At 56.0% G+C, this 57,671-nt stretch carries 55 protein-coding genes and 4 pseudogenes (2 of these 59 cut by a window edge); 46 read left to right on the forward strand and 13 right to left on the reverse strand.

Features of this window, described 5'->3' with window-relative positions; translation table 11 throughout:
• Positions 1 to 526, forward strand: the 3' portion of a protein-coding gene (locus tag J1N60_RS19980; protein WP_312912866.1) for a beta-CASP ribonuclease aCPSF1. 1,385 nt of this gene lie to the left of the window's left edge; only the last 526 of its 1,911 coding nucleotides appear in the window; its start codon lies off the left edge, out of view; its stop codon occupies positions 524 to 526.
• 104 nt (positions 527 to 630) lie between these two features.
• Here the strand turns inward: J1N60_RS19980 and J1N60_RS19985 are convergent, their stop codons facing one another.
• On the reverse strand, positions 631 to 873 hold the full coding sequence (locus J1N60_RS19985) for an amphi-Trp domain-containing protein (protein ID WP_312912642.1): 243 nt from the start codon (positions 871 to 873) through the stop codon (positions 631 to 633).
• A gap of 153 nt (positions 874 to 1,026) precedes the next feature.
• Between J1N60_RS19985 and J1N60_RS19990 the strand changes: the two genes are divergently transcribed.
• Positions 1,027 to 2,382, forward strand: coding sequence for an MFS transporter (locus tag J1N60_RS19990; protein ID WP_312912643.1), 1,356 nt, complete (start codon positions 1,027 to 1,029; stop codon positions 2,380 to 2,382).
• 406 nt (positions 2,383 to 2,788) lie between these two features.
• On the opposite strand, the gene J1N60_RS19995 is transcribed toward J1N60_RS19990, so the two are convergent.
• Positions 2,789 to 3,445: a DUF7504 family protein gene (locus J1N60_RS19995; protein ID WP_312912644.1), complete on the reverse strand. Its 657-nt coding sequence runs from the start codon at positions 3,443 to 3,445 to the stop codon at positions 2,789 to 2,791.
• Between the two features lie 477 nt (positions 3,446 to 3,922).
• Between J1N60_RS19995 and J1N60_RS20000 the strand changes: the two genes are divergently transcribed.
• On the forward strand, positions 3,923 to 4,117 hold the full coding sequence (locus tag J1N60_RS20000) for a DUF5786 family protein (RefSeq protein ID WP_312912645.1): 195 nt from the start codon (positions 3,923 to 3,925) through the stop codon (positions 4,115 to 4,117).
• Between the two features lie 69 nt (positions 4,118 to 4,186).
• Here the strand turns inward: J1N60_RS20000 and J1N60_RS20005 are convergent, their stop codons facing one another.
• Positions 4,187 to 5,530, reverse strand: coding sequence for an RNase J family beta-CASP ribonuclease (locus J1N60_RS20005; protein WP_312912646.1), 1,344 nt, complete (start codon positions 5,528 to 5,530; stop codon positions 4,187 to 4,189).
• Between the two features lie 398 nt (positions 5,531 to 5,928).
• On the opposite strand from J1N60_RS20005, the gene J1N60_RS20010 reads away from it, so the two are divergent.
• Both J1N60_RS20010 and J1N60_RS20015 read left to right on the forward strand, forming a co-directional pair.
• Entirely contained in the window at positions 5,929 to 6,207 is a 279-nt protein-coding gene (locus tag J1N60_RS20010; RefSeq protein ID WP_312912647.1) for a hypothetical protein, read from the forward strand.
• Positions 6,208 to 6,424: 217 nt separating this feature from the next.
• Positions 6,425 to 7,129: a chlorite dismutase family protein gene (locus tag J1N60_RS20015; RefSeq protein ID WP_312912648.1), complete on the forward strand. Its 705-nt coding sequence runs from the start codon at positions 6,425 to 6,427 to the stop codon at positions 7,127 to 7,129.
• A gap of 51 nt (positions 7,130 to 7,180) precedes the next feature.
• Here J1N60_RS20015 and J1N60_RS20020 read toward each other — a convergent pair whose 3' ends face one another.
• On the reverse strand, positions 7,181 to 8,074 hold the full coding sequence (locus J1N60_RS20020; RefSeq protein ID WP_312912649.1) for an IS5 family transposase: 894 nt from the start codon (positions 8,072 to 8,074) through the stop codon (positions 7,181 to 7,183).
• A gap of 420 nt (positions 8,075 to 8,494) precedes the next feature.
• Complete coding sequence (locus J1N60_RS20025; protein WP_312912650.1) at positions 8,495 to 9,646, reverse strand: mandelate racemase/muconate lactonizing enzyme family protein; 1,152 nt, start codon at positions 9,644 to 9,646, stop codon at positions 8,495 to 8,497.
• A gap of 127 nt (positions 9,647 to 9,773) precedes the next feature.
• On the opposite strand from J1N60_RS20025, the gene J1N60_RS20030 reads away from it, so the two are divergent.
• From J1N60_RS20030 to J1N60_RS20040, 3 genes are all read left to right on the forward strand, one after another.
• Positions 9,774 to 10,016, forward strand: coding sequence for a MarR family transcriptional regulator (locus tag J1N60_RS20030; protein ID WP_312912651.1), 243 nt, complete (start codon positions 9,774 to 9,776; stop codon positions 10,014 to 10,016).
• A 451-nt stretch (positions 10,017 to 10,467) separates the two neighbouring features.
• The gene (locus J1N60_RS20035) at positions 10,468 to 10,827 is read left to right on the forward strand and encodes a DUF7344 domain-containing protein (RefSeq protein WP_425499371.1); all 360 of its coding nucleotides are present in this window, start codon (positions 10,468 to 10,470) and stop codon (positions 10,825 to 10,827) included.
• Positions 10,828 to 11,161: 334 nt separating this feature from the next.
• Positions 11,162 to 11,722: a TATA-box-binding protein gene (locus tag J1N60_RS20040; protein WP_312912653.1), complete on the forward strand. Its 561-nt coding sequence runs from the start codon at positions 11,162 to 11,164 to the stop codon at positions 11,720 to 11,722.
• A gap of 97 nt (positions 11,723 to 11,819) precedes the next feature.
• Here the strand turns inward: J1N60_RS20040 and J1N60_RS20045 are convergent, their stop codons facing one another.
• The 3 genes from J1N60_RS20045 to rnz form a co-directional block, all read right to left on the reverse strand.
• Positions 11,820 to 12,233 (reverse strand): macro domain-containing protein, encoded by a 414-nt coding sequence (locus J1N60_RS20045; protein WP_312912654.1) that lies wholly within the window; start codon positions 12,231 to 12,233, stop codon positions 11,820 to 11,822.
• 31 nt (positions 12,234 to 12,264) lie between these two features.
• Positions 12,265 to 12,582 carry an RPA12/RPB9/RPC11 RNA polymerase family protein gene (locus tag J1N60_RS20050; protein ID WP_312912655.1) on the reverse strand — a complete coding sequence of 106 codons (318 nt, stop codon included), beginning with the start codon at positions 12,580 to 12,582 and terminating at the stop codon, positions 12,265 to 12,267.
• A gap of 206 nt (positions 12,583 to 12,788) precedes the next feature.
• On the reverse strand, positions 12,789 to 13,718 hold the full coding sequence (rnz, locus tag J1N60_RS20055) for a ribonuclease Z (RefSeq protein WP_312912656.1): 930 nt from the start codon (positions 13,716 to 13,718) through the stop codon (positions 12,789 to 12,791).
• A 191-nt stretch (positions 13,719 to 13,909) separates the two neighbouring features.
• On the opposite strand from rnz, the gene J1N60_RS20060 reads away from it, so the two are divergent.
• A complete protein-coding gene (locus J1N60_RS20060; RefSeq protein WP_312912657.1) occupies positions 13,910 to 14,587 on the forward strand; it encodes a hypothetical protein in 678 nt (225 codons plus the stop codon).
• A 736-nt stretch (positions 14,588 to 15,323) separates the two neighbouring features.
• Here J1N60_RS20060 and J1N60_RS20065 read toward each other — a convergent pair.
• Positions 15,324 to 15,835: pseudogene (locus J1N60_RS20065) on the reverse strand (DUF1643 domain-containing protein).
• A 137-nt stretch (positions 15,836 to 15,972) separates the two neighbouring features.
• Between J1N60_RS20065 and J1N60_RS20070 the strand changes: the two are divergent.
• Positions 15,973 to 16,230, forward strand: a complete 258-nt coding sequence (locus J1N60_RS20070; protein ID WP_312912658.1) for a type II toxin-antitoxin system HicB family antitoxin — start codon at positions 15,973 to 15,975, stop codon at positions 16,228 to 16,230.
• A 64-nt stretch (positions 16,231 to 16,294) separates the two neighbouring features.
• Here the strand turns inward: J1N60_RS20070 and J1N60_RS20075 are convergent, their stop codons facing one another.
• Positions 16,295 to 16,675 (reverse strand): PadR family transcriptional regulator, encoded by a 381-nt coding sequence (locus tag J1N60_RS20075; RefSeq protein ID WP_312912659.1) that lies wholly within the window; start codon positions 16,673 to 16,675, stop codon positions 16,295 to 16,297.
• 579 nt (positions 16,676 to 17,254) lie between these two features.
• On the opposite strand from J1N60_RS20075, the gene J1N60_RS20080 reads away from it, so the two are divergent.
• Complete coding sequence (locus J1N60_RS20080) at positions 17,255 to 17,473, forward strand: hypothetical protein (RefSeq protein ID WP_312912660.1); 219 nt, start codon at positions 17,255 to 17,257, stop codon at positions 17,471 to 17,473.
• A 264-nt stretch (positions 17,474 to 17,737) separates the two neighbouring features.
• Here J1N60_RS20080 and J1N60_RS20085 read toward each other — a convergent pair whose 3' ends face one another.
• The gene (locus J1N60_RS20085) at positions 17,738 to 18,703 is read right to left on the reverse strand and encodes a hypothetical protein (RefSeq protein WP_312912661.1); all 966 of its coding nucleotides are present in this window, start codon (positions 18,701 to 18,703) and stop codon (positions 17,738 to 17,740) included.
• A gap of 625 nt (positions 18,704 to 19,328) precedes the next feature.
• Here J1N60_RS20085 and J1N60_RS20090 point away from each other — a divergent pair.
• The 16 genes and pseudogenes from J1N60_RS20090 to J1N60_RS20165 all read left to right on the forward strand — a co-directional run bounded on the left by J1N60_RS20090 (position 19,329) and on the right by J1N60_RS20165 (position 38,995).
• Complete coding sequence (locus J1N60_RS20090; protein ID WP_312912662.1) at positions 19,329 to 19,664, forward strand: hypothetical protein; 336 nt, start codon at positions 19,329 to 19,331, stop codon at positions 19,662 to 19,664.
• A gap of 58 nt (positions 19,665 to 19,722) precedes the next feature.
• The gene (locus J1N60_RS20095) at positions 19,723 to 20,400 is read left to right on the forward strand and encodes a DUF8186 domain-containing protein (RefSeq protein ID WP_312912663.1); all 678 of its coding nucleotides are present in this window, start codon (positions 19,723 to 19,725) and stop codon (positions 20,398 to 20,400) included.
• A 33-nt stretch (positions 20,401 to 20,433) separates the two neighbouring features.
• A complete protein-coding gene (locus J1N60_RS20100) occupies positions 20,434 to 21,558 on the forward strand; it encodes a hypothetical protein (protein ID WP_312912664.1) in 1,125 nt (374 codons plus the stop codon).
• A gap of 71 nt (positions 21,559 to 21,629) precedes the next feature.
• Positions 21,630 to 23,102, forward strand: a complete 1,473-nt coding sequence (locus J1N60_RS20105; protein ID WP_312912665.1) for a hypothetical protein — start codon at positions 21,630 to 21,632, stop codon at positions 23,100 to 23,102.
• A 53-nt stretch (positions 23,103 to 23,155) separates the two neighbouring features.
• A complete protein-coding gene (locus tag J1N60_RS20110) occupies positions 23,156 to 24,550 on the forward strand; it encodes an ATP-binding protein (protein WP_312912666.1) in 1,395 nt (464 codons plus the stop codon).
• Positions 24,551 to 24,626: 76 nt separating this feature from the next.
• Entirely contained in the window at positions 24,627 to 25,013 is a 387-nt protein-coding gene (locus J1N60_RS20115; RefSeq protein WP_312912667.1) for a hypothetical protein, read from the forward strand.
• 6 nt (positions 25,014 to 25,019) lie between these two features.
• The gene (locus J1N60_RS20120; protein ID WP_312912668.1) at positions 25,020 to 26,081 is read left to right on the forward strand and encodes a TraC-like domain-containing protein; all 1,062 of its coding nucleotides are present in this window, start codon (positions 25,020 to 25,022) and stop codon (positions 26,079 to 26,081) included.
• Positions 26,081 to 28,315, forward strand: coding sequence for a VirB4 family type IV secretion system protein (locus J1N60_RS20125; protein ID WP_312912669.1), 2,235 nt, complete (start codon positions 26,081 to 26,083; stop codon positions 28,313 to 28,315). Before J1N60_RS20120 ends, J1N60_RS20125 begins: the two co-directional genes overlap by 1 nt.
• Before the next feature lie 148 nt (positions 28,316 to 28,463).
• Positions 28,464 to 32,498, forward strand: coding sequence for an ATP-binding protein (locus J1N60_RS20130; RefSeq protein ID WP_312912670.1), 4,035 nt, complete (start codon positions 28,464 to 28,466; stop codon positions 32,496 to 32,498).
• Positions 32,499 to 32,500: 2 nt separating this feature from the next.
• Positions 32,501 to 33,397: a bifunctional DNA primase/polymerase gene (locus tag J1N60_RS20135; protein WP_312912671.1), complete on the forward strand. Its 897-nt coding sequence runs from the start codon at positions 32,501 to 32,503 to the stop codon at positions 33,395 to 33,397.
• Entirely contained in the window at positions 33,394 to 34,899 is a 1,506-nt protein-coding gene (locus J1N60_RS20140; protein ID WP_312912672.1) for a primase-associated protein, read from the forward strand. Before J1N60_RS20135 ends, J1N60_RS20140 begins: the two co-directional genes overlap by 4 nt.
• Positions 34,900 to 35,851: 952 nt before the next feature.
• Complete coding sequence (locus J1N60_RS20145; RefSeq protein WP_253438482.1) at positions 35,852 to 36,385, forward strand: DUF7342 family protein; 534 nt, start codon at positions 35,852 to 35,854, stop codon at positions 36,383 to 36,385.
• 8 nt (positions 36,386 to 36,393) lie between these two features.
• The gene (locus tag J1N60_RS20150; protein ID WP_312912673.1) at positions 36,394 to 36,828 is read left to right on the forward strand and encodes a toxin-antitoxin system TumE family protein; all 435 of its coding nucleotides are present in this window, start codon (positions 36,394 to 36,396) and stop codon (positions 36,826 to 36,828) included.
• Between the two features lie 67 nt (positions 36,829 to 36,895).
• Positions 36,896 to 37,128: pseudogene (locus J1N60_RS20155) on the forward strand (IS5/IS1182 family transposase); the annotation flags it as partial.
• 348 nt (positions 37,129 to 37,476) lie between these two features.
• A complete protein-coding gene (locus J1N60_RS20160) occupies positions 37,477 to 38,499 on the forward strand; it encodes a hypothetical protein (RefSeq protein ID WP_312912674.1) in 1,023 nt (340 codons plus the stop codon).
• A gap of 25 nt (positions 38,500 to 38,524) precedes the next feature.
• Positions 38,525 to 38,995, forward strand: a complete 471-nt coding sequence (locus J1N60_RS20165) for a hypothetical protein (protein WP_312912675.1) — start codon at positions 38,525 to 38,527, stop codon at positions 38,993 to 38,995.
• Between the two features lie 21 nt (positions 38,996 to 39,016).
• Here J1N60_RS20165 and J1N60_RS20170 read toward each other — a convergent pair.
• Together J1N60_RS20170 and J1N60_RS20175 are read right to left on the reverse strand one after the other, a co-directional pair.
• Positions 39,017 to 39,243, reverse strand: a pseudogene (locus J1N60_RS20170) (hypothetical protein); the annotation flags it as partial.
• Between the two features lie 32 nt (positions 39,244 to 39,275).
• Positions 39,276 to 39,539, reverse strand: coding sequence for a hypothetical protein (locus J1N60_RS20175; protein WP_312912676.1), 264 nt, complete (start codon positions 39,537 to 39,539; stop codon positions 39,276 to 39,278).
• 218 nt (positions 39,540 to 39,757) lie between these two features.
• On the opposite strand from J1N60_RS20175, the gene J1N60_RS20180 reads away from it, so the two are divergent.
• From J1N60_RS20180 to J1N60_RS20270, 19 genes and pseudogenes are all read left to right on the forward strand, one after another.
• Positions 39,758 to 40,321, forward strand: a complete 564-nt coding sequence (locus tag J1N60_RS20180; RefSeq protein WP_312912677.1) for a hypothetical protein — start codon at positions 39,758 to 39,760, stop codon at positions 40,319 to 40,321.
• Between the two features lie 72 nt (positions 40,322 to 40,393).
• Complete coding sequence (locus J1N60_RS20185) at positions 40,394 to 40,921, forward strand: DUF7342 family protein (protein WP_312912678.1); 528 nt, start codon at positions 40,394 to 40,396, stop codon at positions 40,919 to 40,921.
• A 1,044-nt stretch (positions 40,922 to 41,965) separates the two neighbouring features.
• Entirely contained in the window at positions 41,966 to 42,166 is a 201-nt protein-coding gene (locus J1N60_RS20190) for a hypothetical protein (protein WP_312912679.1), read from the forward strand.
• Between the two features lie 328 nt (positions 42,167 to 42,494).
• Positions 42,495 to 43,058, forward strand: a complete 564-nt coding sequence (locus J1N60_RS20195) for a hypothetical protein (RefSeq protein ID WP_312912680.1) — start codon at positions 42,495 to 42,497, stop codon at positions 43,056 to 43,058.
• A gap of 378 nt (positions 43,059 to 43,436) precedes the next feature.
• Entirely contained in the window at positions 43,437 to 43,727 is a 291-nt protein-coding gene (locus J1N60_RS20200; RefSeq protein ID WP_312912681.1) for a DUF8069 family protein, read from the forward strand.
• The gene (locus J1N60_RS20205) at positions 43,727 to 44,053 is read left to right on the forward strand and encodes a DUF7558 family protein (protein WP_312912682.1); all 327 of its coding nucleotides are present in this window, start codon (positions 43,727 to 43,729) and stop codon (positions 44,051 to 44,053) included. Before J1N60_RS20200 ends, J1N60_RS20205 begins: the two co-directional genes overlap by 1 nt.
• 92 nt (positions 44,054 to 44,145) lie before the next feature.
• Positions 44,146 to 44,511 carry a MarR family transcriptional regulator gene (locus tag J1N60_RS20210; protein WP_312912683.1) on the forward strand — a complete coding sequence of 122 codons (366 nt, stop codon included), beginning with the start codon at positions 44,146 to 44,148 and terminating at the stop codon, positions 44,509 to 44,511.
• Complete coding sequence (locus J1N60_RS20215) at positions 44,508 to 44,852, forward strand: type II toxin-antitoxin system PemK/MazF family toxin (protein ID WP_312912684.1); 345 nt, start codon at positions 44,508 to 44,510, stop codon at positions 44,850 to 44,852. The genes J1N60_RS20210 and J1N60_RS20215 overlap by 4 nt, the downstream gene beginning before the upstream one ends.
• An 806-nt stretch (positions 44,853 to 45,658) precedes the next feature.
• Positions 45,659 to 46,555: a DNA-binding protein gene (locus tag J1N60_RS20220; protein ID WP_312912685.1), complete on the forward strand. Its 897-nt coding sequence runs from the start codon at positions 45,659 to 45,661 to the stop codon at positions 46,553 to 46,555.
• 184 nt (positions 46,556 to 46,739) lie between these two features.
• Positions 46,740 to 47,021: a helix-turn-helix transcriptional regulator gene (locus tag J1N60_RS20225; protein ID WP_312912686.1), complete on the forward strand. Its 282-nt coding sequence runs from the start codon at positions 46,740 to 46,742 to the stop codon at positions 47,019 to 47,021.
• 228 nt (positions 47,022 to 47,249) lie between these two features.
• A complete protein-coding gene (locus J1N60_RS20230; protein ID WP_312912687.1) occupies positions 47,250 to 47,921 on the forward strand; it encodes a RidA family protein in 672 nt (223 codons plus the stop codon).
• 40 nt (positions 47,922 to 47,961) lie between these two features.
• A pseudogene (locus tag J1N60_RS20235) lies at positions 47,962 to 48,069 on the forward strand (DNA-binding protein); the annotation flags it as partial.
• A gap of 219 nt (positions 48,070 to 48,288) precedes the next feature.
• Positions 48,289 to 49,266 (forward strand): transcription initiation factor IIB, encoded by a 978-nt coding sequence (locus J1N60_RS20240; RefSeq protein ID WP_312912688.1) that lies wholly within the window; start codon positions 48,289 to 48,291, stop codon positions 49,264 to 49,266.
• A 36-nt stretch (positions 49,267 to 49,302) separates the two neighbouring features.
• Positions 49,303 to 50,187 (forward strand): biosurfactant protein 1, encoded by an 885-nt coding sequence (locus tag J1N60_RS20245; RefSeq protein WP_312912689.1) that lies wholly within the window; start codon positions 49,303 to 49,305, stop codon positions 50,185 to 50,187.
• A 431-nt stretch (positions 50,188 to 50,618) separates the two neighbouring features.
• Complete coding sequence (gene cas6, locus J1N60_RS20250; protein WP_312912690.1) at positions 50,619 to 51,425, forward strand: CRISPR-associated endoribonuclease Cas6; 807 nt, start codon at positions 50,619 to 50,621, stop codon at positions 51,423 to 51,425.
• A complete protein-coding gene (gene cas8b, locus J1N60_RS20255; protein WP_312912691.1) occupies positions 51,422 to 53,572 on the forward strand; it encodes a type I-B CRISPR-associated protein Cas8b/Csh1 in 2,151 nt (716 codons plus the stop codon). Before cas6 ends, cas8b begins: the two co-directional genes overlap by 4 nt.
• Positions 53,569 to 54,690 carry a type I-B CRISPR-associated protein Cas7/Csh2 gene (gene cas7b / locus J1N60_RS20260; RefSeq protein ID WP_312912692.1) on the forward strand — a complete coding sequence of 374 codons (1,122 nt, stop codon included), beginning with the start codon at positions 53,569 to 53,571 and terminating at the stop codon, positions 54,688 to 54,690. The genes cas8b and cas7b overlap by 4 nt, the downstream gene beginning before the upstream one ends.
• A complete protein-coding gene (gene cas5b / locus J1N60_RS20265) occupies positions 54,690 to 55,481 on the forward strand; it encodes a type I-B CRISPR-associated protein Cas5b (protein WP_312912693.1) in 792 nt (263 codons plus the stop codon). Before cas7b ends, cas5b begins: the two co-directional genes overlap by 1 nt.
• A gap of 19 nt (positions 55,482 to 55,500) precedes the next feature.
• Positions 55,501 to 57,671, forward strand: the 5' portion of a protein-coding gene (locus J1N60_RS20270) for a CRISPR-associated endonuclease Cas3'' (protein ID WP_312912694.1). Its footprint extends 523 nt past the window's final position; the window shows 2,171 of its 2,694 coding nt (coding positions 1–2,171); the start codon lies at positions 55,501 to 55,503; the stop codon falls past the right edge of the window.

Genomic DNA, 57,671 nt, shown 5'->3' on the forward strand with positions numbered 1-57,671 from the left:
GGATGGGCTACAACAGCGTATCCTCCATGAAGACGAGAATCCGTTCATCGCAGACCAGTTCCGGCAAGTAGACGGCGGACAGGAGATGCGCGAGGAGATCGCGAGCGGCGACCCTTGCGTGATCCTCTCGACGTCGGGGATGGTGACCGGCGGGCCGATCATGTCCTGGCTCGAACTGCTCGGACCGAATCAGACGAACACCCTCCTGTTCGTCGGGTACCAGGCCGAGGGGACCCTCGGGCGCAGAATTCAGGGCGGGAACGTGGAAATCTCCCTCCCTGGACGGGCTGATCGCGCGAATCGCCTGACGCTCGAACTCAGGATCGAATCGGTGAGCGGTTTCTCCGGCCACGCCGACCGAGCCAGCCTCGAACAGTACGTCGACGAGATGAACCCCCGACCGGAGACGATTCTCTGCGTTCACGGCGACGAACAGGCGACAGATCAACTCTCCTCCGCACTGTACCAGAATCACAACGTCAGGACGTATCAGCCGAAGAATTTGGAGACGTTCCGGTTTCCCTGACACCCGTTCTCGAGTGAGGGGGCACTAGCGGATCTCTGGCAACGGGGCGGTCGTTCGCCATCATGCGAACGCTTGCTCGTGGCAATTGACCGAGGATGACGACGTTACTCTGTCCATCGGATTTCGTACTCGAGTTCGTACCGCTTCTCGCCGGTTTCGGAGTCGGTGAGTCGCTCGAGTTCGATCTCGAACGTCGTCCTGTCGGGAATCGTCACGCGCTCTTCCTCTGTCTCACTCTCCAGGTGGACAGAGCCGGTTTTGATCTGTTCGGCAGCGGCAATGAGGACCTCGGCAATCTCCGCTCGGGATCGTGATTCCTCCGTTTTGAAAAGTTCTTCTTCGGGCATCAGTCGATACCACTTCGGCCCGCACAATATAGCACCCACCCGCTTCCCACGCGTTGGCAACAGTGTGTACTCGCGAGCTGCTCTCTCGCAGCGGTGGATTCCGCTCTCTGAGATAATCGAAATATCTTTACTCGGATCGTCAAAAACCAGAGTGTGGACGACAAACGAGTCCAATTTTGGGTACTTTATCTCACACGTTTCGCAGAAGGGTTTGGCTTTATCACCTTGATCACGCTGCTGCCGTACTACATCAATACGCTCGATCCCTCGAGTACGACCGTTCTCGGCGTAACGATCAGCGCCGGTCTCATCATCGGACTGTATACGACCGGGTTCACCCTCGCCCAAACCGTCGCCGTCGTCCCTCTTGCTTGGGCAGGTGATCGCTTCGATAAGCGGCTCGTCTTGCTTATCGTGCTCGGTGTCGGCGTTGGCGTCTACGCGCTGTTCCCAGTCGTCGACTCAAGCGCCTCGTTCATCGCGATCCGCGCGCTCCAGGGCGTCGCCGTCACGGGCACTGGCCTGATGACGCTGTCGTTGGTCGGTCAGATCGCCGATGTGGGAACGCGAGCAAACTACATCGGGAAGGCAAACGCGGCGAGCTTCGGGGCGTCGATTCTCGGCAGCATCAGTGCGGGCACGCTCTACGACGCGTTCGGGTTCGGTCCGATTTTCCTCGTCATCGTCTGTATCATGGTCGTCGCCTGGGTCGGAACCTTCTGGTTTCTGAACCCGGACGAGACGCGGATCGAAGGGTTCCCGTTTTCGGGGTTGGCACTCAATCGGCGCATCTTGACGCTCTCGACGTTTCGCTTCCAGTACGCGTTCTCTGTAACCCTCGTTCGGACGTGGGTGCCGATTTTCGCTGGCGTCTCTGCCGCTGAAGGCGGTCTTGCATACGGCGGCTTCGCTGTCGCGCTGACGGTCGTTGCTGAAAAGTTCACCAATATGTGCTGTCAACCGTTTACCGGACGGCTCTCGGACGGATATGGACGGGCGCTGTTCGTCTTTGCAGGTGGAGCAGCTTACGGGCTCATCGCGTTGGCTGTCCCGCTTTCACCGTTGGTAGGGGCGGCCCTCGGGTTTCCCTCTGAACTCGTCGTGGCAATTCCCGCTGTACTCGCTGGGAGCACGCTCCCTGCGTGGCTGCCATACAACTCGACCGGCGATCAACTCGTCTTGATTGGCGAGGTATCTCCGGCATTTTTCCCGCTCGTTTTCCTCTCCGGACTCCTCGGCATCGCCGATAGTTTCCGCGAACCAGCGAGCATGGCGTTGTTCGCCGACGAAGGCACCGAAGAAGGCGGTGTCGCCTCGAGTTTCGGTATCCGCGAGCTCGTCTGGCGTCCAGGAAGCGTGATCGCTCCCTTGCTCGGCGGCTGGCTGATGGTCGAGGTGAGTATGGCGTCGGTCTTCTACGTCGGGGGTGCGTTTGCGCTGACTGGCGTGACGACATTTTTCGTCATTCTCGTACGTTTTCATGGACGAAGTGCGCTCATGAAGTGGTGAGCAACAGGAACCGATTCGAGTTTATCGTTGGCTCACGCAAAAGTTTTGTAGGAGTTTCGTGAGATGATTCTGCATTCGACTGTGTGGCAGCTTGGAGAAAGCAGCCCTCTTGACCACCTCAATTGATGATAGGTTTAATACCTCAGTCATCAGCATAGGTGATCACAGGAAACGCGCTTAATCTCTAAAAACCAGAAATATACAAGACATTTGAAAAAGACCTTTGTTTGTTCATGCCATTGTGGAAACATACGGTAGGATGTGCCTCTGACACCGACATTCCTACCGCTTTAGCTGTATCGCCCTAACTATAAGACTATGTTCAATAAGCGCTCGTATTGGGGCATTTATTTCGTTCTAAAATACGTGTGGGGAATTGGGTTTCAACAAAGCTCGAAAAACGCAATCATATGCCATCCAGATGTGCGTGTACTCGCCGGTGCTCCGCTGAAATTGAACCGACTGTTTGTTCTTCGATCCAGACGATTCCATCGACGATCTCTTTCAGTGCAGAGAGCGTGTCCTCATCGTGTTTGGTGTACTCGAAACCAAGGACGACGAGCCCCGAGTCAGTCCGCCCCTCGATGAGGTGTTTAAGGACACTGATGGTGCGTTCCAGACCGTCGTCTGCGAGTAGCGGCGTGAGTGATCGAATCCCAAAATGGGTCTTCTGGCTATCGCTCGCCATCGAGGCTTCTAGCTCCCAGAGTGCGAGTACGAGCCGAGTCAATTCGACCGAGTGCGGTAACGAGACGACTGGATACTTCTGGAATGGAGAAGAGGGGTGATTTTGCGGAGTCGCATCGACAACCCCGAATCGGCCAGATTCTGGTGATGCGAGAAATATTTGTTGTTGGATCGTTCGTTCAGCAGAAACAGCCGTCGTGACGATAATTCGGCGTTCTGCGGGAGACGTAAAACGATCCAAAATCCGTAGCGAGACGGCGTACTCATCCAGTGGCGCAGGTTTTGCAACGAGAATTACTGAATCCTCGGTGAGACTGTTCGGGAGTTCCTCGAAATCGATTGCTCGGAGTGGTTTTTCGGAATCGGGCGTTGGCATAGGTATCTGTTTCAAGTTGAGGTTGTTCGCTAGCTGTTCGATTCTGGAGTCGATGACTGATCGAGCGTACGGAGTGTCTGTTCGGGATAGTACCGTTCACCGCACGATTGGCATACGGCGACAACGATCGAATCAGTCGTTGTCACTGAATCCCCTGCTTCCAACGGGTCAACCGTCGCTTCTTCGAACCTCTCCCCGCATGCTGAACAGGGAAGATCGTATTCTACGGTCATGATTCACGGGCGTGTATGGTAACCGCTCAGGGGTGAGAGCATGAAGCGGTTTCAAGCAAATGTGCGGCCCGATCGATCAGATCCGATAGAGGCTAGCTATGAAGGGTGAAGATACGTAGCCGCACTGAAGCTGAATTCTAGTTTTTTAGTGGTACGTAAGTAGGTTTCGTTCACTTACGACATCTCTTTATACCGAGATAGTTGAACCGCTGGAACTATACCGCTGGGCCCCAGTGTTACTACTATGGGTTTTGGAAGCTACGACGAGTCTGAGCAACAGCATCAAAATAAGGATACAGAAGACGATGAAGATGCAGCTGTGAGTGTCCACGAGCACGAACACGAAGGAACGATTACTGTCGAAACTGGTGGCTCAACGGACGATCTACTCGGTCAACTCGAAGATATCAAAGCAAAAAAAGCACAGGACGACGAGTAATCCACACAGGAGAGGTGCCCCACAAATCAGAGGTACTATCACTCGACCAAGTGGGGGTTACGCCTCAATTCAAACGAGCTGAATAATATTTCCGTTCGACGTCGGATGGAGATCACGACCGAGCGCGTAGCCCTGATTCGAAGCGAGGTCAACGTACCCTGAGAAGCCCTTGAGATCCTGGTGGGCAGGGATCACGTGCTGGGGCTGGAGCGCGTCAAGCATTTGGTAGTGACCTTCCTGACAGAGGTGACCCGACACGTGGATATCGGAATATACGCGAGCACCCTGCATACCGAGTAGTTTTTCGGCCTGGTAGCGCTGCCCTTCGTTGGTCGGTTCAGGGATGACGCGGGCAGAGAAGACGACCTTGTCGCCGTCATCGAGTTCGTATGACGTCTCGCCTCGAGCCATTCGCGTGAGCATCGCGCGCGGTTCCCCCTGATGACCTGTCACAAGAGGAAGGAAGTTCTCTTTTCCGTCGTTCATAATCCGTTCGAACGTCTCATCAATGGCATGCCGATATCCGTACATCGGAACGTCCGATGGGAAGTCGATACCCACCTGTTGTGCGGTCCCAGAGTAGTGGTCCATCGATCGACCGAGTAGTATCGGTTGGCGACCGATCTCGCGGGCAAATTCGACGAGGGATTTTACTCGAGCGATGTGACTTGAAAAAGTCGTTGCAACGATTCCACCGTCGTAATCTTCCATACTATAGAGCGTATCACGAAGATGTTCTCGAGCAACGTTTTCGGAGGGCGTACGTCCTTTTTTGTTTGCGTTGGTACAGTCCTCAATGTAACAGAGGACACCGTTACCCTCGCGGCCAATCTCACGGAATCGCTTCATATCGATTGGCTCGCCGATGACCGGTGTGTGATCCATGCGCTTGTCCAGTCCATAGACGATCGCGCCCTCAGGCGTGTGAAGAACTGGATTAATCGCCTGAACGATTGAGTGGGTGACGTTGACGAACTCAAGCTCACAACCCTGATCGCCGATACGCATCGTTTCGCCCGCGTCCATCGTGATCAGATCGTTTTCAGAGCCGAATTTTTGCTCGTCTTCGAGTTCCGCTCTGACCAGTTCGAGGGTGAATGGTGTGGCGATGACAGGTGCGTCGTACCGATGAGCCAGCTTGCTGATCGCCCCAATATGATCGAGGTGCCCGTGGGTCGGAACGATCGCTTGTACGTCGCCATCGAGGTCGCTCATCACCCGGTCGTCGGGGATGGCGCCCATGTCGATCAGGTCGAGACTGTGCATCCCTTCTGTTTGGATATTGTCGTGAATAAGGACCTTCGATAGGTTGAGTCCCATATCGAAAATCACAATGTCGTCACCGGCACGGACAGCAGTCATCTGTCGGCCGACTTCTTCGTATCCGCCAATTGTCGCAATTTCAATTTCCATTGGTAGACCCGATCATAGCAGTCCTACGGCACAGATATGAGAGCCAGAATGGCCATCGTGTGGAGGAACACGAACGTTCGGCAACGTGAGCAACTACGTCAATCACGTCCTTGGCGGCATAGCCTAATCGAACGTTCCGTCCCAACTGTGCCAAGGACAGCGCCTCTTTCGGTTGAGTGAACCTTGATGCTCCGAACGTAAGTACCTCCGGGTCCCAAGAAAGGAAATCCGGGCTCTGTTAAAATCATTGGAAACGGACACAAGTGGTTTGCTGAATACACAGCGCGAATGTGGCATTGCCCGAGGAGCGATTACACAGAAGACCAAACACTCAGTACAGGAACTGCACATAGTGCTTGTCCAGAAAACATTTATCAATGTGATTATGATTGGATGATATGGATACACCTCAGTTGTCCCGCCGGCATATCATCGGAACTGTGGCTCTTTCAGCTCTTGCGGGCTGTACAGCCTCCAGCTCCGAATCCGAAATCCAAATCGGGAACATTATGATCGGTAACTGGCGAGATGATCCGGTCACTATTACGCTCCGTCTTGATCGAGAGGGAATTACAGTCTTTGAAGAGGCTATCGAGATCGATGGTGATGGGGAAAACCTCATCGAGCAGTCATGGGATGCTGACCCCGGTGAGTATACTATTATGGGCCTCGTTTAGACGTAGATATACAGTAGAACGAGGCTGCTCCCCTCACTCTTTAGATCAAATTCGGAATAAAACACTCGGTCAGTTGGGCGTGTAAATCTATCGCTGAGATCGTGGACACTTTCGATAGGTGGCTCAGAACGACAATAGCCACAGGATTAGGGACGCACCATTATGAAGACGGATTACGTCTTGTAAAAACATGGGTATAACTAGCCATGGGTCGGATATGCTTGAAGAGAATGGCGTGGTTGGACTGTTTGCAGCATATCAACTTGAACGGCCTCAAACAGCCGACGATGATGTCGAGATCTCCACTGAAGAAGTTTGCAACATCCTTGAAGATAGCAATAGGCCAGAAGAAGTGCTCGTTGATACGTATCTAATGAGTGAGCTTACCCCCGGAGTGGACTACCTTGTCCGTATCCATGCGCACGACTTGACCACTGCTCAGGAAGTCCTCCGAGAGTTTCAGGCCACATCGTTTGGACGGTACTCGAAACTCATCGATGTGCTTACTGGGATTATCCGGGATGCCGTCTACCTCCCGCAAACACCTGATCTCGATGCAATCGAAAAGGCAGCGACCTTCGAAGGAACGGAACCGCCGGACTACGCGATCATCATCCCTGTGGATAAAAACGCCGCATGGTGGAATCTTCCCGAATCTGACCGCATTGAAAAAATGCGAGATCACATCGAAGTGGCGCTCCCCTACCTCGATCGTATCCGCCGTCAGCTCTACCATTCCAGCGGTCTCACCGATTACGAGTACATTACCTATTTCGAGACGAATGACCTCGGCGCGTTTATCGATCTCTACCGAGACTTGGAATCAATCCCCGAATACCACTACGTTACCGACGGCGATCCTACGTTGATCGGTCGTATCGAATCGTCTGAAACTATTGTCACCAAGCTTCTCCAAACTTAAAATATTTTATATCTTCACACACACTTTGACGAATAGTAGGTAGATTGGCGGCTAGTGTAGTATGTTCTTCCCCAGTATTGACCAATATGAACGGATCACACGCGAGAAGCGTGTCTTGAAGCAGATAGCAATCTCGATGTTTCGGACAGCGGATTTTAACACAATTTCGCGGAACTGACCGAACCACGTTCGTGCCCGGAGCGTATCGCCATAACGCTGTTTGAGAGCGAAAAAGATCGCCTCGACCGCAGACCGCCGATGATAGGCATTATCATCTTGGCGAACGTTATGAGCTACATCTAATGGCGTAAATTCACGATGCTTGATCACAGGGCGAACATCCGCCTCCCGTAGGCGGTGACGAAGGGCGTCCCAGTCGTAGCCTTTGTCGGCAGTGACCGTCTGAAGCTGGTCGAGATTCCGTGTGAGTACTTGGCATCCGACTTGCGTGTCGTGCGGTTGCTGCATCGAGCAGTGGACATCCAACACGGCACCGGTCTCACAATCGACTAACGCAGTCGTCTTCACCGATCTGAAGGTGTAGTCCGTCTGGTTCGCGTAGTGGCGGCTGGCCGAGTGTCGGTCGAGGCCGGTTGCGTCGATAGCCTGTACCTCACCGGTGTCGTGAAGATCAGCGGAGAGTCGGAGGAGCGTTCGCCAGACAGCCATCTTAAGTTCCCGCTTCCGAACGCACACGGTCGTGAAGTCCGGAAGTTCGCTGATTTTGAGGCCCATCTTCTCGACGATTCCGTGCATCTCGTGAAGAATATCGAGTAGTCGTCGGTACGGAAGGTCGAGGTATTCACGGAGGCCATGGAGGACGATAACCACCCAGCCAGCGTATCCGCCGTCACCCTTCTTGACTGCCGTATCAGGAACGCCCGAAACAGCGCGTTTCGCCAACGTAACAAGACGATCAGTGAAACGTGAGAGATGGGAGGACACACTGCTTGTTTCTGCCTTTGACGTGGATTAGTTTACCGGAATTAGTGCCTCTTTCCGGCGTCTAAACAAGGCCCTATTATGTATTCGACGGAGACGGAAGGACGAATCTACAATTTGTCTCTTCCAGAAGATGTGGAAAGTGCAAATGGAGACTGTATCGACATTCAGATTCACTGCCGAGCAGACCTGACTGATATCGTTTTCAGAGACGATAGCCCACCGTGGGGCAAATGTTGAAGTGATCGTTCAATAAGCAGCTGTATGCGCCGATTGGTTTCGGACTTAAAGTGTGAAATAAACGTGGGCGCCGTGCTGCACTCATCCTCTGTATACAGCACGACCAGCGAAACATATCACTGCTTTAGGATTTCAACGAGGCTGAAATCCGTTATGTCAAAATAAATATGTTACTAAATAGCCTTATGGCCGCTTGAGCGCACCATCGCTGTCAAAGAGACTGTGGCTATCTTTCGGTTCCCCAGGGTATTGGCGCGCAGCCTCTGCGTCGAATTCAACACCAAGACCAGGTTCGTCAGGTACTTCGATCGCCCCGTCTTCGACTTCGAAATCATGTTTGACGATTTCGTCGCCCCATTTGACGTCTCGACTCATATGTTCGAGCACTTCGAGATTTTCGACCCCTGCACAAAGGTGCAAACCAGCGGCCGTACTCACACCAGCGTTGGGATTGTGGGGTGCGAACGTCATGTACCTCGATTTGGCAATAGCTGCCGCGTGCTGGAGTTCCTGTAAGCTTCCGTAGTTCGTTAGGTCGGGCTGTACGATGTCACAGGCTTGTTTGCGAACAATCTCTTCCATCGTCTCGTTATTATAGATGCGTTCGCCGGTTGCGACGGGCATATTGACGTGGTGAGCCACGTCGGCCATCACATCTCGATCTTCGAGTTCGACGGGCTCTTCAATGAACATGATGTCGTATTCTTCGAGAGCATTTGCGACCTCAATCGCCCCACGGCGTGAAAATCGTCCGTGGCAGTCGAGAGCAATTCCGACATCCCAACCGACCGCTTCCCGAACAGCTTCAAGTAGTTCGGCGACTTCGTCGATCTGATCATTAGTCAGTGAATACTCATAGTGAGCGAACGGGTCGCATTTCAGCGCCGGATAACCCTGCTCTTCGACCGCTTTTTTCGCGTGGCGGGCGTAATTCTCTGGTGTCCGTTCCCCGATATGCCAGCCATTTGCATACACTGGAATTTCGTCATGAACTTTGCCACCGAGCAATTTCCAGACAGGTTCACCGTAGTACTTCCCGGCGATATCCCAGAGTGCGATGTCGAACGCAGACGCGACGGCGTTAATCAGTTTTCCTGCGCGCCACGCAAATGGATAGCGACGCAATTTCCGGCTGATTTGCTTTCGGTTTAGTGGATCCTCGCCGATGAGGTAGTGCTTATGTGCGTCAGCAGTCGCTTCAAGCGCTGCGGTCAATCCTTCTCCACTGAGCGCTTCACCGACGCCAGTAATTCCCTCGTCTGTTTTGACCTGGACAAAGAACCAGTTACGCCAATCTGCATCGACGACGAACGTCTCGACATCAGTAACTCGCATATGAGTACTATTCATCAGCCGTTGAAAGAAGTTATGAGTTCTCTTTAGCTCAGTTGATCACTCAAGTGAAAGCGGATCATAGGTCATTTGCTGGTTCGCGTTAGAGGATATCGTGTACGGTTATCGAATGTCGAACACAGAACTCTCAGACCTACCCCCGAGCGCTAAACTCGTCTATAAGGTGATTGAATTGGAAGGTGAACTGACCCAGAAACAGCTCATCGATGAAACTCTTCTGTCTCCGCGTACAGTACGTTATGCATTAGAGCGACTAGAATCGATCGGCGTAATCGAAGAAGAGACGTATTTTCGAGATGCCCGTCAGAGTCTGTACCGAACCACGAAACCGACTTGCACTGCGTGCGAGTGAGACATCGAACATAAATCAAACATATAACCAAGATGATTGTAGCTGCACAAGACGACAAAGAGATGAGATTGCCGCGGAAGGCATTGATCCCATCTGTCACCTGTTCGTCCTATTCGCAGAAACTGCGAGATGCACTTATTCTGGGACATCAGAAAGTGGACTTCGATACGTCGAATCAAGCATGAGCGAACTTCCTAACGAACTTGATATTTCTCACTAGGTCATCCCGAACTGGATTCGCAGAGAAAGAAAACACGTCCTGAGCGAGTACTGCTTTCAGCCACGACAAATTTTGGGTGGTCGGGAAAATCATCCAAAAAAGTCGTGTAAGCTATAGATGCCCTCTTATAGGGCGGTACACTATCACTGCTTACGTCACTGTGCAGCCACAGTTGCAATTCTCGGATTAAGTATAGCCGAGGGGTCAACTGGTGTTGATATGGGCGGTATCATGATCAACAGAACTATTGAGTTTGACACAGTTCTCGACCTGTGTCAGAGCCGACGTCGTCGCATCGTTCTCGCACTATTCGCGGATCAACAGCGGTCATTGACAGTGAACGACCTCATAAAGGCTATCGTCAAACACGATCATCACGAGTCTATCACTGAGGTTTCTGCTGAGGTACTGACACAGATTGGGATCGAGCTAAAGCACGCACATATCCCGAGGATGGAGGAGGCCGGAGTCATCGAATACAACTCGAAGAGAAAACTGGCGGAACCAACCGATCAGTTTGACCAGTTACAACCCTATCTATCGGCCATCATTAATGCCGATCCTGCTCTTGAATTCCCAATTGAGTTATGATCAGATTTAGCCTTGTACGCACGAACGGTACTGTAGCCGTCTGAGCGTAGTTATGCACGACGGCAATGATCGGTCATCTACCAGCACTTAAGATAGAAATGATACTGTAGGATGATGTTTGCGGGTCGTTGTGATGTAGGGGATGAGAGATTGAGAAGCACTCGCTGATGTCCGACTAATCGTCCAAATACAATGTACCTTCGATAAAGTCCGCGCTGCTGTCATACTGTCAAATAGTCCGAAGCACTACAGGCGCGGATATAATTTCTCGAATCGTACGATCGTTAAGCCAGCATGCTCGTGTTTTTATACGATACACAGAAACCGTCTTGCAATGACAAAGGCGGTCGAAACCATCGAGATTCAAAACGTGGTTGCATCGACCGGAATCGGACAAGAGATAGAACTTGATGCTCTTGGGCAGGATTTGGATAACGTACAGTACGATCCGGATCATTTCCCGGGACTAATCTATCGACTCCAAGAACCAAAAGCAACTGTTCTACTGTTTCGAACCGGAAAAATAGTGTGTACAGGCGCAACTAGCGCGGAGAACGCAGACACAGCGCTTCGACTTGTTTTTGAAACGCTACACGATCTCGGGATCGAAATTCCCACTGCTCAGGAGATTACTATCCAGAATCTCGTAAGCAATGCGGACCTCAACCAACAGTTGAATTTGAACGCAATCGCGATCGGCCTTGGACTCGAAGCTGTCGAATACGAACCCGAACAATTTCCAGGATTACTCTATCGACTTAACGAACCCGACTCTGTTGTATTGCTGTTCACGAGTGGAAAGCTCCTAATTACGGGTGTGACAACGAGAGAAGAAATCAAAGACAGTATTGCTGTTATCATACGCCGATTGGAACGATTAGACATACTGGGTTGAATTCCATGGTATATTATTGGTCCGTGAGCGCATCACAGATGATTTCACCATTAGAAAAGATACGGATCTCGCAACCATCGAGTGTAGATTAGTCTAACTACGACGAGTGGAGTCGATCTGCGAGTTCGGTAACAGTCTGATACTCTGGTTTCGAGTACGCGATCACACCAACATCGGTGAGTGATGTGGGTTCGTATAACCAGACTTCTTCACAGACGAGTTGCGCACCCGACTCGAAGTCGAAGACGGCCACTCCTGTTCCGAGAATCGGAATGACGAGGGATTCACAGCTGAGTTCATCGGCTTTCTCGAGTGTATTTCGTGTTGCGTCGCGAATGCTCTGAGGGGTCGCCCGGCCGCTCCCGTAGTGAGGCATCGCCGCCGCATGGATCACGTACTCGGCATCAAGGTCGTATGCATCGTTGACATCCTCCCCGCCCTGAAGGGCGGGCTTTCTCCTTGTATTTCCGTAACTCCGGGAATTGAGAGTCTGATGTGGCGGTCTGTGCATATGTAAGCGGCGGGGTTCGCGAGATGCGCCGTCAGGATTCGCGCCACTTGTGGCCGCACTCGACGCAGGTGAACAGCCGAAACTCGTAGGAGCCGCCCGGCTTCGGCATCATCTCGTAGTAGGCCCGGTCGCTGTCGCAGTCGTCCGCCCGACAGGGCTCCTGCATCGTCTCGGTGGAGCCCTGGGTCGCGTCGACCACGGCGGGTGCCCCGTCGTCCCGCTGTCCATCCTGGGTCGCCATCGCCGCTTCTGCTTGCGAGTCCCGCGGCTCCTCGTTCTCACAGGAGCGACACACCCACGTGTCGTCCTCCGTGTGCATCATCGAACCACACTCGTCACAGAATTGCATATAAAGGAGGAACACGCGGTGTCGGATATATGTGTTAACTTCCGATCCGTCGTGGATTTCAGGCACCTGCTCATGCTGACTGCAGCATGACTGCTAAAACACATGATTTAATAAGAATTTCAACAACGTCTAAAATTCAGATGACAATCCACGTCGATTCATGAGGCAATTACGAGAACAATTTCGGGCAGCAAGCGAGTACTGAATCATTCGATATCTGTCTTAGGGTAGGGAATCGTAATCGTATCTCCATCATCGGGGAGGAATGCATCATCACCGAACGTTTCAATCGCTTCATTCTCGAGAGGCGTCACGTTGCTTGCGTATCGCGAGGAGATATGCGTCAAGGCCAATCGTTTAGCACCGGCACGAGAGGCCACGGTCGCGGCCTGCTGGGCCGTCGCATGGCCCGTTTGCTGTGCTCGGTCAGACCGGTCGTGTGTGAACATCGCATCATGGATGAGTAAATCAGCATCTGTTGAAGCTGAAATGACAGCCTCCGTCGGCTGAGTATCGCCGGTATAGACGACGCGACGTCCGGGACGGGGCTCACCAACCACTTGCTCGGGATGAACGACGGTTCCATCCTCGAGTTCGACGGAAGATCCTTCATGGAGCTGTTGAAATTTCGGGCCGACAGGAACGCCGAGTTCCTCGGCTCGCTCACGGTCGAATCGGCCTTTCCGCTCGTCTTCGATGAGAGCGTAACCGACGGAACGCGTTCGATGGTCTGTTTCGAAAGTTCGGATCGTATACTCCTCGTGCTCGATGACTGGATTGCCAGGGGGCGCATCATGTATCTGGACGCGGAAGTCCGGTGTCGTCCCCGAGGCATCGAGGAAATCTTCGATATCCCCTGAGGTGCCTGCTGGTGTGTAGATGTCTAGGGGCGTAGCTCGCTCATTGAAATCTAACGTCTGTAGAAGTCCGGGAAGACCGAGGACGTGATCGCCATGAAGATGCGTAAGACAGATAGTGGAGATTCCGAAGCCAGTAGAGAAGCGCATCATCTGTCGCTGTGTCCCTTCCCCGACATCGAAGAGAAATCGTTCCCCTTTCCGACGTAACAGGATCGCGCTCGGGTTCCGCTGTGTCGTCGGAACTGCTCCACTCGTTCCGAGAAAGGTGATCTCCATATCTCTGACTCGGATACCGAGGCTGAAAGCAACTTCGAGATAAGCAGTGTCGGCTTGAAAACCACTACCAGTCGATAATTACTCTTCACCCGTGCCCTATTACTTGATTTCGTGTCATCCGAATCCCTCTCAGAGCGATTGGCAGACGTGTAATCGATACAATAATTGGTCCGCGAGTTCAAACACTAGTCATGTCTGGAAAGGCTACGGCCACGTTTGCCCCGCCCAGCAACGGGGACGAGTCTGATCCGAGGCTCGGGATCGCGGCGCTAATCCTCGCCGGCGTCCCGTTTTTCGTCGGCGGGATACTCGTTATAGAGGCAGAGACACCACCCTCGGGCGCCCCGTTGCTCGGGATGCTCAGCCACGCATTCTGGGCACTCGGGATAACGATTCTTGCCTTTGGGGTAGTGGCCCTGCTCCGGGCGATTCCCGAGCTCAGACGCGGGTTGGCAGGCTACCTGAGCGCCGGTGTCCTCGGACTGGGCGTTCTCAACGGGCTCCAGTGGGTGACCTGGGCGTACGTGGATGTGCGTGGGGCACGCGAGGCCGAACGCGGCGAACTGATTCTCGATTCGATCGTCGTCCCCTTCGGAGCCGGGCACTTGCTCATGTACGCGATCATCTTGGGGACCGGGATCGCGCTGTTCGGATGGGCGCTCCGCCGGACGGAACTCGTCTCTAGGTACGTCGTTGGGGTGGGAGTCGGGCTCGGCGTGCTCACGGTCATCACCGCGCTCTATCCGCTCCTCTCTGCCGTCGGCGGTGGCTCGGAGGGACACGTGATTTTCGATGTTGCGACGCTGTTACTCCCAGTACTCTACCTGTGGGCAATAGCTGTGGGTATCACGATGTATCGTCGCAGTTAGCGTGGCGATCGAACCCTCGTTCTACATCGATTGCGCACCGTATAGACTGGATTTCGAGACAGTCTCATGCACTCACTTGACTTCTTGAACGTGGGTATTTCTATGAGGTCGATGGAGAGCTCAGAGTAACAACCTAATAGAGTAGCCACGGGCCTTACTCTGACAAATGAGGATACAGGAATAGGAATACATCCCACTGGTCGGCGACGATAGGCTATTCTGAAGAGAAAAACTTAAGGACTCCATGAAACGCCAAAACACTTGTGTATAGCGAATACGCTCTGTTGAAACCCCCAGTAGATAACAAGAGTTGACTGCTGAATACAGAGATATACTGCCCGCTGAATGCAGAACTTTTGGCGCAAGTGTGGTAATATTTGACATAGCATGTAGGTTTATACGGATTTGGGCTGGTATCAATACCTGTCCTGGAGACTCGCCGTGGCATCCTGCATACGATCCAACGGCTCTCCAGTGACGTACTGAGGCATCGCCTGCAAAACCCTGTCCGACGCCAGGGTTTTTCGATCGGCTGGAAACTTGCAGAGTGATCAATAGCAACTCTGTACTGACCGACCAACACCCTACGCAAACTGAATCGGATCAAGTGCGACATTCGCGCCTCCAGACCTTGTTTCATGAGGCCAATCGTGGCCGACGATCGGCATTCGAGCCGACGCGCCGAGGCCGCCATCGAGAACTTGCACTCGAGTGCCAGCGTGGATACTGGGGCGGTTCACGATTCGAGATCGTCCGCACTCCACGGGATCAGATCAGCATCGGCCGGCTGGTACAACGGATGTACTGGATGGCCAGCTTTCGTCGTATCGAGCGCGTGGAAATCGCCCTCGAGGAGTCCAGCGACCTCGCTGGCCCGCCCCTGGTGCGAGCCATTTGCACCCCAGGCGGCGACGACCATCTCGGCTTCCTCCAGACGATCTGAAGGTGTTCGCCGTTCTCCGGGCCCACGGGATCGTCGTTCTCGCGAAGAGCGTCGGGGTTGGGGCTTCGAAGTGCGAACAGATTCACCACGACGAGCGAGCCGTATCCCCACTCTTTCGCGAAACCGAGACAGCGGCGAATCGTCGGATCGTCCTCAGTCGCGTCGGCCGTACTCGGGTTGAGCATGAGAAACGCCAGTGTCGGCTTCGAGGCGTCCCACGTTCGCCACAGGCGATAGCGGTAGACGCCGTCGGCGCTGAGAACTGCACCGTTTCGATCGCCTTCAATGAGTGATGAGTCGATCATCGTTTTCCCTTCAGATTGTGTCCTCGTACTTCTAACAACGCCCTCGCAAATAGCGACGTTGATCTCGACGTAAATCAGCTCAAGTCCGAGAAGACTGACCGAACGCATATCAGCGTCTTCCTCCTATTTTGGACCAGATGGCCACCGCGACACACGACAATGGATCAGAGGGGGTGAAGTTCATTCACGAGGATGACGGCAGCATCACCGCTGTCGACCTCGAGACGGGTATCGCTTCCTTCGGCGATTCGAAGCCCGAAGCACTAACCATGCTCGCGGACGCGCTTGAGTTGTATGAGGGCGGTGGCGATCCGGTTACCGACGAAGATCTCGAAGAGTGGGGACTCGACCTCGACACGGCTGGCGACCAAGAACTCCCTGGTTTTATGCACTGAAACTGAAATTCGAAAATAATGGCCTGACTATCGCGTCTCCAAACAAATTGGATTCACAGGTTGTTCATTCAGCAGGAGGAGTAATCATCTCCCGTACGAACTGGTGATACTCCTCTGCAACCCACTCGCCTCGACCAGTGAGGGTGTACTCCTTCCGGCGCTTGTCTTTTTCCTTCGTTTGCTTGGTGATCAGTCCAGACTCGACCATCCGGTCGAGGCTCGGGTACAACCGTCCATGATTGATGTCTTCCGGGTAGAGGTCTTCGAGGGCGTTCTGGAGGCTTACTCCTTCGACGGGGCCGAATCGGTGGATGAGACAGAGGAGATGGGTCTGGAAGGCGGTAAGGTCTGTCGGAATATTATACGTCGAAAATTCAATTGAACCAGTCGATGGAAGGTTCCGGCCGCTTGCCCCCTCCTCGTCTGGTGGATTTGAATCAGCCATATGCTTCCATCCTAGTACCAATGCTTAAAATTCTATGCTTCAATCCAGATTGGACTCGATAGTTATCATGTCTCGCATAGATAAAGCAAAGCGATTTGCTGAGATTCTTCGTTTCACTATATATTTTCGTTGTCTCTGCTTTGGGTCAGAGTGGCTCTGTTGAAGCCCTTAGAAATTGACAGGAGGTGCCTGCTGAATACAGAAGATGAGTGCAACACTGCGGAATATCCTACTGGTGAGATCAATTTCCCAATCGTCCATCGCGGACAATAGTTAGGTAAATCGCTCGCGAACTACGAGTACCATGTCAAACGAAGAAGCGAACGGTCGAACGCCGAGTCGAAATCCGGACCTCGAACGACTCAACCGGCTCATCGGGGAATGGGAACTCGAGGTGTCTCTGGATGGGCAAACGTACAGGGTGGACACGTGACATTCGAATGGCTAGAAGACGGAGCGTTCCTCGTACAACGTTCGGAGGTAAGTGATCTTTCGACATTGCCTCCTGGGTGGGTCGAGAACGCGCCGCGCTCTACCGTCTCAATTATCGGTTTGGACGATACGAGCGAGCAATTTCGGATGCTCTACGCCGATTCACGCGACGTCTTCCGGATGTACAAGATGAGTTTGAGCGATGAGGTCTGGAGACTGTGGAGGGATGCACCTGAGTTCTCACAACGCTTCACGAGCAACATCGACGATGACGGCAACGTGATCGAGGGTACGTGGGAATACTCGGACGACGGGGCTGACTGGCAGGTAGATTTCGACGTGACCTACACGAGAACTGGAGCGTAGAAAGCGAAACTTTGGTACCCCCCGAAGGCTGTTACATAGCGTACCCCGTCATCACCGTTTACAAACCGTTCAACGGTGCAAGGTTCGCGCTGTGTATGCAGCACCAGTTTAGCAGACTACCGTGACACTGTCAGTTCGGGGCTGCTGCATACAGAGGATGAGTTTAGCACGGTACTCTCATTTATTCCATATGTGTGGGCCGAAACCAACCGCTACATGCGACTGCTTACTGCGCACATTCAATCTCGGGATCTCAGGACTTTCCTATTTTGATAGAGTCTGACGGATACGTTCTACGATTTTTTCCTCATCAGTCATTTCGACTGTTTCTGTCCCGCCATCCCCCATCTTTTCTTTCGAGTCCCACTCATCGTCTTCTCCCTCTTCGTTCATTTCGCCAGTCGCCTCACCGCCTTCTCCGAACATCCCGCCTACTTCTTCACGAGGTTCGTCGACCATCTCATCACCCTCTTCACGGTCTTCGACCATCTCACCACCCTCTTCAAGCATCTCGCCGGTTTCTTCACTCCGTTCTTCGACCATCTCGCCGGCCTCTTCACCACCCTCTTCGACTATCTCGCCGGCCTCTTTACCGCGTTCTTCGACCATCTCACCCGCCTCTTCACCGCGTTCTTCGACCATCTCACCCGTCTCTTCACTACGTTCTTCGAGCATTTCACCGGCTTCTTCGACCATCTCGCCGGCCTCTTCACCGCGTTTTTCGACCATCTCACCCGCCTCTTCGAGCACCTCGCCGGCCTGTTCACCGCGTTCTTCGACCATCTCACCGATCTGTTTGCTTCCCTCTTCGAGCTGATCGTTGAATCCCTCACTGGACTCTCTGATTCGATTGGCGACGTTCTCTGTTGTCGCCTCCGTCTTTTGTGCTACTTTTTGACCACTCTGCTGGACTTGATCGGCCGCGCTGTGGGTCATCCCCCACGTCCGACCTTTGATCGTGGCAGTGACTCCATGGCCCTGTTTCAAGGAATCGTCGCCCTCAGAACTGAACTTTTCTTTCACTGGACCAACCCAATCTCGGAGCACGTACCCAAGGCCGATGAGAGTGACTGCATCAATTAGCCGGGGACGAGATCTCCCCTCATCAGTGGTCTTTCTCTCCTCATCGCTCGTCGCTCGCTCTTCGTGTCTGGGCGTCCCGCCGTGCGTTCTCTCTTCGTGTCTGGGCGTCCCGCCGTGTGGGGACGGCATATCTGGCTTTCTTGACATCAAACAATAGAATAGCTCCTATAGACAGTACGCTTTGCCCGGAAGATGCAAGTGAAAAACAGCGGCTAAATTGCTATCCTTCAAACAGTATGTAACGGATAAGAGAGGGTATGGGTCGCATACAAGAAAGAAACGCGTGTGTTCATTTACGTGTGTTCATTTCTGGTAGAAGATTGTCTGATCTGAACAGGGGATCGATCTACCGCTGGTTGGCCAATTAGTGAGCAGTACACGCTATGCACCGAGCATTCACTCTCCCACACTGATTGCCTCTCAGCTCGTGCCACATTCGCGCTGTGAGTTCAGCACGGTCACAGACACCACCATTGGTCAAAGATTTCAACAGAGGCGTTAGAGTCATTGTGTCAGGACCTTCCAACCGATTCGATTAGAGTGATGAAACAGTCTCCTCGCGGCGTCGATCGAGTTTCCTGTTTCTGGCGCGCGGCCTCTTTGCTACCGTCTGAATACCACTGGATAGATGATACTGTCTTGCGTCAGAATACTCGCCTGAATACAATTTCCTTACTATTCCTATGTATTAAAACCGCTATCTAGCATCCAAGAGAAATACTTCAATAAGATTATCTAAGGTTATTAGTACCGTCGGTAAGATGGATGAATCATGCACTATCGACAAGGTATCGCACGATCCCTGGTCGCCCTGATCGTGTTCACCGCAAGTACAGGCGTCGCTGCCGCCCAACAAAACGAAATCAACAACTCACTCACGCAGATTGAGGAGTTCGTCGCCACAACCCTCGGTCAAATCGGCGTGATCGTCTTCCTCGTCGGCGCCGCTGTCTGGTTTGTCTCCAGGCGCAGCGCCGATCGCGCCCAATGGGGCTGGCGCGGCATGTGGGGTGGCGCCGGGATGATCATCCTCTCGGTGAGCTACAACGTGTTCGTCAGTCTCTTCGAGAACCTCGCCCCGGGGATGATCGTTCCAGTCATCCCCTGAGCATCCTACTTGAGGTGAACCAAGAGTGGGCCGCCGCTCCACCCCATTACACTGATCTATGACGGCCAGTCGTCCCCTCACCGGTCTGGTGCTTGTCGCCCTCCTCACGCTCCCCGTCGTGAGTGCAGTCACAACGCCAGCCAGCATCGCGCCGGACAACGCAACACGAGCGTTTCTCTCCGATGATCGAGATCCAGGTTCCGGATCGCTTCCACCGTTCGTGCTTCCCACTATCGAAGATGTTGTCCGCGAGGAGAACGCCTCCCTGGCAAACATCAGTCGTGTACGTGATTTCACCTACGCGACGACACAGCCACCGTATCGCGTTGGACCGGATCAACAGACACTCAGCGAGTATCGGCTTGCCCAGTTAGAATCCATCCAGCGCAACGACTCGACGAGTCTCTGGCTGCCTGATTCACAGCGCTCGAACGGAACCGTCATCAAAGACGCCCATATCACGATTCTCGGTACAGCGGACGGAGCGCGTACTCGCATTGGTGCTGGTGAGGAAGCCCACGCTGGAAACACAAGCGAACGACTGCTGATTCCCCGAAACGGGACCGTCCTGACTCACCTCGATTACTCGACCCGCCTCCCGAATCAGACATGCACCGTCACCGACGACACCAGGACCTGTCTCTCCTATGACCTCCTCGATCAGGAGGTCGATCGGAGCGTCCGAATTGGGGAGCAGACCTGGGCCAGTAATTCGAAATCACCAGGGCAACTCTAGTACGACGGCGCGAACGCGAGCGAGCCGACGACGATGCAGGTTCGCGCGACGATCAACTCGACGGTTGCCGCCACGACGAGTATCTACGTCCGTGACGGCGGCAGCTGGCAGCTATCGAACGCAACCGATGAAACGCTTCAACTCTCGCACACAGTCCAGGACAGTGAGCGTGTCACTGTTACGACGAACCAGGACCTCAGCGTCACACAGACGATCGTTCGCACTGAGGAGGATATCGACCGAATCGTCCTCACGTTCGAGGGGGCACAATCGCTCTCTGAGCGTCGACTCTGGAGCTATGCGCAGTTCGACGACGCAGAGGGACGCATCCAGAACGTCTGGGGCGTCTACTCACAGCGACAATACCTAAATGCGACACGCGGCCATCGCTTGCTTCCAGAATCGTACACTGTCCCCTCGTTATCACTCCGAAACGAGACACGACTTACCCAAACGCTCACACAGCAGTTCGAAACTGCACAGACGCGCCAGCAGACCGTCGCGTTCCCGAACGTCCTCGAGGTCCAGCTTATCGCGAACCGCCGGCAGCCGACGCTCGAGTGGACCCAACAGACGGACGCCACATCCGGTCCAGAGATCACGCACCTGGATGGCAGTAATATGTCCGGCAGCGCGGCTCCGCTCGACCGCTATGTCAATCTCACCTCGGTTTCCCCTCGCGGCTATACGAAGATCGTCATTACGAACGTCGACCAGCCGATCACGGAGGTTCGCGATATCCACAATGATTCGATTTCGCTGACGACCCAGACCGTTCGCGAGCAGAACGCGAGCCTCTCTACGACGGTTCTCAACGAGACCCATGCCAGAATCCAACTGACGGGCACAGATACTGGTCAACCGCTGACGAATCGAACACTCTGGCTTCGAGGAGCGGCTCAAGGGCGAGCGACGACGAACGCTGACGGCGCCATCGTCGTCGAGCGGCGAGACCTCTACGTCACCGCCTCGTTTGCAGGTGTGGCTGACGCCTCCGAAAACGCCTACTACGGGCCAGTGCAGGCTCGAGTCGCGTTTCAGCCGGATCCGTTTGACATCTATCAACTCCTGACCAGTCTCGCGGGTGCGCTGGTTTCGGTGATCGCGTTTGTCATCTTCTTCGCACCGTTCGCGTACATGCGGAGGGACACGGGCTAGGGCCCCATCAGACGCTCGAGTGGTGACTCTAACACGCACACAACAGCCCCACAACAACCTCAGAACACACAATGAATGGCTCGAAATACCACGTCCCAACCGACGTCGCTCATGACAGCATCGGTCCCGAGATACTATCGGCCAGTCTGCACAGCATTGCGATTCTGTTGCCTGACACGCCCGTAGCTTCGCCTGCCGCTGTATTCTCCGACTGGATTGCGGACTTTTTCACCTACATCCTGACCGGGATTCTCGGTTTTATCGGTGAACTCGTCGCCAACGGGATACTCACGTTCATCATCTTCGATAGTCCCTACTCAGATCCTGGGATGCAGGCAGCTTTCCAGCACAATCTAGATATCTTTCCGCAACTGCTCGTGATCATGTTCATGGCGGGCGTCGCAACGAAACCGTTCGCCGACCAGATCGAAGTGACGAACTTCATGCTGGTGTGGAAAGCGTTGAAGGTGATCATCTTCGTCGCCGTGGCCCGTCAGATCATGCACTTCAGTCTGCTGTTGACGAACGCGCTTATTCGCCATATCTTCACTGCTGACTACGGCGCTGCGTTCGGCCCGGAGGTCTTGCAATCAGGCCTCGACGGGGTTGCGGCGTCGAGTGCTGGTGCGATCATCGGTGGACTCATCCTGAGTATGGTGTCCGTGGCAGGCATCCTCCTCGCGCTTGGTGTCTTCATCCTGCGGGAGTTCTTGTTCAATGCGACGTTCATCCTCCTACCTGTGCTCGGAGCAATGTTGTTCCTGGACTTCGGGCCGCTTCGCTACGCGTCGGAGATCTCGAAGACCGTCCTTCGGGCGACCGCCTACATGCTCCTCGCCGGAATTGTGATGGCTGGCCTCCTGCAGACCGGTGCTGCAGCCGCCGGTGCGTACGCGGACATGGCCGGCCAGGGGGCGACCGCTGCCCAGAGTCAACAAGCGAGTGACCCTGGATTCGGGGAAGTCCTCGAGGCGTACCTCTTCTGGTTGATCGGGCTCGTCGCCCCTGCACTTGTCGGCATCAAATCAGCGGCGATGGCCGGACTGTCGCCGCGGCGGATCTCCGGACGACAGGGGGCAAAGAGTAAGTCGAGTTCTCAGGGCTCGTCGACGAACCAGTCGGGGGAGAAGTCGACTCGTGCTGCTCTGATTGAGCAGGCGAGATATGGGGCAGCTGGTGCTGACAGGTGGGCAACTGGTGGGAAGGGTGGTGCTGCTGTTCAAAAAGCTGGGTCGGCTGCGACACGAACAAAGGGAGCTGTTGGAAGTGCAGCTACGACTCTCCTTTCGGAAAAGAGGGTCAACGACGCAAAGAAGGGAGGTCAAGCTTTCAAGAAAGGTGGAAAACGTGCGGTTAAGGACGCCAAGTCCGGCACAGACTACGCAACCCGAAATCTTCACCAATCGCCCGTTGATTGGGCTGAGGCGGGTTTAGAACGGTATCGGGAGAACCCCGTTGTCGATACGAGCCAAGAAACTAATCCGAAACAACGGGATCTGAGTGACTTTGCAGACGAGTCAGAGAGTAGGGATCGATCCAAATGAATGTCCACTTGGCCAGACGCATATATCGGGGGAACTCTTAATCTGGGACAACAATGGACGGTAAAGAACACACTACGTCCACTACCACCGAACGTAGTAGAGACATCTTCCGAGCCGGAATCATTCTGGCAGTCTCCACAGCGATATCCTCAGTTTGTTACCTACTTGTTCCAATCGGGGTACTTCTAGTGGGTGGTGAATTAGCATCTCACCTTGGTATGCTCGTTCCCTCACTTCTCAGCGTAGTTGCTGTACCCCTTACCCCACTGGTAATCGCCATCTCAGTATTCACAGTTATTGACGAAATATTCGGCGAAGATCACAAGGGAATTGATAGAGGATGGTCTCTGGGGATTATTATCGGAGCATGTCTCCTGACTCTCATCTGGTTTCTCCCTCTTTGGGGACAGAGCTGGCCTATCCTTGCTGAGAAACTACGTCCACTCCGAGTGTCCGTTCTGTTTGACGATGCATGGGTGATGGGCCTCACTTGGATCGTATATATTCCAATGATGATGTACGTCAATCTCGGAGCTATAGTTACTGATAACACCAGTTCCTCTGTTACACAAGAGAGACAACGCGCTGGGTCAAGTTCCGTGGGGGCCTCATCTGATCCCGCCAATCAGCCGACTCAAGATATAGACGGTTTCTCGAGAGAGGGTACAGGATTTACCTACAACTGGGATTCAGCACCAGATACGGGGTTTGCAGATATTGGTGGGATGGAGTCGCTGAAAACAAATATCGAGCGATCAGTCCTCCGACCACTTACTCGGATTGACGAAGCCTATGAGCGGTTCAACGTCTCACCACCGAATGGAATTCTCCTTTACGGCCCACCAGGAACCGGCAAGACCCTGTTTGCTCGAGCAATCGCCGGCGAACTCGGCCATCCGTATCTCGAGTTATCTGCGGGTGATATCAAATCCCGATGGATCAACGAGTCAACCGAGCAGGTCAACCAGCTCTTCGCCGAAGCTGAACAGTTCGACCGGTGCGTCATCTTCATCGACGAGATCGATGCCCTGCTCGCTGACCGTGGAAATGACCTCCACCGAGAGCACGCCCAGGTCGTCAATGAGTTCCTCGCGCATCTGGACGACGAGAACCCGAATTTCCTCGTAATCGCAGCGACGAATCGAGCCGACCTCCTCGATGAGGCTGCTACACGCCGAGGACGGTTTGACCAGCAGTACGAAATCGGCCTCCCCGACCACGACGCTCGTGAGGCGATCTTCCGCGTACGACTCTGTGAACTCCCGACCGCTCTTGACGAGGACAACTATCACGAGTTGGCCGAGCGTTCTGAAGGGCTCAGCAGTGCTGACATCGTGGGAATCGTCGACGACGCCGCAATGCACGCAGCTGAGCGTGATGCCGAGGCAATCACGCTCGCTGATCTTCACGAGTCGTTCCCGAATCGCTTTACGGACAAAGATACCTAACAAATCATGAATGCAATGGAAAAACCGACATACTAAGGAAACTATTAACTATCCATCTTTGTAAAGGAACGATTACATGGAGACCTTCCCCATCGCAGGCCGGATTATCAACACGAAGTTGATCTTCGGTCTCACCGCCCGCGAAGCCGGCGAGGTTCTCGTCATCCCGTTTCTCGCCCTCGGCATCGCCCAGAGCCTCGGATTCACCGGCACGCTCTTCCTGATTGCAGGCGGCATCGGTCTCACACTTGGCATCCTCATCCTCCTCGTTGCGCCCGCTGGCCAACGGCCGATCAGCTACGCCCGTGCCGCCGCTGACTACTATCTCTCGTCGAACTCGTACTACAATCGCCGTACTCGACCCGAGGCAGAGACGGCTGTTGTCCAGGACGTCGTCGGCGTCCGGCAGGAAGGCCTCGACATCGAGACGATCAAAGCTGAACAGGAGACCGAATCGAGGTAACCGCGCATGGGCTCTTCTTCCTCTGACGAGATTACTGATGGAACCGTCGCCGGCAGCGATGGGGAACACGAAATTGACGAGACAGCCAACGCGAACTCTTCACTCGATACTTCAGCCGGACAATCGACGACGAGCGTGTCAGCAACTGAGTCGCACTCGACCCCGGATTCCGAGTCACAGAACGATGACCATCCGACTGCCGCGACTCGTAACGGAGCATCGTCGGCAGCACCCGAGTCCGACCTCGAAGTTCTCCGGGCACTCAATAGATTCCTCGACGACATCGACACCGATCTCCCGACCGCTCGCGAAAGGGCTCGGGCTCGCGACCACTTCGACCTCGAGAATCGACTCGGCGAGCCCACGACCACTCAGACGAAACTCGGCTTCGATTACGTCCGTGACGACGGCATCGCCGTCGACGAGAACAGCTACATCGGCCTCCTGAAAGTCCACCCCCAAAACTGGCTCTCGCTCAGTGACCAGGCGAAACGCGACACGATGAGTGCGTACATGTCGTTCCTCATGTCGCTCGAGTCGAGCGTTGCCGTTCCCTGCTATCCAAAGACGTTCGATCTGACCGGCCATCTCGAGCAGTTCTATACAGCGGGTGCGAGCATGGCTTCACGCGGCCAGACGCCAATCCTCCAGTACGGACGCAAATTCTACATCCAGTGGGCCAACACCAACATCGAAGACGAGGATCTCAAACAGCGCGATTTCTACATCGTCACGCGCGTCGAGGCGGACCAAGTCCACAAGGATCTCGATACAGGAAGCGTGTTGAGTCAGCTCAGGACGCTTCCGGTTATCGGCAGGGTCTGTTCGGGAATCGTCAATCGAACGCCACTGGGCGGCTCCCACGAAGAAGCCCGAACCGAACTCTGTATCCGCGAGGTCCGGCAACGCCAGCGTCGGATTACGAACACACTCGGTCGGACTGACGTCTCCATCGAGCGTGTTACCGATCGCCAGGAGACGATGGAGATCCTCTATCACTACTACAACCACGTCGATCCGAAGTTCGAGAAATTTTCGCACGCGACGAAAACGGAGGGCGAGTACTGATGGGGCGATTCGACCGCTTCCGCTCGTGGCTTCCTGTGGGGAGTAGCGAACCCAGCATCGATGATATCGACGACGAGACGTTTGACCGCGCTGCGGAGGTCCTCGAGGCGAACGGCGACGACCTCACGAAGGAGAATATCCGCAAGCAGGCCAGGTACTTGCTCGAAGTCGAGGACGTCGACGACGGCGAGCTCCGGCTTGGCGTCATTCAGGACGAAACCGAACAGTCGCTGGCCGACCGTGACGTCATCGCTCCGCGTCAACTCCAGGAGGTTTCGAACCTCTTCGAGTCGGGCTACATGGTTCGCAACGACCAGTTCGTCCGCACCCTGACCATCCACGGCTATCCCGAGCGAGTTCCACTGGGATGGCTTGAGGATCTGTACACGACGAACGACCACGTCCGCGTCACCCAGCATATCAGGCCCCGCGATACGGGATCGGTTCTCCGCAAGCTCCAGAAACGCCTCACCCAGTTGCGAGCCCGACTGCACAAGAAATACGAGAAGAATCAGACCAACACTCACGAAGCCGAGGCTGACCGCGACATGGTCAAAGAGCTCATCTGGGACATTATCCTCGGTGAGACGAAACTCTTCGACTTCGCGATCTACATCGAGGTCATTGCGGACACCAAGCAAGAACTCGATGATGCGACCGAACGCGTCATCGAAACGGTGGGTGCCGCAAATGCCAAAGCCGTCACGCTGGAGAAACGCCAGATCGAATCTCAGGACGCGCTGGCCCCACTGGGCGACGATCCGATTAAGGCGACCCAGCTCATGCAGGAGACGGCCGTCGGGACAATGTTCCCATTTATTGAGCCCGCTGTAGCTGACCCGGAGGGTGTCTTCTATGGCTTCGACGGGACCAACACGCCCGTTCTGTTGGATCGGTATCGGCTCTCGTCGTATTCGAAAGCGATTGCGGGGAAGATGGGATCGGGGAAGACGTTCGCGGAGAAGCACGAGATGTACCATCGCCTGATGATGGATCCCGAGATCGAAATGCTCGTCCTCGATCCGCTCGGGGACTTCGTCGACTTCGCGAACGACCTCGGTGGACAGGTCATCCGCTTCGGCGGGCAGAACACGGTCAATCCCCTCGAAATCCGGCGCGGCATCGACGACGTCGCGGACGACCCGTTCAAGAAGAAGTTCCGGTCGGTGATGGAGCTGTTCCGCACCCACTTTTCGGCAGTCGCCGACCAGTCGCTGAGCAAGGAACAGGAGGGCATCCTTCGCCGGGCTGTTCGGCTTGCCTATCTCAAATACGGAATTACCCCCAACCCGGCGACCCACGAGAATACGAGTCCGACGATACAGGACGTCCTCGAGATCCTGCACGCACTCACGGATGGCGACCAGCCGTCGGAGTTCCTCGAACTGCACGAGGATGCGGACGAGGAGCGCGTTTGGCCGGAGATCGAACAGCTCGAGACGCGGTTCAGAGAAGCCGACGAGAAATACGCCTACCAGCTCCTCCTCGGCCTTGAGGCGTTCCAGCACGGTGGCGAGAACGACAACCTGAACGGTCGCACGAACGTCGAACTCGACAATCGGCTGGTCGTCATCGACATGTCGATGTTCGCCGACACCGGGCAGGCGCCGCTGTTCATGCATGTGATGTTCGACTGGATCTATCAACGCGCCCAGAGCAGCGACCGACGAACGCAGGTCACCATTGACGAAGCCCACTACCTGCTACGGCGGGCGGCGACGACGGACATGATCGACCTGTTCATCCGCCACAGTCGCCACTTCAACACGGCGATCACACTCATCTCACAGACGGTCGACGAGTTTATCGCGAAGTCCGATAAGAAGTCCGAGGAAGCTGTCGAGAAGGCCCGGAATGTCTACAACCTCTGTGATATCAAGCAGATCTTCCACCACGAGTCGGTAAGTAACGCCATGATCGACTTCCACGGCCTCACGCCCTCCGAACAGAACTTCATCGCAACCGCCCAGACTGGCGAAGATGGCGGCTACTCGGAGTGTTTACTCGCCGTCAACGACTGGACGAAGTCGCTCGCTCTCCACGTGAACGACTACGAGATTCACGTGCTGGACGACGACCTCGATCCGTGGAAGTATCTCGTCGATCAGCGGTACATCGACGCCGGCGATGTCGAGTATCTCGCCCAGGAAGGGCGTGTCGACGACTACGAGATACCGGACTCGCTGCTCGAGGAGGCCGGTGTCCCGACCGCACCACAAGAGGCCGATGACTGAGAAACGTCGCTATATTCGTATTGAGCCGTCGCGGGAACGCGTCGACCCATCTGATATCGTCTCTCGGCTGGCAGGCTTGCGAAAACTCCGTACGGGATGGAAAATCAAATACGACCCCCGGAAGAGTCCACCGGCGTTCGAATTTCTGGTGCTCACGCAGGGGAGCGACGCGCCGGTCCGGTTCTATCTCGGCGTCGAAGACGAGGAACTGCTCCCCACGCTCGAGTCCGAGCTGCAGACTGCGTATCCAGCGAGCTACGATATCTACGAGGAAGCCGTCGATCTCCAAACCGAACTCGCCAGCTACGGGAGTGGCGGTGCTGAGAACGACCTGGACGAGAGTGCTGAGGGAGGCGAGACGGCTATCGGCGATGGGGGCGACGTCTCACTCTCCGATCGGACACCAATTGCTGCCCGCTGGAGCGGCGTCGGTGAGCGAAGCCGCGACTGGATGACGCCGATCAAGCAGTACTCGCACGTCCAGGAGGAGGCCACTCGCTCGGGCAATCCAGCACGGGCACCACTTGCGGCGGCCGTCGAACGGCTCACGGAGGCCACGGCACCTACTGCGTTACAAGTCTTGTTTACTCGGTATAGCAGTTGGCAGCGAGCGGCTGAAGCCCGGAAAAAGCAGATCGAGACCAAACACGATGGTGCCCTCCAGTCTGCGCGAACCAGTCTCGCCGATATGGTCTACGGCGCCGATCAGGAGCGCATTCGCGATCGCCGACGTGGTCGTGACCCACCACACGTCGGCGAGAGTACCCGGCAGACGTCGAGTGCAGCCAGTGGGGAGGTCGCATCCAGACAGGCGCTCATCGACCAGAAAGGCCCCTCACAAACATTTCTCGTAAACCTCCGCGCTGTTTCCGTCCTTCCTGAGGACCCGGGGGAAGCAACGAGGGCGCAGGCGGCAAACAACATTGAAACCCTCGCGAACGCGTTCAACCACCTCGACGGCTACTTCTACCACCTTGACGGCAGCCCCGTCTCGAAGAGCCTGACGAACATTCGGGACCCGGCTCAGAAGGAGTTGAGTCGACTGCTGAACCGATCGTTCAACCAGTCCTGGATGGGGAATCGTCGGCCACAGCTCGTGTTGAACGCGGATGAACTCGCGAATTTTGTGGCCGTCCCGAGTGGCCAGACGCTGACCACTGAGGGCTCGCGTGGCGCCCGTGGGAAGGAACGACTCCGCCAGCCGCTTCCATTACCCGATCCGGATCGCCTCGAGGATTTCACTGGTCCAGGTATGGCGGTCGGGAAGCCACTCCGAAATCGGAGCGAACCCCTGGACGAGCCAGTTCGGATTCCACCGGATCTCTTGACCACGAGCTACATTCGGGCAGCGTCGACGGGAAGTGGGAAGTCAACAGCCGTACAGGCCGAGATGCTCTCTCTTCACGAGCACGTCGACGGCCCCACCGTTCTCCTCGACGGAAAGGGTGACGGGATGGCCGAGAACTATCTCCACGCTCACTACGCGAAATACGGGCAGCTGACCGACGTCTACTACTTCAACGCGCCAGAGATGCTGCCGGCCGTCTCCTTTTTCGATATTCGCCCGGCGCTCGCGATGGGTCGAACTCGTGAGGACGCCGTTCAGGACAAGGTCGAGCACTTCCACGAGATTATGCGATTGATTCTCGGCGAGGAACGCCACGAACAGGCGTACGTCGCTAATGAAATCCTCACGTTCCTCATCAAGGCGCTGTTCGATCAGGAATACGGCCAGAACGCGTTCAGCCTCGAGGACTTGATTCAGACGGTCTTCCGGATGAGCCGGGACAAAACAGTGCCCGAACTCTGCGACGCGAACGCGCATATTGAGCAGTCACTGATCCAGAAGTGCCAGGTCGACGAGCGCCAGTTCCAGCAGACGATGGGTGCGGCAGCGAATCGCCTCGACAAACTCGTCGAGCACGAGCACCTCTACCAGATATTCACTCACGTCCCTCGGTGGGATGCAGAGGCTGAGGCGTACGTCGGGAACGCGTTCGATTTCCGGGAGTTCCTCGACAAGGACGCCGTCATCCTGCTCGATCTGGGTGAGTTCCGCGCCGAATCCCAGCATGCCCTGACGATGATCCTGTTGAGCAATCTCTGGGACGCCGTGCAAGGTCGCCGTGGTGGTGGGCGATCGTTGAATGGCGATGGTCGTCAACGCGGAGGTGTCGACGATACGATTGTGAACATGATCATCGAGGAGGCCGCAGCGATCGCGACGTCCTCGCTGGTCTACGAGCAGTTCATTCCCCAAGGACGGGCCTTCGGTGTGAGTCTCGGTCTAATCCTCCAGTACCCTGAGCAAGTGGCGCAGTACAGCACATCCGATCGAGCGTACACAGAGATTCTGAACAACGTCAAGACGAAGCTCATCGGGAATATCGCCACCGACGCGAAACTCGCGGAGTCGATGGCTCACGAGAATTTGAGTCCGTCCGAGTTTCGCAATCGCGTGAGTCGTCTGCCAGCCGGTGAGTGGATCGGTCAGTTACCGAGCCCCCGCTTTGGGCAAACGGGCCCGGCGCCGTTCTCGCTCGCGTCACTGCCGATTCCCGACGGCCACCCCGAGAGCGATGCGCCATTGTCGGCCGACGACCGACATCTCTTCGAGGAACAGCAAATTCCCCAGGTGATGCGGCGAACCCAAGAGGAGTGTAGTCTTCCAGGCCGGATAAGTCAGTTTGCCCGCGAGGAGGTTCGGGATACGTTAGACGAGGTAGGCGATGACGTCGACGGAGAGCCTGCGATGGCGAGCGGAAGTACAGCCGCCGCTGAAGCGGCTGCCGGTGGTAACCCATTGGAGACCACCTTCTTCGGTGCAAGTAGCACGAGCGACGACACAAGCGCGTCTGCGGACCGCGAGACAACGACCGCAACGAACGAGGGCCAAACGCCATCAAATGAGGAGCGCACCATCGGTAGTGCGCCCATGTTCGGCGCAGTTGCCGACGAGTCACAGGATGTCGAGGCAGGCCCACAGTCTTCGACTCCAGAGCCGGCAGGTATGGCAACTCGAGAAAAACGGAACGGCAATACAGCGGATACGTCGGAGACGACGGAAGCATCGGGTGGGGCGTCATTGCCCGAACACGTCCACCATGACGTGGATGCCGATTGTTACGTCTGTGACCTCTGTGGAGCCGAGTATACCTCGTCCGAGGACCGGAAGGTCAGTGCGTGCTGTCAGTTTGCGTCAAAAGACGACGTCTTCGTCGCAGCTCGCCGAGCGCGGTCCACCGCCGAGAGCTCCAGCGAACTGTTCACGCGACTCGGGAAAATCACCGAACACGCCGAGGCGTACGGTATCGAGGTGACGATCCAGGACTTCGCGTCGTTGGATGCGTCCGCTGCCGAGGCTGCCACAGCTCCCACCAGCGGGACAGAAGCATCATCTGAACCAGAGCAGGACCCGACCCCCGACAGCTCACCCTCGACTCGGTTTCAAGAGGCGACAGCGACCATTCCGGATGAGACGCTCCGCGAAGAAGGTGTCACACGTGATGAGGCGGCATTCCTCGGTCTCGTGCTGGATGCGATGAACCACCAGCTCGAGGAGTATTCGCTCACGGAGAGTATGACTGTGCTCGAAGAGCCCTTCTCCAATCTTGACGTCGAGACGCTCATACAGAAAGGGTTCCTCGAAGAACACCGCTCGTTCCGCCAGAAGTACTACACTGTGTTACCGGCTGGCCGTGAGTTTCTGGATCGCTCGCTTGAGGCCAATCCGGGCGTCGGCGATCTCGGTGAGAAAACCCCACACAAAGCTGGCGTCGTCTTCCTTGAAGCCTGGCTCACCCAACAGGACGACGTCGGTCGAACGGAGATCTACTATCAGCATAGGGACGACACAGTCTTCGACGTCGCTGGCTTCGATACCACAGACAACCTCACCTGGGTTGGCGAAGTGGAAACGCCGAGCAATAATCCCGAGGCGCTGCTCGCAGACTACGAGAAGCTTGCGAACGTCGACGCGGCTGCTGTCTGGGCCTGTGAAGATAAGGCGTTCATTCTGGACGCGATCGAGATACTCACCGACGCCGGGAAAGTCGATTTCTCGCTGAGTTCGACCCAGCGGCGGACGATTAGCTCACTTCGTGCAGCAATCGGCGAGTATGACGACCCAGGGATGATGGCCCTCCACACGTTCCGAAGTCTCGAAGCGGAGGTGTCGGAGTAACGATGACCCTCTCTTGGCGAGAGACAACACGAGAGGAACTGCATACCTACTACACGGAGACGTTTCCCGAGTACGTCGACGCACTGCCGTCATTCGTTACCGTCGATGGGCCAAAGCAGTACGCCATCGCGTTTCGTGAGGCATACCCAACTCGGAAACAGAACGCTCCCAATCGGTCGTTCATCCGTCGTGATACGTGGCACACGAGCGGATCAGGCGACCGGGCAGTACAGCAGTTCGGCTCAATGGAGGACCTCATCGAGTTCATCCAGTACCCCGCACAGCACGACCCTGCACAGGGAAGTGCCTACGCACTCGCCGATCCGGACCTCCTGGATCGTCCGGAGCCATGCCCCGACGCGGTCTACTATGCGCTCGATCACTGGGAGCGACCGTGGGTGCTCGCAATCGATATCGACGCGAAAGACATCGCCGCACAGCGCGCTTCCCGTGAAACCACCGCTGGTGAACCGACCGACGATGCCGAGACTGAGCCGCTTCGAACCGCCGGGATTCTCGACAGCCCGCCTGAGGGCTATCCCTACGCGTTCGACGATATCGAGCAGGCCCTCGAGTACGGCTTTGTCGTCCAAGAGATCTTCGAGGACGACTTCGCAGCTGAGGAAACGATGGCCGTCTACTCGGGACAGGGCTGTCACGTCTATCTGCTCGATACGGATCGCGAACACCACTACGACGAGCAATCCCGCGAGGTCATCAACGACCTGCTCCTCGACGAATATGAGATCCCCATTGATCCGGTGGTCACCGCCGACCGGCGTCGCGTGATGCGGTTGCCGTACTCACTACACGCTGATGTCTCGCGAATCGTTCAGCCCATCGACGACCCGGGATTCGACTTCCGAACCGAGGCGACGCCCGACTTCCTTGACTCATGAGCCGAGACACACCCACAGACGACGAGTACACGGCGTATCGAATCGCGGCACTCCCCCGGGAGGAAGGCGAGTTCCAACTCACACAGCTATTCGAGCGTGGGTATCAGCGGTGGACGGTCGATGGCGAGCAGCAGACGGAGAAGATGCTTGCAGATATCGAGCGGTTCACCACCGAAGCGTTCGCGCCGAGCACGCGAAAGGAAGCCGCCGAACGCCCCTATGTTGATGATCCAGGCACGCTGGCTGTCCTTACGACGCTCGGAGCTATCTGTATCATGGATCATCCGAAACTCGAGGATACACCACCCCGTCATCTCGCTCTCCTCGGTGATCTTCGCGAACTCTACGTCAACAATATCGGGTCGCTCGTTCGCGAGTACGAGGACTGGTCGCTCCACCAGGAGATCGCCGAAACGCTCTACGCGAAAGCGCCCGGCGAGGACGGTGTCCACCCAGGACGTGTCTGTACGGACATCACGACTCGTCCCGAGTTTGGCGAGGGGTACTGTCTCGAAATCCCACTCGTCGCCGCCTCACGGAAATGTCTGGCACGTACGAATAGCGACGAGGGGAAGCAGGGCGAAATCCAGGCCCATGTCGCGGACAATAATCTATACGTTCCCGTCTCGGATTTCATGGCAAAGTACCGTGAGTACGCAGAGGACGCGTTCGGACGTCTGCTCGCGGTTCAAGAAGAGGTGTTGACGGCGGAACAGCGGAGCTGGCTCATCGCGAACGAATCCGCGATTACGGAGCGCATTGACCGCTTTTTCCAGGCCGGACAGACCCACCGCGTGTGGGAGAATTGGAGTCGGCAGAAGCGTGATATCCGGACGATCATTAACGCCGTCAAAGCCACGGACGCCGACACTGCACAGCTTGATGAGCCTCAGACAGCCCGAGATTTATACGAGGCGCTGGAGGCGTACGAGCCTAACCGGACGTGGGAACAGCGTGCCTGTGACTCCTTTTTAACGCCACGGAGTCTGGGGAACACCCTGACTGCGATGCAGAATCACGAGAGTGTCTCTGTCGAACACAAGTGGGAGAATCGCTATACACTCACCGAGTACAGCGATGGGGCACGCCCTATACACGTCGACACTCTCGAGAATCTGTTCGAACTGCCCTGTATGGCGGCAATGGACGACCGCCTCCAGGAGAAGAAGCCCGTCCGAAAGGATCTGTTCAATCTGGTACGCATGGCATGGTGGCTTCCCCAGTATCGAGACACAAGTAAAGACGAATTCATCAGCGACGTGAAAGACCTGTTCTCGCGGTGGCCCTGGTATGACGAGGAGGTGACCCAGTACCAGATTCGCTACGAGCTCGACAACGACATCGGCGGTGAAATCCCCCTCCCAATGAATTGTGCGAATGATGATATTCAGCGGTACTGCATCGGGCGCGACCAGTGCCCCTACTCGATATATGGGAGCCTTCCGTTCCCAGAAGAGATGTACGAGCAGATCGACGCTCAGTCGAAACACTCGCCGCAGTAGCCGGAGCGGAACCACCCTATCTATCACAATTCAAACTCACGCTACTACTAGCTAGTTTGCTACCCGGGTCACCCGTTTTGCAAACACGATTTAGACGTTCTATCCGGTGATAATAGCAACATGAGCCGTTCACTACCCTCCGTTTTCATATAGGATGAGTAATGATTTTCATATACGATTGGCACATGATTCGAACATCTGACCGCAACTCCACAATCTCCCGGCGAGAGCGTTGAATACGGTGCATATACCATTCCGTGGGTTCGAAGCCGTTTGCAAACACGATTTGAGGAGGAGAGAACAGCTCTAAGCACGTCTTCAGTATTCTACGCCCGCCATCACTCCACCTGCACTTCGAAAATCGTCCAAAGAAAAGGTGGGGTACAGGGGGTGGAATGGATGGTGTGTGCAAGGAGTACGAATCAACCAGGTGGCGGCGACTGAAATCACAGACCTATCAGTAGTCGTATCTAAACTGAAGCGACGAGATGTGGAGCTGGACTGTAGGTGGTAGGGGAGGCGAGATCCAAAGAAGTGCAGAGGAAATGGCAGCCGGACACGAGCGACATACAGCCGACGTCTTTCCATTGAGATTTATACCACCATTCCGATAGGTGAGTTGTACGTGCTTGGTCTCTGCGCCATTCTGATCGGTGGTGGCCACAAACGTGAGTTGCGGTGATGACGGCTGGTGCTGGCACCAGGACTGCGTTCCCTCGTCGACTCTTATCAGCATTGTATCATGGCTTGTGGGTCTGCTGTGTTCTCTGAGAGTTTATCTCGACGACGAGATGTCTGTCACCCCCACGAGGGGTAGACGGAATTAACCAACATTGGGGTACACAGTCCCCGGTTGTTGGTTAACGTCTGTAGCGGTCGTGGCCTGAACACATCGGCACAGGAAACTATTCCCCGAAGGAAGAATTAAATCCTTCGCGCTGCAACTCCAAGTATGTCCGAAACAGACGCCACCGATGGACCTCCCCCATTCGAGGACGTGTTCGCCAGCGACGACGTCGAACAGCGCATCTACGGCACCATCCTCCAAACCCGTGAGCCAACGACAGCGAGTGCGATCGCCGACACCGCCAACTGTGATCCCAAGACGGCCCGGAAGTATCTGGGATGGTTCGATGATCTGGGGATCGTCACCCGGCACGATGGCCATCCGGCCACCTACGAACGGAATGACGCGTATTTTGAGTGGCGACGCATCAACCAGCTCGCAGCCGACCATTCCGTCGAGGACCTGCAGGAACGCGTTCGTGAGCTGACGACGCGCATCACCGAGTACGAGGCGACGTACGACGCCGCGTCACCGGCCGCAGTCGACGCCGTCGCCGCCGCGGAGGGCAGCGACGAGCGGACCATCGACGACGTGTACAGCGACCTCGCCGATTGGACGACCGCCCGCAAGGAGCGCGAGCGCTACGAACGCGCCCGCCAGCAATGTGTCGGCGCCGACGGCGAACAAGCCTCCGGGTAAGACCAGCGATGGTGCCGCCAGCAGGCGATGGGAGCAGCCCTGCCCCTATCGACCGTCCAATCCTCGAGTTTCTACAGACACGTTTCCAGGCTACGAACCAGGTCGAACAGGCGACCATCACAGACGCCAGCGGCCATCTCGAACTTCACGTCTCGTTCGCATCGCCGTACTATCCAGCGATCGTCAATGAGGCGACTCTGACTGTCCGCTGGTACACGAACGACGACTTCAAAATCCACTATCGAGAGGTGCATCCCGAAAGCGCCTGGGAGTGCCGGTGGGACCGCCACCCGAACCCCCATAATACGCGAGACCATTTTCATCCCCCACCGACCGCCCCGACGCCCGGCGACGATGCCTCGTGGCCAGCCGATCATCGCGACGTAGTTGCGCTTGTCCTCGACGAGATCGAAGACCGGATTGCGGAACTGTGGGACAAGTAAGAAGCGCCGTTGGAATCATAGTCTTTGACTCTGGTGAAGCGCTAGACGGCGCGGACTTGATCCGCCAGAACTAGTCAGACCGCTGAACAAGCATCGTGAGTTCCGCCCCCTCGATCACGCGCGCATAACGCGCGACTCGATGCGGCTCTCTACGGCCAGCGAGCCCTGTCTAAGACCATCTTTTCTGTGATCAAGCGCACGCTCGGCGACGCCGTGCGTGCGCGATCCTGGTACCGCGAGTTCCGTGAAATCGTCCTGATGAGTGTCGGCTACAACATCAAGAGGGCCATCAAACAGTAAAACCAACCGCAGTATGGCGATTCACCACGGCCCTCTGGAACGATCTCGACTGCCATCCTGAGGAACCCAACGGGCAAATCGATTGGACGGTCTCGAAAAGCTAGCGAGACACAAAACCCGGCACAGTATAGCGATTCAATAGAGTCAACTAAATAGAAATAGTTGATTTGAAGTTAAAATATCATCAAGTCTATATCGCTCAGATCTTGATTTCATAGGAATCACTACTATCTATAACTAATAAATTCATAGGGAAGAGTTTATAACGGTATTATTAACGACGTAGTACTATTTTAAGTGTTTTCTAGCCAAAATTATTATATTATTTGATCAAATAATCGTGGTGTGATGGAGAAAAACAATCCAACACGGCGGAAGATGTTGAAGATGGTCGGTATGTCGAGTGCATTAGGGGCGACTGGTACTGTGGCAGGCTATGAAGGTGATGAGAGGGAAACTACTACCCTCTCCATGGAAGGGTCAGATATTGAGTCGCTTACATTAGATGAACCAGAATGGACTGTCACAAACACGAACAAATATGGTGGAATCACGATCGCTCTAACTGTCGGGTATTTCGGGAGTCAACCTCAAGAACGATGGGTCCCTGACCCAATGAGACAAGAAACACGTTATGCCCACTTTTTTGAAGCATCTATGTGTGCAACTTGCACAACTTCGTCTGGCAGGACATGCTATGACATAAGCAATCAGGCTTTCGATACTTTATTTTATGGAGGTTCAGAAAATAATGTAACCCCTGTCGCAGCAGCTACTGCTTGGCCGGAACCGTCAGGAGGTAATTGGGATAGCGCTTATGAAGCTTTGGTAGATGAGGTTGTTGGCGCTGTTTCAGATATTGCCAGCGTCTATTACGGAACTCAAGCAGTTCTGGATGCCTACGATGAAGTACCGTTTGACACAAACGCTCGTGATCAAATTGTTTTTGAACAGCCTTATAGTTTCACGAGTCGGTATCAAGCAAATCACCAGGTTAATTTCCAAGCAGATCAAATTCCGGGAAGTGATGGGATGGTTGACATCCTAAGTGTTGTCAGCAGGGACACAATGTGGTCCAACTCCACGGTGGTATATGTTTACCCTGACAGTGATGATATTGGGAACGTGTCCCCAAACCCAAGCACCTATAATACAACATCTGAGACTATGATTGACGCTTATGATCGGATGTCAGATAAGGAGTTGAAGGATCATAATCTTAAACGCATTTACCCATCGGAAGTTCCTGAGAAAGTACGGCGGAATACTCCATTTGAGCTTACACCAGGTAAACCCACCTACGTAACTAGTTTTGATATGGATGTTGCATTAGCCGATAAAAGACGGGAGGAATTCTATCAAGACTTTTAATATAGTTCCCGTATTATAGAGAATAGTGAAGCGAAGAAGAGTACTTGAAGGCTTTTCGATTGGATTGGGCACTAGTCTTTCTGGGTGTACATATTTCTCTCAAGGAAATTCCCATCAACTTTGGTTCATCCGTATCTTTAATAGCAGCGTCACATCTGATTCTATTGAAGTTCGCGTGAGTAGAGATGAAGAGGTGGTATTTGAAGAGCAATATGAAGAAATACCTAGCTTTCGTGAAGATAATGGTGATAAGCAAAATATTCGTCTTATAAGCGACGGCTGGGAACCGTCAAAAGGTGTGTATAAGATCGAGTATAAGATTCCAGATATGAGTAAATTGAAAGAAAGAGGAATTGAACAAGAGAATGAAGAAAATATAGGAATTGACCTGCACATCCTTGGTGGTGGAATGACGGGGAAAAGTGTAAGCGTAAATATTCTGGAATTTGAATCGGAACAGCAAGTCCAATATTTTCTCAGAGGTATAGATAGTTAGTTTATTTATATAAAACCACGATTAAATCATCATACGGCGTTGGTTTTCCAAGCTCACAGCACGCTTGATGTTGTAGCCGACACTCATCAGGACGATTTCACGGAACTCGTGGTACCAGGATCGCGCACGCACGGCGTCGCCGAGCGTGCGCTTGATCACAGAGAAGACGGTCTTAGACAGGGCTCGCTGGCCGTAGAGAGCCGCATCGAGTCGCGCGTTATGCGCGCGTGATCGAGGAGGCGGAACTCACATAGTATGTTTCAGACCGCAACTATCAAAGTCAGTTTTCCGGCTCTGTCACACGAAGTTCATCGTCGACCTCGTAGAAGTAGCCTCGCTCGAGTAGCCGAGCGAGCGCATAGTTCGCATCTTCAGGTCCAAGAGCCAGTTCATCGGTTCCAAGAAGGATCTCGAGCGCTTGCTCTCGAGAGATCGACTGTATGTCTTCTTGATCGTCTGCATTGAGACTGTGCGTATAAAGGACGTCGTACGCGTCAAGAATCCACTCCGACAGTGGCGCTCGTGGGTCGGTGCTGTCGTTCATCTCGTCTTCGTATCTGTATCTTGGTTTCAAGTTGCTTAAGAATGTCCACTTTGGGAGTAGAGCTGGCTTCGCAGAGCAACGAACGGACTCGAGAAGGCCTTTCGAATGAACGACTTCCGTTCCAGTCAGTCCCTGTTCTCCCTATCGATCACCCGCCCGGAACTCGTTTTTTCGCGCCTGAAGGGTGAGGCGTAACTCAGTGTGCCTCGAGATCACTAATGAGTACTGATCAGCCGCTCCAGAGCGAATCGCATCGAGGCGACCAACTTGACCAGACGAACACGAACGGCCGGGATCGCAGTTATCCAGGTGACGTTGCCCGTCTCAACGGACACGAACTCGTCGCCATCGACGAGTGGCTTCCCGGAAATGAGCCATCGCCGTATGAGATCGATCTCACAGAGGGCTCCGAATACCGCACCCGCTACTGGCACTGCAGAAAATGCGGGCAAGAACGCAACCGTCGCAACGACTTCACCAGCCTCTGTACGGATCCACAGCCACCGACTCCACTCGAGGCAGGCGGCTACTCGATCGACGAACCACGAACCCGTCGGGCACTGAGCGAGGATATGGACGTTCGCTTCGCCAGCGTGGGCCCAACCTACGAGGTCGTCAGCGAGAGCGGGAACATCTACACAGTCGATGTCGAGGTGGAGACGTGTACTTGCCCGGACTGTGAACAACGCCAGCCTGCCGGTGGCTGTAAACACCTCAGACGCGTCGACCTCGAGATTCGGACGGGACTGGTCCCAGCCCCAGATGGAACGTTCAATCGCTAACCTCTCACTCTCGGATATCACGAATCGCTCTCAATCTATAAGTGTATGGGCCCCATATCTGCTTCCAAGATCATGGATAACTGGACTGAAACGATGACTGCTCGAGATCGGATCGAAGCCGTTGCCCTCACGCTCCGTGAGCCGAGGTCGGTCAACTGGATCAAAGAGCAAGCAGAGGTTGGTTCCTGGGAAACAACGAAATCCCAACTCGAATACCTTACTGATGCAGGCCAGCTTACGACCGTCGAGATAGACGGCGATACGCGCTACAAGATCGATCCAATGCGAGCGTACCTTGATCATATCCAAGAGCTTGTCGTCGAGAATACGAAAGACGAGCTTCGAGACGAACTGGAGGCAATCGCCTCAGAAATTTCGGAGTGGAAGCGCGAATACGATGTTGATTCACTGCAAGGACTCGAGGCATCGCTTGGGGAAGAGTTCCCTCCAGAAGAGGTCCGGGACCGACGAAAGGTGATCACCTACTGGGAGGAAAATAAGCACCATCGCCAGCTACTCACCAACGCACTTGGGCTATACGACGATCTTTCGGCGCAGGATTACGGTTCAAATTCAAGCAACCCTCAGCACGCCGATTGAGATGGGGCGGTTCACTAGCGGTGGAAACCCGTACGACAAGCGACGTGTCTATCAACGAATTCACCAGCGACTGAGTACGCAATCGGAATTTTCCGACGTCCAGTATCTTCCGTCTCGAAACCGCCCTCGCGAGATTCACACCGTTGTCGACGTTGAACGGTTTCTTGATCACTCGTATCGGTCACCAACTGCTCGAGTCGAAATTGAATTCATATTCCGTCAGGACTGGAACCACTACTGGATTCAGTGGGTCGAACCAGAACGTGGCTTTTCCTGCGGATGGCATCAGGATAATACTCACACGGACTTAGGCCACTGCCACTTTCAGATCGATTATCCGAATGGTTCGGTGGATCGAGAAAAGGCTGTGTTTCTGGATACCCACCCGCTATCAGTCTTCGAAACTCGTCTGCAAAGTCTGCCAGAGAAGCTTGCTGAACTGTCTTTCGAGTAGTTACCAAAATATCTTTCAGGACTCTCTACGCGTTTGTTCCAACATCCTATTGGCGATCTTCTTACCTATAATATCAACTTAGATATCTGAAAGAGAGGGCGCTAAGCCCCTCTCTGTTCGTGCGGCGCTCGCTAAGGAAGGGGCTTAGCGCCCTCTCTTTCAGCTAATTTCGAACAACGCCAGCCCAGTGGTGGTTACAAGCATCTCAGACGCGTCGACCTCGAGATCCGGACCGGGATCACTCCCGCCCCGGATGGGACGTTCAACCGATGACTGAGAGGTGAGCTGGTCGTCCGCTCGAGACAGTTTATCACCCCCGAGAGGGGTGCGGGGGCTCGACTGAAGCCGCTCGCAGACATCCATGCGATCAAGCAACGTAGCACCAGCGTCGCCAGATGCTAAGACGACTCGGTTCCTGAAGCGAGGGATCGCCAGATGACCAGGTGTACCGAGTGTCAAGTACCGACCTGTACGAGACGTACCCGCGACCGGGCTGGATACGTTGGCCGGTTCTGTTCGGCCAGCTGTGAAGTCCGCTACGAGCACCTGCAGGCAGACACTCGAGACGCAGCGCAGGAGGACGCGTACTGATGCTCGAGCAGATCGACCACCGAGGCAAGCGCTTCACGATCGAAGACGACGACGTCGACGACGATCGATTCTCCGTACGTCGTCGACGGGCAGCTGCCCTCGAACGACAGGCCCAGCGAGAACGCCGCGAACTCGAGCGGGCGAAAGCGGTCGCAGGTCCAGACGGGGCGAAGCCCGACGTCGAAGTGCTCGACCGATGACGCCAGCGAATCCTGAGCCACAGTACGTCCCTGCGTTCGACCGATCTGAGTGTCGAGATGCGACGGCTAACCATCGTACTCAGTGCAGTCGCTCGATGGAAGCAGATCCCTGTCTTTTCGGTTCTGTTGAAATCCATCAACCCTGATAAGAACTGCGTGCTGAATACAGAGCGCGAATGTTTCACGGACTGAGGAGGGATCAACGCGGAAAGTCAAACGCTCAATACAGGTGACTCAACTACTGTTCCATCTAAGGAGCAAGCGAATCAGCTACCCACGCCAGTTCTACGCTATTAGTTATTTATCCGAAATATATAATATGGCTTAAATGGCATATGCAATAATGATCAGCAGACGGGAGTTAATTGGTATCTCCGGGAGCGCGCTGGTGAGTAGTACACTGGCAGGCTGTCTTTCGGATTCGGACACGGTTTCGGCTGACTTGCTGCAAATCAAAGCAATCACTGTCAGGTGGCGTCACGAGAACCATTCGTATTCGGATCACATTCTCCGACTATTCTCCGATGGAGAAAGCGAGATCACTGGGCTCGTAGCGACGGAGTACGGTAACGTCGTCTCTTCACCCGTAGAGGTCACCGTTTCTGACGAGTTCCATGAAACGTTAGAAGGTGAATTTGAGACCGTTCGCTATGCGATTGGAGTCTGTGGCGACGGATTCAGCTCCGACGCCGACAATCACGGTTGCCTAAACGCACCAACGTCCAGAGAGGATTTCAATAGTGTCCAGTTTGGAGATCAATCAGAGGTCGAGGTAGCCGATAATCATAATCACATTGATGTTCAGGACGTCAAGAGGGGCGACGTTGAAGACTGGGACACGGATATTAGCGAATTTGAATGGAGTGAGCGACACGCAGAGCACGGACAATAAGTAACGAACAGGTTGCCACTGCCTTATCTGGCATACGTTCAGTACGCACGTATAGTGATCGGATGGTTCACGGCTTCCGGTGTGAAATAAGCGGTGGCGTCATGCTGCACTCATCCTCTATATTCAGCACAACGATTCAAACTTATCACTCACTGAGAGTTTCAACAGAGCCTTTCTTTCGGGGTTTGTGTTCTCTTCTGCAGTTCTGCAGACGGGGCGACTGTTTTAACCAACAAACCTCGCGAGATGATCCCAAACCGTTAGTTAAGTTCTTGAGTTCAGAGTCCTGCTTCATTCTCCTCACCTGTTCCCGACGATGAGTCTGTCGGCGCCGCGAGGCGCGAGGCGCGCTCGAGAGCGTGCCGAGATGTGAGTTCCATGACTGATCCAGACATCCTTGACGATAGATCAGCCGATCACGAGCGATTCGAAAGCGAACTTCTCGCACAGGATCGGGATGCGGCCCGGATATCGACAGTGGGCGTCGACGAGACGGCGGCGCGACACCTCGTCAGTGACCTCGTCGACGACGGTGTCGTGACAGCAGTCGCCGAACAGCGAGTGCTGGTCCACGAGCCTAGCGGCGAAGCCTTCGACTCGATTCGGCAGTTGGCTGTCTTCCATCGTGGGTGGACAACTGGCCGTGATGCCGACGAGGAGACGTCGTAATGCAGCAGACGCTTTCGGGATGTGCGTTCTGCGATGCGCTTCCCGGGTCGGAGCGTGGCGCCGCCTTCACCTGGGGTAAAGACGAGCGAGTTTCGCATCCGATCTGTGTTGACTGTGCCGTCCAGAAGCATCCTGATCCCGGCGAGCGTGATCATCACGCCTGTGATAGCTGTGGACTCGTCGTCGAAACGCTCACTGCACTCACGCGATTTCGTGTCGAACTCGGGCATCTCGAAGGGCCCTTGCAGCTGTGTGCTCGCTGTAGCCCCGGTGGCCCCGCGACGTATTGGACACGGGACTTCGAGACACATGTCGTCGATGAATAGCCCGACCAGCCCACTCCCAGTAAATCAGCGAGCCCGAACCGGCTCAGAAATACGTCGGTACATCTAATACATACAGCGACAAAGCAATACACATGCCCATCGACATCGAGACGTTCGAATCTTCCCCCGAGGATCGCCTCCAGCACTCCGGGGAGACGAACGCCGATCGCGTCATGCGGTTTCTCGCTGCCCATCCCGATCAGGCGTTCACCCAGAGCGAGATTCGAGATGCGACCGACGTCAAAGCGGGGAGCATCAGCGTCGTCCTCTCTCGACTCGAGGATCGGGGACTCGTCCGGCATAAGGGCAACTACTGGGCGCTCGGTGAAGATGACGACGTCGCGGCGCACACCAACATGCTCGAGAGTACGCGGGCGGCTAATGACCGCTTCGGCGAGGAAGACATGGACGAGTGGTTGGAGCACGCGGTCGACGACGAGGACGAGGCGACTGAATGAGCTATCAACGCGGGGACGTCGTCTGGGGACCGGATCCGTTCAAGTCGGGTGAGAACCCGCGTCCGTGGCTGATCCTGAACAATGACACACACCCGTTCGGCGACGAACAGTATATGACGGTCACGCTGACGACAACGCCCCATGACGAAACGGTCCCAATCGAGGATTCCGACTGGGTAGAGGGCGGGATGCCACGCCAGAGCTACGCCTCGCCCTGGTCGGTTGCGTCACCGAAGCACGCTGCACTCATCCGTCGACAGGGTCGTCTCGATGAATCATTCGTCCAGACCGTCATCGACGAACTGGAGACGTATCTCGACCCGCCAGCCGACGCTCGATAGCAACTGACTGGATCACGACTGGGCCCGACGCTCCGCCGACTACAGAGAAGTGACTGAGAAGGCCCCGATTGCGTGTTGGTCAACGGTGTTCGTTACGGGATGACCGCTGACTAGGTTCTGAAGATCTTGACTGTGAGTGGTGACCGATAGCATCATCTCCGAAAGCCCTCGGCCGCTCGGCATTCCGCGACCCACGCTGCGCGCCTCATTCTTGCGGTGCTTACGGGGTCGGGGGACGATCGAGACGGCCTCGCCCTTTCTGAGTCCACCAGGGCGGTGGTTGGTTCGCCGAGCGATGAAGCCGATTGACCAGTGGTACGTACCGGCCCGTCCCGCTCGCCGCGTTCCGCCCTCCGCGTCGCTCGCGACCGACCATTCCGGGCATGCGGGCGCTCTCCGCACCGTCCGCGCCCGTTCCGGGCTAAAGTGAATCTGGTCTCGACGCCAGCATTAAGCGCGTTTTCGGTTGCGCCCCTCGCGGGCTTTCGCGTTCCAGCGCTTTGGGCCGTTCCGCGCGGCGAGCCACACTGCGACTCGCCGTGCTCACGACCGTCGCCCTGGACACGGACCCGCAGTCCGGGCCGGACACGAGAAACGGCTTAAAGCTGGCCGCTCGCTCCGGGCGGGTCGGCACGCGGTGCTGGATGATTGTCCGCCTCAGGCGCGCTCTCGCTCGCGCCCAGGGGGCGCTCGCGAAGGCGCAAGCGAGAGCGCGCAGATGGTTCTGTCGGGCGGTGTCGTCGGAAAACCGCGATGTAATGGCATCGCGGTGTCGGACGCTGAGCGCCTTCAGGAGCTGAACTCCAATGTCGAGTAAGAACGTCTTTGGTAATGAGGTTTCGGTCGATGAACAGGCATTCGAAAAAGCAGACGAAGCAGAAGTCGATGAAGATGGGTTCGAGGTCGTTGACGAGACACCTGAGTTCCAGGCGACGGTGCAGATGGAGATCCAGGCGAAAGTCGATGCGAACCACCCGGATGGGATGATCGACACCAGTGACGAGCGGATTCGAGGTGTGACCCTCGAACAGGAAGAGCGCATTCGAGCGCGGGAGGCCGAGCTCGAGCGCATCAGTGCCCAGGCCGAACTGGGGACGCAGAACGGTCGGGAACAACGGACGCGAGACGTCGCGGCGAAGCGCAGCGCTGAGCGGCGTACAGCGTTCCAGAAACGGGCAGCGAGCGTGGATCCGATGGCGGACCCGGAACGAGACGATCCTCGTGCAGAACTCACGCAGGAGCAGCTGGCGGCGGTGAACAGACAGTCGATGCGGCTGGCGGAGAAGCTGGACGGCTGGTCGCGAGCGGCGATCGGCCGGCGACTGGCCGAAGCCGTGGTCGGTGGGAAGGACCTGATGGGTGCGGTCGTCGGGGTGTTCGAGGAACTGGAGACGGCACCAGGACAGGTGGTTCCAATCGGGAAGCTCGAGGAGATTGGTCGCAAAGAGGTGAGCATTGAGGGTCGTGTGACGGTCCTGTGGGAGAGCGACTCGTCGGCGATTCAGCAAGTCGGGCTCATCGAGGACGAGAGCGGGCGAACGAAGCTGACTGTCTGGGAGAAATCGAACCAACCCTGGATCGAAGAAGGCGAACGTGTGCGGATTCACGGGGCGGCGAAGAACTGGTACAACGGGCGCGTCTCCGTGGCCCTGACCGGGTGGAGCACCGTTATGTTCCCAGAACGCGGTCGGTGGTGGGAGTAGCCAGAGCAACGGCCCCTTTTTTGCTGATGGGTAGCGGTCACCGCCACCTCCCACCACCTCCACGTTCCGGGCTGCTCACGGCGCTCAAGGCGCCGCTTCGCTGCCGGGCTTTCGCTAAACCTGTCATTGACAAATACTTTCAGCATCCCATGCCTTTAATTGGGCTTCTTACAAAGTATCGACAATGTACGACCTGACTGGATTCCAGCGTGACCTCTTATATGTGGCCGCCGGACTAGACGAACCGCATGGACTCGCGATCAAGGACGAACTCGAGAACTACTACGAAAAAGAGATCCACCATGGCCGTCTCTATCCGAACCTTGACACTCTCGTCGACAAGGGGTTGATCGAGAAAGGTGAGGCCGATCGTCGGACGAACGTCTATTCCGTGACGCGCCGCGGACGTCGTGAGATCGAAGATCGACGACACTGGGAAGACCAGTACGTTGGAGACATTCTGTAACCTTAGTGGAGTCCGTTCGATAAAGCTACCGCGTCATCTCATTACCTATCCGCCATCTCAACGCTGACCGTGCAGTTGTATTGTGAGACCCACTGATGGCCAGCGGTCTTCTCTGTTCTTCGACGACACCGATGGCATAGATCCGACGTTCACAAACTAGAGGAGTCGCTTCACGACCGTCTCGAATCGCCCAATGAGGGTCACAAGGACGCTCGCGAACGCGAAATATTGAGGGAATCGGTCGATTCATTATCCCGACAGGAAAAGACTGAAACGGGTCCAACCTTCCCAGACAAGCCAGAGGAACCAACCACCACCTCGGACCCATCTCTCATCCATCCGGACTCACGCCTCAAGACCGACGAGGCCGTGGTGATCGACCGCGGCACGAAAACGAAATACGTCACGCCCGCGAGCGCTAACGCCGACGTTCCCTACGTTTCCGGAACAATCGACGACACATCGACCGGCATATACTTCGAGTTCCACACTGACTGCCATGTCATGGCACGGAAACAGATCGCTCCAGACGGGCTCATCGACGCCTCGAGCATCGGCTACAGTCATGGCATCGTCGTAGACGGCACCCTCTTTATGTCAGGGCAAGTCGGTTGGAATGAGAAATTCGAACTCGCTGGGGAAGATGTTACAAGCCAGACGTTCAAAGCGTTCGAGAACGTCGAAATACTCCTCGAAGACATCGATCGATCACTGGCTGACGTGACGAAGGTGACCGCGCACATCGTCGAGCTACAAACGAACCGGGACGCGTTCTTCGAGGTGTGGAACGAGGTATTCGCCGATCCACCGTATCCCTGTCTCACGCTCCTCGGACCACAGCAGCTCGCTCAGGACGGGTTACTCGTCGAACTCGAGGTCGAAGTTCCGGTTGAGGACTAAATTAGAGATAGTTACTCGCGTTTGGAATCGAGAGCTAATGTCGATGCGGCTGGCGGAGAAGCCGGATGGCTGGTCGCGAACGGCGATTGGCCGGCGTCTGGGTGAGACCGTAGTCGGTGGGAACGACATGATGAGTGCAGTCGGTGGTGGGAATAGCCGGGGTGACGCCCCCTTTTTTGCTGATGTGTACGCAGTCACCGCCACCTCCCACCACCTCCACGTTCCGGGCTGCTCACGGCCAATGGCCGTTGTACTGCCGGGCTTTCGCTACCCCATAAGTCCGTGCCACCGCTGTCCGTGTGGTGTTTGTTTGCCCCAGAGTGGCTGAGGGGCATCCTGAGAAACGCATCGCCCCCTCGTGAGCATCATGGCAACTAGAGAGATTTACAAAACGGCGTTCGACGAAGACGTCCAGACTGAGACTGAATCGAACCAATGCCCTGAGTGCGACGGTCAGGTCACCACCAATGCTATCGAAACCATCTGTGAGGACTGTGGGCTCGTCATCGACGAGCAGCGGATCGATCACGGTCCGGAATGGAGACCCCACGATCAGGACCAGCGAAAGCGGATGGGGGCTCCACTTACAGCGGCACGTCACGACCGAGGGCTATCGACGGAAATCGGTCGCCGGAAAGATGCGAACGGGAACGAACTCTCTGGGCAAAAGCGCCAGCGGCTAGCCCGAATGCGGCGTGAGCAGTCTCGTGGGCGGTTCCACTCGAAAGCTGAGCGGAATCTCGCACACGGCCTGGGTGAAGTTCGAAGAATCGTGAGCACACTCGAGTTCACAGAATCGGTTCGCGACCAGGCGTGTCACTTGTTCCGGAGTGCACAGAACGAAGACCTGCTTCGAGGCCGATCGATCGAGGCGATGGCGGCAGCGAGCGTCTACGGGATCTGTCGCTGTAACGGTCTCTCACGAACGCTCGAGGACATCGCCGATGCGGCACGGGTCGAGCAGTCGAGAGTCAGGAGTGCCTACAAGACGCTAAACAGAGAACTCGGACTCCCGGCCCAGCCCGTTCGCCCGGGCGAATTCATTCCCCGACTTGCGTCGGAACTCGACGTCTCTGACTCTATTCGACAGCGAGCTCGGAGGTTAGCGGAAGAAGCTGAATCAACAGATGCCACAACGGGCGTTCGGCCATCAGGATTTGCAGCGGCCTGTCTCTACAAAGCCGGGCGCGACGAAGGTCGGTGGCTGACGCAGACGGAGGTCGCGGAAGCTGCGAACGTCACGACCCCGACCATCCGGTCACATCAAGACACACTGGCTGAACTGGTCCCCGAAGCGTCTGACTCGGAACGTTCAGTCTGTACTGGATGTGGGGCTGATGTTTAAAAGTGAAGACGAAAGAACGTGCTGGTAGACGTCCCCATGACCGACCGTTACGCTGATTTCGAGGAACTCCGACCGCTTGGCGAGGCGACGCAGATTCCCGACCATGAACTCGCCAGAGACCGTCGTTGCGAGCCCTTTCGAGACCGAACTGAGGAGACACTCGCGGAATATCCAGACGACTCAACCGCTACAATGAACGAGTGTGCTTCCTGTGGCGCGTCGATTCCTGCCAGCCAGACCAGGTGCCGGTTCTGCCTCATGAATCATCTCGGTGAATCCACCGACGAACAGCAGCCCGCAGACCTCGAGTGGACACTGCTTCACGTCGTCCATCTGCTCGTCGAGGCCTCAACCGACTATCACGCCCTCGCGAAGGGCGCTGCGGCAGCGACTCTCCTCGCGAAGCCCGACAGGGATCCAGCCGTCGATGATTGCCAGCTGATCTACGATTTCGACGACGCGCCTGCAGCGCAGTTGACCGACCAGTGGCCCTCCCTACCCGACGCCGTACGGGCTACCTCCGAACGTGGTGAACAGCTGCTTTCGGTAGCTCGTGAGCGGACAGTCTGGAAAGCGACGACGACGTCGCCAAATGGAGGGGTTCACACGACGTTTCTGTACGACGAGGAAGGACACGGCGTTCGTGGCGAAGCTCGGCTTACAAGCCTGCTTGAGAGCACCGAGAACGACGTTTGGTTGACACCAGCAATTGCGCTCCAGCGCGCCGTTGACGACGAGCATTCCGAAGATCGGCAACCCAGCGTGCCCTCGAAAACGCGACTTGACTGCCGCACGTGCGGTCAAAAGACTATGCATCCGTTTCAGGAGTTCGAGGATGTCCCAGATGAGACGTGGTCTGCCCAGCCGGTGTGGGGGTGCCAGATGTGTCAGTCATCTCGTCACGGACCAAATCCTCCCTGAAATACTCAGCAGAAGAGTACCTTAACCAACAACAAACGTAGGCATCCGAAGTTGTTGGTTAAGACTGGTGCAGGATCTGGCGGAGACATCAGCGCACCCGGCCAAGGTGCATTTGAATGGAGGTATCGAGAGACGATGAATGAACCCTGGGCTATTGACCGAGCTATAGACAAATCTGAGATAGTGGGGTTCTCGACCGAACAATTCAACCTTTGGACCAGTCCGCACTCAACTAATCTATTTCGTGAGTGCGGACGATTAGGTAGACTACCTCTTACTCCAAATTATAGAAGACCATGAACAGTGAAGTAACTCCTCTCTTCAAGAATAATCCTGTTCCCCTAGAACATTAATAGTGTCAGTAATACTTATATATCCTGCAAATAATTATCGACTCGTCTTGTGATACCGACTAACAGAGGGAGGCCGTGATGCGAGTGCTCGTACATCTCCGTGCACGAGCAGACACGACCTACCAGAACGACTACCACCACAAGCTTCGTGGTCGGATCTGGAACGCACTCGAAGGAACAGAGCATGAAGCGGTTCACGACACGAATGAGCCGCCTGGGTTCTCGTTCAGCAACCCATTCCCACCGCAGGACATGTCTGAAGGTGACCAACGGACCCTTATTGTCTCAGCGCCACAGGAAGAGCTTCTCTCGGTGATCGCAACGGATCTCCAAGAAAACCCCGAACTGAACGTTGGGGAAATGCCGTTTACCGTCCAGGGTCTCTCGGCCATCACGCCAGATGTCGGTGAACCGGGAAGCAGCGGGACGATCGGGACAGGGACCGGACTACTCGTCCGGATCCCACCGTGGCGCTGTGAGGACTACGGGATCGATAACCCAGGCGAAGAGGCAGTATATTGGCGCCCGGAGCACACAATCGAACCACTCCGCGAACAGCTTGAGGCGAATCTGGATAAGAAATACAGCCTGTTCGGCCCGGAATACCTCCCGGGTCCAAGCGAAACCAACGGTGACCTCTTTGATGGCTACGAACTGCTGAAAACCTTCGCCGTGCCATTGCAGGTAACAACGGACCAGAGGCTAACGTACGTACTCTCGAAATGGCAGTTCGATTATACGGTCCGCAATGATGATCATCGACGTCATCTCAACCTCGCACTGGACTGTGGACTCGGCGAGCGGAACGCGCTGGGGCTGGGATTCTGCAATCTTACCGAGAAACGCGATCCGTACGGAAAGCCAGCGCCAGAGGTGCATGGATGAGTCTTCTTCCGGAGCCTTCGATGTTCAATGAACGCTATGGAGATGATGCAAAACTGGCGAGGAAACTCCCCAATCGACCGATCTCCTCGCTCCGCGATCTCCAATATGTATACGGGCGATTGTACACGCTTGCGACCGCCGGTGGAGGCGAGTACGCGGCCTATCTCACGCCGGAGAAGTCGACCGACCTGTTCGACGAGCCCGAGAGCCTGCTCTATCTCCGGGTCGACCTAAGTGGGGACGAACCGGGCCTCGATCCCGATAGGCCAGTCGGCGTTGAACGATACGGAGAGGGGAAGGTCGAAGCGGTCGCCCATTCGTGGTATGACTCCGCGCGGGGGTTCGACCACAGCGTCACACATCGTACAGGCAAGAACAAGGAGCCCGAGAAGGTCGCAGAGTACCTCCACGAGCGACTCACCGCGTGGGCGGTCGACGACGTGATTCAGGACGCCGCAGCCGACCACGAGGACGGCTGGATCATCAACGAACTCGCTACTCTTGGCGAGACGGAGAATATCCGGGAACGGATTGAGACTGCCATCGATGAACAGCTCGACGGCAAGACGACGGCGCTCACGACCGTGGCGGTCAAAGTCGAGCCGGACGGCAAGTTTCTCCTCCCGGGCAAGGCGAGCCCGGTGTTCAATGAGGCGATGCGGGCGCGAAAGCAGGCGAAACTCGTTTCAAAGGGAGAGGCCACCGACTCTGTAGGCGACGCGACCGACCTCGTAACCGGTCACTCCGGGCCAGCTGTCGGGACTGCCGAAGACCCGCTGAACTACTTCCTCGGCAAGCAACTCGAGAAGTTTCCAGGGTTCGACCCAGACCAGGCGTGGCGAACCCACCCAGTATCGGAGGACGTCGCGGTGACGCTGATGAACGCAAGCACGTTCGTCGACGCCTGCGACTACTACACGATGGGTGCGAACGTCTACTACCTCCCGTACTTCTTCGGACGGCTCGGTCCGGAAGACGCGCGGGACCTCTATCAGGTACTCTACGAGCTCGTTCACGCTGAGGATATGACGCCGATCGAAAGCGCCTACCGGAGCTACCAAGATACCCCGCGCCTCCAGGAAGTGGGCAAGCGGTTCCGCTTCTACGTCGCCGCGGTGATGGAACACCAGACCAAACGCTTCGACGTCTTCGGCGACAGCATGGACGGGACGCTGTTCTCGCCTGTCGAACTCACGCGAAAACACGAGCAGGTGCTCCAGTCGTGGCTGTACGATGCGGAGGGCGACGCCGACCATCCCGATCCTCGGCTTCGGGCCGCGTTCCCGACACCGGACAACTGGGACATCTTCGTCTCGGAGGAGTCAACACTGCTCAGTACCCTCGCCACGGGGTGGTACTTCGAACAGACGTTCGCTACGGGCGATGACGACGCCAGTGCCGATGATTACCGAATCCGAGCACTCGTTGCCGTGCTCTCAGGTGAGCCACTCGACGTCAAAGCTGTACTTACCGAGTACGTCGACCGGCTCCTGGAGGACGAAGGTGAGGAGTTCCCGAGTTTTCGTGTGGCCGCACAGTACACGCAGCTCTGTGCACTCGCCGACGCTGGCCTGCTGACCGGGCGTGAAGCGTACGAACCAGTCGCGGAACCACTGCAGTTGACAGACGATCATCCAACAAACGACATGTACTCAGACACACCAGCCCGAGCCGACGGCGGGAACGTCGCCGGGGCGCGGGAGACAAAGCTCGAACAGTTCCTCGATCAGACACCGGCTCTCGACGAGGAGCAGCCCGAACGACGTGGCAGCTTCCTCCTCGGCGCGCTGGTCGGCCAGGTGACTGGCTACCAGCAGGTGAGCGAGGGGCGCTCGACCACACTGATCGATCAGTATCCGATCAAAGCCGTCACCGAGTCAAAGCTGAAGCGACTCGCCAGCGACGTGTTGAACAAGAACGTCGTCTACTCCAGGGAGAACAATATGGCCGGAACGATGTACCGTGAGGTCGTCGACCGTCTGGTGACGACCCTACCCCGGATCGACATCGACGGCGACTGGGAACTCGACACGACCGACCTCCGATTCTACTACTCGCTCGGGGTCGCCTACGGGATGAACAACTGGGCGAGCAGCGACGACGAACAGGCCGACGACCAGCCCACAGCCACCCAGGAGGAAGCATGAGCGACAACGCATACGCCGACGACAGCTACGAGCCCGTGACGAACCGTTCCGAGATTGTCTTCTGCTACGATGCCGTCGACGCAAACCCCAACGGCAACCCACTGAGCGGGGCGAATCGCCCACGTATCGACCCCGAGACTCAGCAGGCGATCGTGACCGACGTCAGGCTGAAGCGCTATCTGCGTGACCAGCTCGACGACGACGGTCACGGCGTGTACGTCCAGAATGTGAAAAACGAAGCTGGTGAGCAGTCGTCACGTGAAGACCTGCTCGAATCTCGCCTCCGGGGTCTCGAGCCCGAGGACTGGGACTTCGACGATCTCGACGACGAGGACGAGGCCAAGCTCCGGGAGGAGGTGTTCGGAGCATTCCTCGACAACAGCGCCGACGTTCGGTATTTTGGCGCGACGATGAGCGTCGACATGAAAGGGAGCTACGAACCGTTCGCTGAACACCTCCCGGACCACTTCACCGGCCCCGTCCAGTTCTCACCTGCGAAGACGCTCCACCCCGTCACCGAAAACGAGGAGTACAACAGCCTCACCAGCGTCATCGCGACCGGAGAGGGCAAAGAACAGGGTGGGTTCGACCTCGACGACCATCGTATTCAATACGGTTTCATCGCGTTCCACGGGCTGGTCGACGAACACGGAGCGGCCGATACGAAGCTTTCCACAGCAGACGTTGAGCGTCTCGACACGCTGACGTGGCGCGCGATCAAGAACCAGACTATCAGTCGGAGCAAAGTCGGCCAAGAGCCCCGGCTCTATCTCCGCGTGGAGTACAAGGACGAGAGCTTCCACCTCGGTGGGCTAACGCGGGATCTCGACATCGACGAAGATCGCTCGGTACCCACCGACGAACTCCGGAATGTTCGGGAGTTCACGCTCGACGGGACCGAGCTAGTCTCCCGACTGGACCGCCACGACGACCGCATCGCTCGCGTTCGCGTCGTTGCGAGCGACGTACTCGACGTGACCGTCGACGATGAGACCTACACGGCCGGCGACGAGGTCGGCGAACACGGCTTCTACGACGTCCTACGTGGGGCGGTGGGCGACGATATAGTCGAGGTCGTCAACGTCTACGACGAGGCCGCCGCCACGATGCCAGAGTGATGTCCCAAGAAACACTCGAAGGCTGGGCCGACGAGGATGACACCCTCCCGGAGACGTGTCTCTCCTTCGAACTCCGCGGAGAGTGGGGCCACTTCCGACGCGTCGAGGGGAACATCGTCAAACAGACCTACCGGATTATCCCGCGGACGACCGTCGCCGGCCTCGTTGCCGCGGTACTCGGGCTAGAGCGGGATAGCTACTACGAAGCGTTCGGCCCTGAAGTCTCGTCGATCGCAGTGGAGGCAATCGAGGAGCTTCGGACGATTAACCTGCCACAGAATACGCTCTCGACGGCTAAGGAACACATGACGACGATGCCCAGCCGCGGGCACGCACGCATCTCGATGCCCGACCCGACGAAACTCCGACAACAGCACAACTACGAAGTGTTAGTCGAACCCGCCTATCGGGTTGATCTTCGACTCGCAAACGACGAACTTCGTACCCGTTTTCGAGACCACCTCCGTAACGGTACTGCCTACTACCCACCGAGTCTCGGGCTCTCCGAGCATCTTGCAGAGATCACGTATCTGGGCGAGTTCGACGTGACTCCACGTGAGCGCGAAACCACCGAAGTGGATTCCGCGGTGCTCGAGGCGGTCGACAACGTCGAACTGGCGCCAGAGACCGAGATCAAAGTCGAACGGTCGCCCGCGTTCATGGCGGCCGACGAAGATGGCCGGACGACGACAGCGTTCCAGTCGATCGCATACGCGACCAGGACGGAGCCGATTCTGGTACAGAACGTCGAGACCCACGAAGTCGACGGCCGCCGAGTGATGTTCTCGTGAACCGTCGGAGGCCGTAGCCATGGTCGAGTTCACGGAACGACCGTCGCACGAAGACCCTGACGGAAAACCAATCCCGCTCGACAGACATCTCTACGATGTTTGCGAGCGGGTAGGCTGGCTCATCCCCGATGACGCCAGGACACCTGCAGGGGATTCGCTCGTCGAATTGGTAGAGGCGGTGGCACTGATACATGACTTCGGGAAACTGACTGCGTGGTTTCGCGACCATCTTCTCTCGGACAGTGACGGTAAACCGGACGGACCGAAGCACCACGCACCGATTTCAGCGCTGCTCGCATACTACGTACTGGAATCTCGAGAGTTCGATGAAACCGATTGTCTCCTCGGCTTTCTCGCCGTTGCGAGACATCACGGCCGCCTCCCCGACGCGGTCGACTACGTTCATCGGGCGGGCATCGAACAGTCCGGCCGAATCCAGACGCTCTACCGGTCGGACGTGCGCAGCCAGGCGGCGCACATCGACGAAACCGTCCCCAAGCTAGCGAGTGTGCTCGTCGAACGGGCGACAAACAGCAACGGCAATTGGAACGAGTTCCTGGAACGGCTCTCCCGTCCCGAATCGGCCACCGAACTCGGATGGCTCGCAGAGGGAGCCTGTAGTGGCCGGCGTCTCCGCCCCGCTCCGGAGAAACTTCCATCTGGCTTCTACGAGTCGGTGCTTCAAGTCTGGAGCGCGCTCGTTTTTGCCGACAAGGCGAGCGCAGCGAGCCTGACGACAGGAGTCGAGGTAGGGAAGGATGCCTACCGATCAACGTCACCCGAACGACAGGCGATCGACGACCACATCGCCGATATCCGAGCCGAGAACGCCACTTCGGACCTCGGTTCACGCACGGAACGACTGAACGGGCGACGCGAAGAGGCTCGGCAAAAGGTCCGAGACCGCGCAGCCGAGTTCGTTGCCGATGATCGACGCGTCGCGACCCTAACGCTCCCCACAGGAATGGGGAAGACGCTCACTGGGTTGGATGCCGCTCTGACCGTCCTCGAAGAGACCGGTACTGCGTCGACCACGGGCATAAAGGAGGGGCGTCTCATCTATGCGCTGCCGTACACATCGATCATCGATCAGGTGGCAGACGAGAGCCGTGAGCTGTTCGAGGAGAGCGACGGGGACGAGCGGATCACAGTTGACCACCACCTCGCGGAAACGCTGGTTTCACCGCCGGAAACCGCCGAGGAAGTCGCCGACGATGCCGTCGAGAACGTCGCCGCCTTGCTGGGAGAGAGCTGGCGCACGGGGATGGTCGTAACGACGTTCGTCCAGCTATTCGAGAGCCTCACCGGCCCGACAAACGCCCGTTCGATGAAACTCCCATCGTTGTACGGGAGCGTAGTCGTTCTTGACGAGCCGCAGGCGCTGCCCCTGGAGTGGTGGCCGCTCGTGGATCGATTAGTGGAACTGTTGACCGAGGAGTACGGCGCGTCAGTGATCACCATGACAGCTACACAGCCCAAACTACTTTCTGCTGGAGATCAGGAGCCATTCTCGCTCGTTTCGGATCCCGATCCGTACTATGCGGAACTCGACAGACTCGATTTCGCACTCCACCCGTCCGCGGTCGCAATGCTTCCCGGCTGGGATGGAGAACAATCGGACACCGATGGGGGTGCCGAGCAGGGATCCCTCTCGTATGATCGAGCTGGCGAACTCGTAGCAAGACGAGCCGAGGACGGCGACTCCGTACTGACGATATGCAACACGATTGATAGCTCGAGGGAACTTACTGAGGCAGTCGCCAACCAAACGGCGATACTGAACGTCAATGAGATGTACGCTGAGCAACTCGACGCTACGGAGCACCGGACCGATTCAGTCCGCCCCGAGAAGACGCTTGCCGACGCGGTTCGTCAACGTCATGAGAGGGAACCATTATTAATACATCTCACAACACGACACCGGCCATGTGATCGACGCCACCTCATCGACGTCGCGACCGATCTCGCCGAGGCAGGCGAGCCGGTACTGTTCATCTCCACTCAGCTCGTCGAGGCCGGCGTCGACGTGAGCTTCGACGAGGTGATCCGCGATTTCGCACCGATGGACAGCCTGGTGCAGGCTGCGGGCCGGTGTAATCGATCGTACGATCGTGCTCGCGGACGCGTGACGGTCTGGCAGCTTTCGCCACCGCCGAACCGTGAGATGACGCCGGCCAGCGCAGTATATGG

The organism is Natronosalvus caseinilyticus, from assembly GCF_017357105.1.
Classification (GTDB): Archaea; Halobacteriota; Halobacteria; order Halobacteriales; family Natrialbaceae; genus Natronosalvus; species Natronosalvus caseinilyticus.

Bases quoted from the DNA above. Each gene is read 5' to 3' on its own strand.
- J1N60_RS20060 (WP_312912657.1), top strand. From the start codon at position 13,910: ATGTCTGGAAAGGCTACGGCCACGTTTGCCCCGCCCAGCAACGGGGAC.
- J1N60_RS20085 (WP_312912661.1), bottom strand. From the start codon at position 18,703: ATGTCAAGAAAGCCAGATATGCCGTCCCCACACGGCGGGACGCCCAGA.
- J1N60_RS20215 (WP_312912684.1), top strand. From the start codon at position 44,508: ATGAGCTATCAACGCGGGGACGTCGTCTGGGGACCGGATCCGTTCAAG.
- J1N60_RS20225 (WP_312912686.1), top strand. From the start codon at position 46,740: ATGTACGACCTGACTGGATTCCAGCGTGACCTCTTATATGTGGCCGCC.
- J1N60_RS19995 (WP_312912644.1), bottom strand. From the start codon at position 3,445: ATGCCAACGCCCGATTCCGAAAAACCACTCCGAGCAATCGATTTCGAG.
- J1N60_RS20160 (WP_312912674.1), top strand. From the start codon at position 37,477: ATGGAGAAAAACAATCCAACACGGCGGAAGATGTTGAAGATGGTCGGT.
- J1N60_RS20185 (WP_312912678.1), top strand. From the start codon at position 40,394: ATGGATAACTGGACTGAAACGATGACTGCTCGAGATCGGATCGAAGCC.
- J1N60_RS20150 (WP_312912673.1), top strand. From the start codon at position 36,394: ATGGTGCCGCCAGCAGGCGATGGGAGCAGCCCTGCCCCTATCGACCGT.
- J1N60_RS20180 (WP_312912677.1), top strand. From the start codon at position 39,758: ATGAGTACTGATCAGCCGCTCCAGAGCGAATCGCATCGAGGCGACCAA.
- J1N60_RS20245 (WP_312912689.1), top strand. From the start codon at position 49,303: ATGACCGACCGTTACGCTGATTTCGAGGAACTCCGACCGCTTGGCGAG.
- J1N60_RS20125 (WP_312912669.1), top strand. From the start codon at position 26,081: ATGGGGCGATTCGACCGCTTCCGCTCGTGGCTTCCTGTGGGGAGTAGC.
- J1N60_RS19985 (WP_312912642.1), bottom strand. From the start codon at position 873: ATGCCCGAAGAAGAACTTTTCAAAACGGAGGAATCACGATCCCGAGCG.
- J1N60_RS20105 (WP_312912665.1), top strand. From the start codon at position 21,630: ATGAATGGCTCGAAATACCACGTCCCAACCGACGTCGCTCATGACAGC.
- J1N60_RS20115 (WP_312912667.1), top strand. From the start codon at position 24,627: ATGGAGACCTTCCCCATCGCAGGCCGGATTATCAACACGAAGTTGATC.
- J1N60_RS20175 (WP_312912676.1), bottom strand. From the start codon at position 39,539: ATGAACGACAGCACCGACCCACGAGCGCCACTGTCGGAGTGGATTCTT.
- J1N60_RS20040 (WP_312912653.1), top strand. From the start codon at position 11,162: ATGACAAAGGCGGTCGAAACCATCGAGATTCAAAACGTGGTTGCATCG.
- cas8b (WP_312912691.1), top strand. From the start codon at position 51,422: ATGAGTCTTCTTCCGGAGCCTTCGATGTTCAATGAACGCTATGGAGAT.
- J1N60_RS20190 (WP_312912679.1), top strand. From the start codon at position 41,966: ATGCTCGAGCAGATCGACCACCGAGGCAAGCGCTTCACGATCGAAGAC.
- cas5b (WP_312912693.1), top strand. From the start codon at position 54,690: ATGTCCCAAGAAACACTCGAAGGCTGGGCCGACGAGGATGACACCCTC.
- J1N60_RS20145 (WP_253438482.1), top strand. From the start codon at position 35,852: ATGTCCGAAACAGACGCCACCGATGGACCTCCCCCATTCGAGGACGTG.
- J1N60_RS20025 (WP_312912650.1), bottom strand. From the start codon at position 9,646: ATGCGAGTTACTGATGTCGAGACGTTCGTCGTCGATGCAGATTGGCGT.
- J1N60_RS20070 (WP_312912658.1), top strand. From the start codon at position 15,973: ATGGCCACCGCGACACACGACAATGGATCAGAGGGGGTGAAGTTCATT.
- J1N60_RS20220 (WP_312912685.1), top strand. From the start codon at position 45,659: ATGTCGAGTAAGAACGTCTTTGGTAATGAGGTTTCGGTCGATGAACAG.
- J1N60_RS20015 (WP_312912648.1), top strand. From the start codon at position 6,425: ATGCTTGAAGAGAATGGCGTGGTTGGACTGTTTGCAGCATATCAACTT.
- J1N60_RS20100 (WP_312912664.1), top strand. From the start codon at position 20,434: ATGCAGGTTCGCGCGACGATCAACTCGACGGTTGCCGCCACGACGAGT.
- J1N60_RS20110 (WP_312912666.1), top strand. From the start codon at position 23,156: ATGGACGGTAAAGAACACACTACGTCCACTACCACCGAACGTAGTAGA.
- J1N60_RS20195 (WP_312912680.1), top strand. From the start codon at position 42,495: ATGGCATATGCAATAATGATCAGCAGACGGGAGTTAATTGGTATCTCC.
- J1N60_RS20140 (WP_312912672.1), top strand. From the start codon at position 33,394: ATGAGCCGAGACACACCCACAGACGACGAGTACACGGCGTATCGAATC.
- J1N60_RS20010 (WP_312912647.1), top strand. From the start codon at position 5,929: ATGGATACACCTCAGTTGTCCCGCCGGCATATCATCGGAACTGTGGCT.
- J1N60_RS20135 (WP_312912671.1), top strand. From the start codon at position 32,501: ATGACCCTCTCTTGGCGAGAGACAACACGAGAGGAACTGCATACCTAC.
- J1N60_RS20080 (WP_312912660.1), top strand. From the start codon at position 17,255: ATGCTCTACGCCGATTCACGCGACGTCTTCCGGATGTACAAGATGAGT.
- J1N60_RS20200 (WP_312912681.1), top strand. From the start codon at position 43,437: ATGACTGATCCAGACATCCTTGACGATAGATCAGCCGATCACGAGCGA.
- rnz (WP_312912656.1), bottom strand. From the start codon at position 13,718: ATGGAGATCACCTTTCTCGGAACGAGTGGAGCAGTTCCGACGACACAG.
- J1N60_RS20210 (WP_312912683.1), top strand. From the start codon at position 44,146: ATGCCCATCGACATCGAGACGTTCGAATCTTCCCCCGAGGATCGCCTC.
- J1N60_RS20005 (WP_312912646.1), bottom strand. From the start codon at position 5,530: ATGGAAATTGAAATTGCGACAATTGGCGGATACGAAGAAGTCGGCCGA.
- J1N60_RS20000 (WP_312912645.1), top strand. From the start codon at position 3,923: ATGGGTTTTGGAAGCTACGACGAGTCTGAGCAACAGCATCAAAATAAG.
- J1N60_RS20045 (WP_312912654.1), bottom strand. From the start codon at position 12,233: ATGCACAGACCGCCACATCAGACTCTCAATTCCCGGAGTTACGGAAAT.
- J1N60_RS20075 (WP_312912659.1), bottom strand. From the start codon at position 16,675: ATGGCTGATTCAAATCCACCAGACGAGGAGGGGGCAAGCGGCCGGAAC.
- J1N60_RS20095 (WP_312912663.1), top strand. From the start codon at position 19,723: ATGACGGCCAGTCGTCCCCTCACCGGTCTGGTGCTTGTCGCCCTCCTC.
- J1N60_RS20050 (WP_312912655.1), bottom strand. From the start codon at position 12,582: ATGCAATTCTGTGACGAGTGTGGTTCGATGATGCACACGGAGGACGAC.
- J1N60_RS20090 (WP_312912662.1), top strand. From the start codon at position 19,329: ATGCACTATCGACAAGGTATCGCACGATCCCTGGTCGCCCTGATCGTG.
- J1N60_RS20030 (WP_312912651.1), top strand. From the start codon at position 9,774: ATGTCGAACACAGAACTCTCAGACCTACCCCCGAGCGCTAAACTCGTC.
- cas7b (WP_312912692.1), top strand. From the start codon at position 53,569: ATGAGCGACAACGCATACGCCGACGACAGCTACGAGCCCGTGACGAAC.
- J1N60_RS20120 (WP_312912668.1), top strand. From the start codon at position 25,020: ATGGGCTCTTCTTCCTCTGACGAGATTACTGATGGAACCGTCGCCGGC.
- J1N60_RS20205 (WP_312912682.1), top strand. From the start codon at position 43,727: ATGCAGCAGACGCTTTCGGGATGTGCGTTCTGCGATGCGCTTCCCGGG.
- cas6 (WP_312912690.1), top strand. From the start codon at position 50,619: ATGCGAGTGCTCGTACATCTCCGTGCACGAGCAGACACGACCTACCAG.
- J1N60_RS20240 (WP_312912688.1), top strand. From the start codon at position 48,289: ATGGCAACTAGAGAGATTTACAAAACGGCGTTCGACGAAGACGTCCAG.
- J1N60_RS20035 (WP_425499371.1), top strand. From the start codon at position 10,468: ATGATCAACAGAACTATTGAGTTTGACACAGTTCTCGACCTGTGTCAG.